We start from the raw sequence: 55,259 nt of genomic DNA, 5'->3' as shown, positions 1-55,259 counted from the left end.
ATGCAGTCATAGTGGGCCTTGGCCCCGCCCTGCATCCCCTGACGCCACCAGTTGTCGATGACGCCCGGCGACACCTGCGCGCCGTCGCGGTTGAAGCCGTAGAAAGGACCAGCCGGCACGTCGCGATAGAACTGCGCCCGGTTGGCCGCCAGGGCGGCGCGGAAGCCGTCGAAGACCTCCAGCGGCAAGCCGCCGGGATTGGCCTCGGTCTTCAGCATCGAGGGCGGCACGGCGCCGATCAGCACCGCCTTGGCCACGCGTCCGTCCGGCTCGCCGTGCCGGGCGACGTAGCGTGCGACCTCGCCCCCGCCGGTCGAGTGGCCGATATGGACGGCGTCGCGCAGGTCCAGATGCTTCGCGAGCGCCGCCACGTCGGCGGCGTAGGTGTCCATCTCATTGCCTTCGGCCGTCTGGGTCGAACGGCCGTGGCCGCGCCGGTCATGGGCGATGACGCGATAGCCCTGTGCCAGGAAGAAAAGCATCTGGGCGTCCCAGTCGTCCGCGCTCAATGGCCAGCCATGGTGGAAGACCAGCGGCTGCCCGGCCCCCCAGTCCTTGTAAAATATCTCGGTTCCGTCGTCGGTCGTGATGTAAGGCATGGTCAGCATCCTGTGGCCATGGGCCCGCAGCGGGCCCGTTGGTGGGGAGCACGCACGCGCCTGACGTCATGGACAGCAATCCCGCGTCAGGTCGAAAACTGGATATGAAAGGGCCGGGAAGGTCGCCCCGTGGGTGAACCTAGCATGGGCGGCCCCGCATCGGGCCCGCCCGCCGATCACGAATCCGCGCGGCGATGTCCCGCAAGGCGCCGCGATCTGGCCGGGTGCATGGGCCGGGACGGCTTTTCGTGCCACCCTCGGGTCTTGGCCGTTCAGGCGTGCGGCGGTCGGCGAGGAGCCTGGGATATGAAACCTGCTTCGGTCCGACTGGTCCCTCATGACCCTCTATGGTCTGAGCAGGCTCGCGCCGAGGCCCTCGCCCTGGCGGCCGCCCTCGGCTCCAACCTGCTGACCGTCCACCACATCGGCTCGACCGCCATCCCGGGAATCGTCGCCAAGCCGGTGATCGACCTGATGCCCGTCGTCGCCTCTCTGGCGGCCTTCGATCGCCAGCGGCAGGCGATGGAATCCCTCGGCTATCGATGGAGGGGCGAAGGCGGGCTTGCCGATCGCCGCTATTGCACCCGCAGCAATCCCGCGACCGGACGCCGTCTGATTCAGGCCCACGCCTATGAAGACGGCGGCGCCGCCATTGCGCGCCACCTGGCGTTTCGCGACTACCTGCGTGAACACCCCGACATCGCCGCCACCTATCAGGGGGAGAAGATGCGGTGCCGGGACCTCTGCCCCGCCGACAAGTCCGCCTATAGCGACTGCAAGGCGGACTGGATCAGACGGATCGAGGCGGAGGCGCTGATCTGGGCCGAGCGTCGCCTCGGCTGACCGGCGCCCTTCTTGCGTAGTCCTGCCTGAAGGAGGCCTCGTCATGGGTTGGAGCGTGTTTTCGTCTCATAATGAGCCGCCGCCGATCATGCGCGGCGGGTGGCTGGACGCGCTGCGCTTCATCGTGGCCGCGATGATCATCCTGCATCATTTCCAGGCCTCGGCGCCCGTGCATCTGGCCGAGGCGGTGCATCCGGTGTTCGAGCGGGGCGGCTTCCTGCTGACCAACTTCTTCCTGATCGACAGCGGCTATGTGCTGATGCGGGTCTACGGCGCCTCGGTCGCGGGCGGGCGGATGTCCCATGGCGACTTCTTCCTCAAGCGGTCGCTGCGGGTGTTTCCCGCACATCTCATCATGCTGGCCCTGCTGGTGGCCATGGTGCTGCTGGGCACGGCCATTGGCCTGCCGCCCAGCCATCCCGAGTGGTTCGCCTGGGATCAACTGCCGGCGCAGGCGGCCCTGGTCCAGTCGTTCGGCGTTTACGGCGGCCTGGGTTGGAACGCGCCCAGTTGGTCGATCTCGGCCCTGCTGGGCTGCTATCTGGCCTTCCCCTGGGTGCTGCGCGGCCTGACGCGGGTCGGGCCGTGGCTGGCGTTGGGCCTGGTGGTGGTCGGCTATCTGGCGGCCAATGAGCTGGCCTGGGCCATCCTGAAGTTTCCCATCTATCAGATGCCGCTGAACCTCGGCATCTGGCGCGCCCTGCCCCTGTTCATCCTCGGCATGGGGCTGGCCTGGTTCGCCCAAGGGGTCTGGATCCATCCGCGCGCCGCCGGCTGGGCCCTGTTGCTGGCGACGATCGGTCTGGCGACGGCGCAATATTTCGACAAGAACGCCCTGATCTCGCTGGCCTTCATCTCGATCATCATTCTGGCCGCAGGCGCGGTTCCGGTGACAAAGCCGTCGAAACTGGTCGAACAGGCGGCGGTGGTCTCCTTCGCCATGTTCATCTCGAATGAAGTCGTCCGCATCGGCTGGTTCGGTCTGGCCGAGGCCACGGCCAACCGGCTGAACCTGGGCGAGGCCTGGCGCTGGCTGCTGTGGGTCATGGGCGTCGGCGCAGCCTTCGTCTTCGCCTTCCTGTTCCACTACGGCGTCGACAACCCGATCCAGAAACGCATCCGCGCCTGGCTGAAGAAGCGCGGTCACGCCCGCGCCGAGATCAAGGAACCGGTGGTCTCGCTGGAGGGCTAACCCGTCGCGCCGACCAGATGCAGCACATTGCCGTCGGGATCCTTGAACCAGGCCAGACGCAGGGCGCCGCAGGTGTGGATGTCGCCGTCGTGCGGCAGGGCGTCATACTGTTCGAAGGCTACGCCCTTGGCCTTGAGCCCGGCCACGATGTCGTCCAGCTCGACGCCGACGTCCCAGCTGACGGCATTGGCCTGATTGGTCCCGGCGAAGTCGGATTGATAGACCGTCAGCCAGGTCGAGCCGGTGCGATAGCCCAGCATTCCCTCATTCGAAGTGTCGGCCAGGTTCAGTTCCAGCACGTCGGAATAGAAGGCCCGGGCGCGATCCAGGTCCTTCACCGCCACGATGGCCGAGGAGTTCTTGTTCTTGAGCATGAGGTCTCTCCGTGATGCGGAGAGAACCGCTGAGGGCGGGGTTCGATCCGCCCCTCATCCGAAGAGACGACAATCGCGTCAGATCGGCATCCGCATGATTTCCTGATAGGCCGAGATGACCTGGTCGCGGACGGCCATGACGGTTTCCAGCGAGGCTTCGGCCGACGAGACGGCGGTGACGACGTCGATCAGGCTGCCCTGGCCCTGGACCATCTGGCTCATCTGGGTTTCGGCGCCGCGCGTCTGCTGCGCCGTCTGCGTCATGACGTTCTGCAGCAGTTCCGAGAAGCCCGGCCCCTGCGCCGCCGAAGCGGCGCTCGGCGGCGTCGCGGTCGGCATGGCGCCGCCCTGAACCGCTGCATAGGCCTTGGCCGCCATCATGGGATTCATGGCCTAGCCCTTACTTCTTGATGATGTCGAGGGTGCGGGACTCCATGTTCCGCGCCGTCTCGATGACGTTCAGGTTGGCCTCGTAGGCGCGTTGCGCCTCGCGCATGTCCATGGCCTCGACCAGGGTGTCGACGTTAGGCCGCTGGACATAGCCCTCGGCGTTGGCCGCCGGGTGCGAGGGGTCGTATTCCACGCGGAAGGGGCTCTGGTCCGGGCGAACCTCGGCCAGGACCACGCCGGTGGCGCCGTCGACCTTGCGCGCCTGAAAGACCGGGGTCTGGCGGCGATAGGGCTCGCCGCCCGCGACGGTGGCCGTCGACTGGGCGTTGGCGATGTTCTCGGCGATGATGCGCATGCGCGACTGCTGCGCCTTCAGGGCGCCGGCGGCGACGCCCATGGCGGTGCTGCGCGGGCTGACGGGACGACCGTTGACGGGATCAGGCATGGTTCAGTCTCCCTCAGACGCCGGGCTTCTTGGCGGCCATGCGGATCATCTGCATGGACTTCTGGTAGAAGCCGATGGCCGCGTCATAGGCCATGCGGCTCTCGGCCATCTTGAGCATCTGCTCCTCGACCACGACCGAGTTGCCGTCGAGCGTGGTCTCGGAATCCGGCGCGTTCAGCGACTCGAAGCGGGCGGTCTGTCCCGCCGGCGAGATGTGGCGGGCATTGGTGGCGACCATCTTCAAACCGCCGCCGGTGCGCATGGCCTCGGCGAAGTCGGTCGGCGCCTTCAGGTCGCGCGCCATGAAGCCGGGGGTGTCGGAGTTGGCGACGTTCTGGGCGATCACGCGCTGACGATCGTCGAGCCATCCGAGACGGCCCTTGATCTGGTTCAGCAGCGGAATGTCGGTGACGGACACTCTGGTCCCCTCGAACGGTTGATCGGCAGAATTTGCCGCCTCCATGGTTAATATTCGGTGTTTCTAAACGCAGCGTTAACCACGAGCCGCGAAACGTGCGGGCGAAGCGGCGCGCATACAGGCGCCGCATTCCCGCGCCTTGGGGGCCTCGAAACCGCATGAATTTCCTCGACCTGTTCCGGGCGGTGTTCGGCCTGGCGATCACCCTGGGCCTGATCGGCCTGGCCGCCTGGGCGGCGCGGCGCTATGCGCCCCAGGTGCTGGCGAAGTTCCAGGCCGAGCGCGGGGCGCGAAGGCTGCAGGTCATCGAGACCCTGGTGCTGGACCCGGCACGGCGTCTGGTCCTGGTGCGGGTCGACGCCGAGGAGCGGCTGATCCTGCTGGGCGAAGGCCGCGAGCTGGTCGAACCGCGCGGCCCGGTGGCCCAATCGGGAGACGCGAAATGAGCCGCCCTGCCCTCTTCGCCCTCCCCTCGCGCGCCGAGCTGAAGCGCGCCGCCCTGCTGTCGCTGATCACCACGGCCCTGTGTCTGGTCTGGCCGCTGGGCGCGCTGGCTCAGGAGGTGGCGCAGAACGGTTCGGCCATCAACATCGACCTCGGGAGCGGTGCGGGCCTGACCCAGCGGGTGGTTCAGCTGGTCGGGCTGATGACCGTCCTGTCGCTGGCGCCCTCCATCGTCATCATGACCACCAGCTTTGTGCGCATCATCGTGGTGCTGAGCCTGCTGCGCACCGCCCTGGGGATGCAGCAGTCGCCGCCGAACGCCGTCCTGGTGTCGCTGGCCCTGTTCCTGAGCGCCATCGTCATGGCTCCGACCTGGCAGGACGCCTATGATTCGGGCATCCGGCCGCTGATGGATCAGCAGATGGAGCTGCCTCAGGCCTTCGATGCGGCCTCCGAACCGGTGAAAACCTTCATGCTGGCCCAGGTGGATCGCGGCGACCTCGCCCTGTTCACCCGGCTGTCGAAAATCACCCCTCCGACGGACGTGCAGGAACTGCCCCTGCGGGTGGTCACCCCGGCCTTCATGATCAGCGAGCTGAAGAAGGCCTTCACGATCGGATTTCTTCTTTTCGTTCCGTTCCTTGTGATCGATCTGGTGGTCGCCAGCGTGCTCATGTCCATGGGTATGATGATGCTGCCGCCGGTGGTGATTTCCCTGCCATTCAAACTGATCTTCTTCGTCCTGGTGGACGGCTGGAGACTGGTCGCGGGCAGCCTGGTCGAGAGCTTCCAGAAAGCGGCCGGCGGGGGATAAGTCCCCGCCCTCAGGGGCTTTGCGCGTCATGCGGGCTTGCCAAGCTGCGCCAAACACGTGTTGATCCTCAGGTCTTCGTCCGGGAATCGGACGACCACCTTTGGGAAAACCCTCATGACCACTCAAGCCGAACTGATCGCCGCCGTCGCCAAGGACGCTGGTGTCTCGCAGGCCGACGCCGGCCGCGTCCTCGACGCGATCGTCAAGAACATCCACAAGAGCCTGGTTTCGGGTTCGGACGTCCGCATCTCGAACCTGGGCGTGTTCGACACCGCCGAGCGCGCCGAGCGCGAAGGCCGCAACCCGGCCACCGGCGCGACCATCAAGATCGCCGCTTCGAAGGCTGTGCGCTTCCGCGTGTCGAAGCCGCTGAAGGACGCCGTCAACGGCTAAGCCTTCGGACCCGAACGGGTCCATGGCTCCCCGCTGCCAGCGCACTTTGCGCCAATAGCTGGGAGCCTGCTTCCCTCAAGCAGCCTTGCGCCGCGCGCAAGGCGGTAGGGAAACAAGAATGATCAGGCGGCTCCGGCCGCCTGAGGACGGGCGGGGGTCGCAGGGCGGTCTCCGCCCGTTTTCTGTCTGAACTCGGCCTTCGTCGCCGCGATCCAGCCGGCATAGGTGTCGGCGCCGGCGCTGAGGGCGGCGAAGTCCTGCGGACGGCCGGAGCCGTCGGCCCCGTCCAGCCCAGCCAGGGCGATGCGGATCGCTCCCGGCGAACGGGCCTTGTCGGCGAAACCCGCATAGTTGTTCGACAGACGGTTCAGCCCGCCCGCATCGCGCGCCAGCGAATAGCCGACCCCGGCGCGGATCAGCCGGTTCTCCTCATCCGCCGTCAGCGGAATCAGGGCGTCGCGATAGCGGTTCCCGAGCTGCTGCTCATAGATCGCGGCGGCCGCGCCCCACTGCTGCTGCTTCCAGAGGATCTCGGCGCGCACGTCGCGGGCGGCGGGCGAGGCGTCCTTGGCCAGGATCTCCAGCGCGTGGTCGTAGCGGCCCAGTTCCATCAGGGCGCGGGCCTCAAGCGCGCGGCGCTCGCTGTTCATGGCCGTGGGCAATAGAGTGGTGCGCGACGACCAGAGGGCCTGCAGGGCCTCTTCCGGCTGGCGGTTCATCAGATAGACAGCGGCCAGGTTGGTAGAGACCTGAGCCTTGGCCACGCCGTCGAGGCGGTTGTCGGCCTGATACTTCAGCAGCTCGGCCGCCTGATCCAGCAGGTCGACGTCGATCAGGCGCCGGGCCAGACGCCGCACCATCTCGTCGCCATCGGCGCCGACCGGGGTCAGTTCGCGGAAGTCGAAGAAGAGGGCCAGGGCCTGCACCGGCTGCAGGCCGTCGGCGGCGCCGTCGAGGAAGAGGGCGCGGAAGGCGTTGTCCAGATCGGCCTGTAGCTTGTCGCCGCCGGGCAGGACCACGATCTTGCGGCCCGCCGCCTTCAGCGTGGTCAGGGCCTCGCGATAGCGGCCTTGCGACAGGTAGAGCTCGCCCAGGCTGCGGATCACGGCCAGTTCGGTGCCGTCGCCGCGCCAGCGCCACTTCAGGGCTTCCAGCTGAGCAGCGGCCTGATCCGGCTTCATCGTCCCCCTGGCCATCTCCAGACGCACCACGCCGAGGCGGGCGGGGGTGGAAATGCCGTCCAGCGGGGCGCGGGCCACGGCCTTGTACAGAGCCAGGGCCTGGGCCGGCTTCTGTTCCAGCTCGAACAACTTGGCCTGAACCAGACGAGCGGTCAGCTGATCCGCCGCCGATATCCCCGGCTGGCTGAAGACATAGGCCAGCAGCTCGCGCGCCGCGTCCAGATCGCCGGTTTCGACGGCGGCGAGGGCATGGGCCGTGCCGAATCGGGCGCGCCATTCGGGGGTGAAGTTGTCGACCACGCCGGCGCCGGCGGCGAAGGCCTGACGCGCCGTGGTCCAGTCGCTGCGCTGGGCGGCGATATAGCCCTGCCAGACGCGGGTGGAGGGATCCCCCGCCAGAGCCCCGGCGGAAAAGTCGGCCTCCGCCTCGGCCAGGCGGCCGATGGAGGCGCGGGCGGCGCCGCGCAGGCCGCGCACCTCGGCCACGCCCTGCATGGCCGGGGTCTGCTTGACCAGGGCGTTCAGCACCCCGATGGCCTCGTAACCCAGCCCCTGCCCCACCAGGAAACGGGCGTAGGCCAGTCGGGCCTCGATGGGCGCGCGCGGGTCCTCGGCGGCGCGGCCGCTCTCCAGCTCGGCGGCGACCTGTAGCGCGCGATGGCGGTCGCCGAAGGTCTCGGCCCCCAGATCGGCCCAGTCGGAGATGATCAGGGCCGGGCGGACGGCGGCGCGCGGGGCCTGGGTCTGCGGCGCGGCGGCCTCGAGACCGACCGTCGGCGGCGACAGGCGCAGGCCTTTCGGTCGCGACAGGGTGACGATGTCGCCCTCGGCCTTGACCGTCAGGTCGTCGGTCGGGGTCTCGACCGCCAGACCATGGGCGGTGGGCAGCAGAGCCAGATCAACGGTGCGACGCCCGGTCCTCAGCCCCTTGCCGGGGGCCAGGGCGGTGACGGCGGCGAAACGGTCGCCGACCATGGGATCGGTCAGCCAGACGGTCCTGGTGGCCCCGGCCATGCGTGCGGTCAGGGCGGTCTGGACGCTGTCGTCGCGGCCGATGTCGATCCCGCTGGCGGCGGTGGTCGGCCCGCCCAGGGTGATGGTCCAGGCGGCCCCGTCCGCGCGGGCGGACACCCCCTGCCCTTCGGCGACCGGAATACGGATGGCGGTGAAGTCCGGCCCGGCGGCCCAGCGCGCCTTGGCCGCGTCGCCGGCTTTCGCAGCGGCGGGCATATTCATGCGGGCAGCGGCGTCGAACACCACCCAGACCGCGTCGCCGCGTCTGAAGACGGCGGCCCCGACCGGGGCGGCCCAGGTGAAGGTCAGGCGGGTCGTCGCGTCCTTGACCTCGGCGGTGACGGGCACGGCCCCGTCGGCGGGCACGACCGAGGGCCTTGTTCCCTCCGGCGCGGCGCCGGGGGCGTAGAGGTTGAGCCAGACCGCGCCGTCGGCGGCGCCGGAACGGACGCCGGCCCCTTCGGCCAGGGTCAGGACCAGTTCGGTGGCGCCCTGGACGGAGCGGGTCTCGACCTTCTCCACCCCCTTCGGCGGGTCGACGCGCAGACGGCTGACATCGGGAGCGGCGGTCGTGCCGATACGGATGATGACGGCGCGGCCGTCCTGGCGCACCCGGGCGCGCGACCCAACGGCTCCGGCGAATTCGACCTTGGTGAAGCCGGCGTTGGCGCCGACGCGGATCTCGACCGGATCGCCCGAGCGCGGTCCCGCGCCCTCGGCGTGCGGGGCCAGGGGCGCGAAGACGACGACGCCCGCCGCGGCGGCCGCCACGGTCGTCTTCAGAACGCGCTTGCTGGCGGTTGCCCCGGACATACGCGCGCACCCTCGCGCGAAGGGCTTTAATCGCGGTTAACGTCGGTTAAAGCGCCGCTGAAAAAACCTTCCTACGTGGGTAGGACAAAACACCCGCTTGCGACGCGCGCGCGAAAGGCCGACATCGGCGGTATCGACGTTACCGTCACCCCGTTCTGTCAGGCGCCAGTCATGTCCGACCCCGTTTACCCGCCCCTCAGCCCGCTGAAGACCGGCATCCGCTGCCGCTGCCCGCGCTGCGGCGTCGGCCCGCTGTTCCAGGGCTATCTGACCATCCGCAAGGAATGCACGAACTGCGGCCTGGACTACGGCTTCGCCGACCCGGCGGACGGCCCGGCCTTCTTCGTCATGTCGGCGGTCGGCGTCGTCGGCATGATCGGCTTCATGATCTTCGAGTTCAACGTCCACCCGCCGGTCTGGGTGCACTTCGTCGTCACCCTGCCGATCCTGGCCCTCATGTGCCTGGGCGTGCTGCGCCCCTTCAAGGGCTGGCTGGTGGCCGAACAGTTCTTCCACAAGGCCGCTCCGCCCGAGTTCGAGAGCGTGGGCAAGCATGGCGAGGGCTACGGCTGGCGCGGCCAGGCCGAACGCGCCGCCCGCGACGAGGCGCGCAACAAGGGGTGAGCTTCGGGCTCTGGTCTTCGAGATGGAAAGGACGCCGGGCCCGCCCCAGCGTCCTTTTTTCATGCCTTAGCGCACCACCCGCAGCGTCACGCCCACGGTGCGCGGCGCGCCGAGGAAGGCGCCCAGCGTGCCCGACTGGAAGGGCGCGCCGAAGGCCACCTGGCGGTAGTCCTGATCGAACAGGTTCTTGCCCCACAGTTCGACGCTCCAGGCCTCGTCCCTGGCGAGCGCCACCCGACCGTCGACCAGCCAGAAGCCCGGCTGGCTCTTGGCCGGATCGAGGTCCGAGCCGGTGTTGTATTCCGACGAATACTTGGCCGCGAGGGTGACACGGCCCGTCAGGCCCGCAGCCACCGGACGCTCATAGGTTCCCGCCAGCGAACCGCTCCACAGCGGCGCGAAGGCCAGACGGCGACCAGCCAGCAGCGGCAGGCCCGCAATGGGGTCATGGCCATATTCGGTCTGGGCGTAGGTCACCCCGCCCTGCAGCGACAGCCCCTCGACCGGCAGGAACATGAAGTCCGCCTCGACGCCCTTGGCCCGCACCTGCGGGATTGAGCGCACCAGGAAGGTGGTGCCGAGGAAGGTGTTGAGCTGGAAGTCCTCATAGGTCTGGCGGAAGGCGGCGGCGCCGACCAGCAGGCGACGGTCCAGCAGGACGCTCTTGACCCCGGCCTCCCAGGCGTCGGCGGTCTCCGCTCCAAAAGCACGCGAGGCGTCGGGCACGAGACTGGTCTGCCCCCGGTCCAGATTGAAGCCGCCGTTCTTGCGGCCGCGCGACCAGCCGGCGTAGAGGCGCGTGCTCTCGGTCGCCTGATATTCGGCGCGGGCCAGACCGGTCCAGGCCTCGTCCTTGACCGTGTCGGTCTGCTTCAGGCCGTTGAAGGCCGGGTTCGACCACGGCAGGCACAGGGTGGCGTTGCTCACGCCATGGGCCAGGGCGGCGGCGCAGGCGCGGCCGCCGTCGGTGTTGTCATAGGCCGCGCCCATGTCCTTGGTTTCATGGGTGCGCCGCAGGCCCCCGGTCAGGGTCAGGCGGTCGGTGACGGCATAGGAGGCCTGGGCAAACAGGGCGGCGCTCTGCGTCGTCTGCCAGTAGCGGTCGCGCTGGCCCTCGCCCTCGACGAAACTCTGGCCCACCGGCAGTCCGGTCAGGGTCGAGACATAGGTCGGATCGCCCAGCGGATTGGCGCCGTTGCGCGACAGCAGGCGGCTGACATAGGCCTCGTAGTCCGCGCCGTAGTAGAGGCTGTCGCGACGCGTCAGCTTCTCGTCCGACAGGAAGAGCCCCGCCGACCAGTCCAGACGATCGCGGCGGCCCGACAGGCGGACCTCCTGCGTCAGGGTGCGGAAGCGGTTGGACCAGCTGCCGTCGTCGGGGCGATAGGCCAGGTCGGCCGAGGTGAAGTCCCAGTCCTGACTGATGACGCCGCGCCAGTCGCGCACCGCCGTGGTGCTGTCCAGCTGGGCCCAGCCCAGATCGGCGGTCAGGTGCAGGGCCAGACCCCGGTCGCGGATGCGGGTGTTGGTGTCGCGGTTCGAGTAGGCGACGCGGCCCCACGGGTTCGGCGTGGCCGCCACTCCGCCGCCGGGGGCGAAGGTCGCCAGAAGCGGCGCCGTGCCGCCGGTGAGCAGTTGCACCCCGACACAGCAGCGCTCGTCCCGCTCGGTCCAGTCGGCGGTCAGGCGGGCGGTCAGCGCCGGCGTGGCCCGCCACAGCAGCTGGCCGCGCAGGGTGTCGTAGTGCTCGGTCTGATCGTCGGTTTCGGTGCGCGGACCGTCGCCCGTTTTCACGTCGTAGAGACCGTCGCGGCGACGCGCGGCGACGTAGAGCCGCCCGGCCAGAACCTCGTCCACGAGGGGACCGGTCAGGGAGACCGAACCGCCCCGGGTCCCGTAGTCGCCGAAGGTGGCCTCGCCCGCCAGACGCGGGGTGAAGGACGGGGCGGCGGTGACGACGTTGATGACGCCGGCCGAGGTGTTCTTGCCGAACAGGGTGGCCTGCGGGCCCTTCAGCACCTCGATGCGCTCGACCTCGCCGAGGTCGCCCAGGGCCACGCCGTTGCGCGGGCGATAGACGCCGTCGATCATGACGCCGACCGAGCTTTCCAGCCCCGGATTGTCGCCCACCGTGCCGACGCCGCGGATGCGGGCCGTGGTGAAGGTCTGGTTCGAGGTCGAGGCCACCACCAGGCCGGGCGTCAGAATCTGCAGGTCCTTGATGTCGCGCACGCCGACGTCGTTCAGCAGGGGCTGGGCCACGACCGTCAGCGACAGGGGCGTCGACGCCAGCGACGCCTCGCGCCGCTGGGCCGTGACCACGATGTCCGACACCTGGGTCGGGCTTTCCGGCGTCGTCTCAGCCAGGGCCGGGGCGGCGAAAACGAACAGGGGCAAGGCGACGGACGCCAACTGCGCGGCGCGGAAGGGGGTCGTCATTGGGGAGGTGAACCGCTTGGGGGCGCGACGGCGCGCGGCCGTATCGCGGACAGAAGCGCGCTCTAGCAGTCAGTTCGGCGGCGTGGAAGCCTCGCCGCCGGTCAGCCTGTGTTGACTTCAGGCGCGCCCGGCCATCGGCCCGGAGGCGCAGGGGGCGAAGCTGACGTCCACCCGGCTGCGATGCCCGTTCAGGTCATTGCGGACGGCGCCGCCGACCTGGCACAGGCTGTCGAGATCCTGCCCGCCGCCGGTTTCAAAGGTCGCGATCACGTCCAGCAGACGTTCTGCCTCGGCCAGCGAGCCCGGCTTCTGATCCAGCAGCCAGCGCTCCAGCCCGCTGAGATCGACCGTCAGACCGCCGGCGCGCACCGCGCCCTCGACCCGTCGGCTAGTCCACTGATGCAGCAGCGTGCGGGCTGCGCTCATGGTCCATTCTTGCGCCATCACGTCCCTCCCGGGCGAAACGTCGATCCGCCCCGGCCTCCCACACCCCGACGAAGGCCGTCAGGCTGACGAAGGTCCAGGCGACCCATTGCAAGGTGACCGCCGCCCATCCCAGTCGCTCATGAGCGAAGAAGGGGGCCAGATGACTGACCACGATGATCAGCTGAAACCCGGCGCAGGCGACCAGCCACCAGCGACGACCATGTTCCGCCAGGCCCCAGAGGGCGGCGAACAGGGCCACATCCACCAGCATCACTCCGATCCGCAGGCCGTCGATGTCCCACGGCAGCAAAAGCACCGACAGGACCTGCGCCGCGGTAAGGGCCAAAACAGCCCATCGCTCTACCGCCCCGCCCCGCCACAGAAGCAGGGTGAAGGCGATCAGGTTGGCGAGGATCAGGATGATCTGGACGGGGTGCATGATGCGACCTCAGCCCGCCCGCCGCACGTTTCCGCCTGGGGCGGCGACCCGATGCGAGCGTCCTCTCATTGACCTGTCACCCTCGACGACCTCGGCGAATTCGAAGTTCACCGCAGGCTTTCGATCGTCTCGAGAACGGGATTGACGAGGCTGGCGCCGACCGCGGCGATCACCAGCCAGGCCAGAGACCAGCCGAGGATCAGCCACAGCAGGGAGCCCCCCAGCTTCCTGGGTCGGCGCCATCCGTCCAACGCGGCATACCGCTCGTAGAGCGACCACCGCATCGTCCTGTTCCCGAACGCTGTCGAAGGCGATGCGGAGACGGGGTCAGATGGCTCAGCGGCGGCGGGCTCGGATAGGGGGATTGATCCCCCTGAGTAGAGATCACTCAGGCGACGCGCGGCTTGCAAACGGTCGGAAACGCCCAGCTTTTCGTAGGCGCGGTGCAGGTGGTTCTGGACGGTGCGCGGCGACAGGTTCAGCTGCTGCGCGATTTCCTTGTCGCCCAGCCGCTGGCCCGCCAGCCGGACAATCTCCAGTTCGCGGGGGGTCAGCTTGGGAATCTCGATTACCCGGGTCACAAGGCAGCGTTAGCGAGCAAAGCAGCATTTCGTCCAGTGATGAATATGCGCATCCCGACGTTTTACTTACGTCGTGGTTATTAAGCGTCACTTCCAATCAAACCGGCATGGCCCGATCCAGCACGACGCGGACGTCTGCACCCGCCGAAAACGCCCCGTAAAGACCGCCGCGCGGACGCAGCCGCAACCGACAGAAAGCCTCGGCGACCGGGCTATCGGCCTCCAGCAGCACCGCGGCCTGAAGCGCCGTCGCAAGGCGTTCGACGGTCCAGCGGACGTCGGTTTCAGCGGCGCCGGTGACGTCCAGATCGGCGATCCAGGCGTCATAGGCCGCGTCCGTCCCTCGCTGCGCCTCAAGGAAGGCGCGCAGGGCCTCAACCGCCTCCGGCTCGCGTCCGAAGGCGCGCAGGACGTCGAGGGCGATGACGTTGCCGGAGCCCTCCCAGATGGCGTTCAGCGGCGACTGGCGGAACAGGCGCGGCATGGGGCCGGCCTCGACATAGCCGGCGCCGCCCAGGCTCTCCATCGCCTCATAGATCATCCCCGGCGCGCGCTTGCAGACCCAGTACTTGGCGATGGGCGTGGCCAGACGGGCGAGCGGATCCTCCTGGTCAAAGGCCTGGGCCAGACGCATGGACAGGGCCGTGGCCGCCTCGCTTTCAACCGCCAGATCGGTCAGGACGGCCGCCATCATCGGCTGGTCGATCAGCCGCTTCTGGAAGGCGGTGCGGTGGGCGGCGTGCCAGATCGCCTGAGCCAAAGCCCCGCGCATCTGTTGGGCCGAGCCGATCACGCAGTCCAGCCGCGTATGCTGGACCATGCGGATGATGGCGGCGACGCCCCGTCCCTCCTCGCCGATCCTTTGAGCGAGCGCGCCGTGATACTCGACCTCGGACGAGGCGTTCGAACGGTCGCCCATCTTGTCCTTTAGCCGCATCACCCGGAAGCCTGCGTTGCGCGTCCCGTCCGGCAGCCAGCGCGGCAGCAGGAAACAGGTCAGGCCGCCCGGCGCCTGGGCCAGGGTCAGGAAGGCGTCGGACATGGGCGCCGAGCAGAACCATTTATGCCCCGTCAAACGATACCAGCCGTCCTCGCCCGTCGCCTCGGCGCGGGTGGCGTTGGCGCGCACGTCGGACCCGCCCTGCTTCTCGGTCATGGCCATGCCGAGGGTGACGCCCGCCTTGTCCGGCGCGGGCCGGACGGCGGGGTCGTAGCGGCCGCCCTTCACCTTTTCGATCCACGACGCGCCCACGCCCGGCTCGACCGCCAGGGCCGGGACCGAGGCGTAGGTCATGGTCATGGGACAGCTGGTTCCCGAATCCGCCTGCCCCGTCAGGAACAGGATGGCGGCGTGAAGGACATGGCCGTTGGCCGTCCCGTCCCAGGCGGCGGAGGCCAGCCCCGCCTCCAGCCCGAGCGTCATCAACTGGTGATAGGCCGGATGAAAGGTCACCTCGTCGATGCGACGGCCATAGCGGTCGTGGGTGTCCAGCACCGGCGGCACGCGGTTGGCCTGCACGCCCCAGTCGATGACCTCGGCTGAACCGCAGCGGGCGCCGAGGGCGGTCAATCGGGCTTCGTGATGCGCCCCGCCCGCCCAGCGCACGGCGTCGAGCAGGGCCCGGTCGCCGGTGAACAGGTTGACGTCCTCCAGCGGCGGCGGCTGGTTGGTCACCTCATGGGTGTCGAGATCGGCGACGGGACGGAAGGGCGACATGGGCGGGCTCCGTTCAGGCTGGGAGCCAGCATGACACGGCCCGCGCGCGAGCGGCTAGTCCGGCCGCTTCTGCGCCGCGCCGACGTGTTCGATCCCCAGCCGCGCCGCGATCTCCATCTGCTTATGCCGCTCGGCATAACCCTCGCGCTGTTCCTCGGTGCGCGTATCGTGGCAGCGTTCGCAGCAGACGCCCTCGACATAGAGGGGCGACAGGCGGGCCTCGGGGCTGACCGGCATACGGCAGCCGCGGCACAGGCTGTGGTCGCCTTCCTTCAGGCCGTGACCGACCGCGACCCGCTCGTCGAAGACGAAGCAGTCGCCGCGCCACAGGCTCTCAGGCTCGGGGATGGTCTCAAGGTATTTCAGGATGCCGCCTTCCAGATGGAAGACCTGTTCGACGCCCTCGGCCCTGAGGAAGGCGGTGGCCTTTTCGCAGCGGATGCCGCCGGTGCAGTACATGGCGACCTTGGGCGGGTTGGGCCGATCCAGCAGGGCGCGGCCCTCGGTGCGGAACCAGTCGGGAAACTCGCGGAAGGTGCGCGTATTGGGCTGGATCGCGCCCTCGAAGACGCCGACCTCGACCTCGTAGTCGTTGCGGGTGTCGATGACGATGGTGTCGGGATCGGCGATCAGGGCGTTCCAGTCCTGAGGCGAGACATAGGCGCCGACGCCCTCGACCGGGTCGATGTCGGTCACGCCCATGGTGACGATCTCGGCCTTGAGCCGCACCTTCATGCGGTGAAACGGCATGACCTCGGCGGTCGAGTATTTCAGCTCCAGCCGGTCGAACCCTGGCAGGGCGCGCACCCCGTCCACGACGCGGGCGACGGCGGCGTCGGGACCGGCGATGGTGCCGTTGAGGCCTTCATGCGCCACCAGAAGCGTGCCGCGCACTTCGCTACCGCACAGGTCCAGCAGATGCGCCTGCACGGCTTCGCGGTCCGCAATGGGCGCAAAGCGATAGAGGGCGGCGACGCAGACGGGCGAGGCGGTTTCAGGCGTCACGAAAGGCATCCGGGCGGGCGGCGATGAAAAGGAAGCGGCCTCTATAGGCCTCGCGGCCCCGCGCGTCACGGCGACAGCTTGTTTACAACTATGAGTTACATACCACACTCAACCTGAAGGGTACCCGCCTTGCTGGAAGCCGCGCCCGTTCGAGCCCCCCGCATTCGCGTCATGGTCGTGGACGACAGCGCCATCGTGCGCGGCCTGATCGTGCAGACGCTGGAGCGCGACCCGGCGCTGCACGTCGTGGCGCGCGCCGCCAACGGCGAGGCGGCGCTGAGCGAACTGGCGCGCACCGCCGTCGACGTGGTGGTGCTGGACATCGAGATGCCGGTGATGGACGGGCTGACCGCCCTGCCCCTGATCCTGCAGCGCCAGCCGGACGTGAAGGTGGTCATGGCCTCGACCCTGACGCGACGCAACGCCCGCATCAGCCTGCAAGCCCTGCAGGCCGGGGCCGCCGACTACGTGCCCAAGCCCGAGACGGGCGGGCTGGTCGGCGCCGAGGATTTCGCGCGCGAACTGATCGCCAAGGTGAAGGCGCTCGGAGGCTGGAGAACCGTGCCGACCGCGCCATCACCCGCGCCCGCAGCCCCTGCCGTCCGCCCCGCCTCTTTATCACCGCCCATCCGGCCTCGGATCGTGGCCATCGGCGGCTCGACCGGGGCGCCGCCCGCCTTGATGAGCCTGTTCGCCGACCTGAAGGGCGAGCTGGAACAGGCGGTGCTGCTGACCCAGCACATGCCGCCGACCTTCACCGCCATGCTGGCCGAACAACTGGAGCGAACCGGCGGACGCCCCGCCGCCGAGGCGCGCGACGGCGAGCCCATCCTGCCGGGCCGCATCTATGTGGCGCCCGGCGGCTGGCACATGACGGTGGGCCGCAGCGGCCAGGTGCCGGTCATCCGCCTCAATCAGGAAGCGCCCGAGCACTTCTGCCGGCCCTCGGTCGATCCCATGCTGCGCTCGGCGGCGGCGGCTTACGGCCCCGGCCTGCTGGCGGTGATCCTGACCGGCATGGGCGCCGACGGGGCCGAGGGCTGTCGCGCCGTGGCCGAGGCGGGCGGGCGTTTCGTGGTGCAGGACGAGGCGACCAGCGTGGTCTGGGGCATGCCCGGCGCCGCCGCGAAAACAGGACTGGCCGAGGCGGTCCTGCCCCTCAACCAGATCGCGCCCTGGGTGCGGAGAGCCTGCGCATGACCGTCGCCTATGAGGGTTTTCGCAAGCTGGTGCTAGAACGCTCCGGCCTCGTGCTGACGGCGGACAAGGACTATCTGCTGAAAAGCAGGCTGGAGCCGCTGGCCCGCAAGGACGGCTTTGACGGTCTGGATCAGATGCTGGCCCGCGTCGGCGCCGAGCCGTCCGGGGCTCTGGCCCAGCGCTGCATCGACGCCATGGCGACGCATGAGTCCTTCTTCTTTCGCGACACCACGCCGTTTGACCAACTGCGCGACGTCATTCTGCCCGACCTTCTGGCGGCGCGGGCGCAGAGCCGCACCCTGCGCATCTGGAGCGCCGCCTGCTCCAGCGGACAGGAGCCCTATTCCCTGGCCATGCTGCTGATGGAGGAGCAGGCGCGGATGCCCGGCTGGCGCATTGAGATCCTGGCCACCGACATGTCTCTGCCGATCCTGGAACGCGCCCGCACCGGCCTCTACAGCGACTTCGAGGTGAAGCGCGGCTTGACCGAGGCGCGTCTGGCGCGCTGGTTCACGCGTCAGGGGGACCAGTGGCTGCTGTCGCCGCAGGTGCGGGCGATGGTGCGGTTCGCGCCGCACAACCTGCTGGCCGGGACGGCGGGTCTGGGCCGTTTCGACCTGATCTTCTGCCGCAACGTCCTGATCTATTTCGACCGCGAGCATAAGCGCGCGGCGCTGAGCCAGATCGGTCAGGCGCTGGAGCCCCATGGGGCGCTGGTGCTGGGCAGCGCGGAGACGGTGGTGGGGCTGGAGAGCGGCTTTGCGCCGGCCGTGGGCTTGCGGGGGGTGTTCAGGCCGGGCGACTGACCTTGATCCTCCCCCTCCCCCGTCGCTGCGCGACAAGGGAGGATCAAGAGAAGCGCCCCACAATGACTCAGGGGCGAAGGCGGCAGCACGCCGTCTTCGCCCCCTCTACGCCCGTCCCGTCGCGGCCCGCAGGGGGCTCAGGCGGCGGCGAGACGATCCATTTCCGCCGTCAGGGCTTCGGCCTGTCGGGCCAGTTCGCCCGAGGCGTTGAGCAGTTCCGACGAGGCGTCGCTGGTCTGGACCGCCGCGGCGTTGACCCCGGCGATGCTGGTCGAGACCTGGCGCGTGCCCTCGGCCACCTGGGTCACGTTGGCGGCGATTTCGCGGGTGGCGGCGGACTGTTCCTCGACCGCCCCGGCGATGGCGGAGGCGATGTCGGCCACCTTGCGGATGGTGTCGGTGATGCTGCCGATGGCCCCGACCGAGGTCTGGGTCGCCGCCTGCATGGCCGAGACCTGGGACGAGATTTCGTGCGTGGCCCGCGCCGTCTGATCCGACAGGCTCTTCACCTCCGAGGCCACGACGGCGAAGCCCTTGCCCGCCTCGCCCGCCCGCGCCGCCTCGATGGTGGCGTTGAGCGCCAGCAGCTTGGTCTGGCCGGCGATGTCGTTGATCAGGGTGACGACGTTGCCGATCTTCTGAGCGGCGTCGGCCAGGGTGCGGATGGCCTCGCTGGTGCGGTCCGCCTCGCTCACCGCATGCTGCGAGATGCTGCTGGACTCGGCCACCTGCCGCGCGATCTCGGCGATGGAGGCGGTCAGTTCCTCGCCCGCCGAGGACACGGTCTGGACGTTGACCGAGGTGACCTCGGCCGCCGCCGTCACCGATCCGGCCTGGCGCGTGGTCTCCTCGGCCGTGCCGGCCATGCCCTCGGCGGTGGCCCGCATCTGCGAGGCCGCCGAAGCGACGATGCCCGATATCTCGGTCACCCGCGCCGCCACCTGCTTCTGGGCGCTGATGTCGGTGGCGAACTTGACCACCTTGATCGGCGCGCCGCGCGCGTCGAGGATGGGATTATAGCTGGCCTGCAGCCAGACCTCGCGCCCGTCCTTGCCCACCCGACGATACTGGCCGGCGTCGTATTCGCCGCGCCCCAGCTTCTCCCAGAAGGCGCGATAGGCGCCGGACTGCACCTCGGCAGGGTCGACGAACATGGAGTGATGGCGGCCGACGATTTCCTCCAGCCGATAGCCGGTGGTGCTCAGGAAGTTGCCGTTGGCGCTCTGGATCGTCCCGTCCAGGCTGAACTCGATCACCGCCTGGGCCTTGCTCAGCGCCTCCAGCATCCCGGCGTGCTTGCGCAGTTCCGTGACGTCGTTCCACTCCAGCACATTGCCGACATAGTCGCCGCCGGCGTCCAGCACCGACATGACCCTGAGCGCGAAGCGCAGGTCGCCGACGCTGATCTCGGCGATGTGCGGGCGAGCCAGCGGGTGGGCCAGCATGGCGCGCTGGTGGCTGGGATCCTTGTGGAAGACGTCGATGGAGGTGCCCACCATCCGGTCCAGCGCCACCCCGGGGAAGGCGCGGGCGAAGGCGGCCTCATTGGCCTTCAGCAGGGCGCGCGTGGCGTCGTTCAGGTCGATGATGGTCAGGTCGCGGTCGACCATCATCAGGGCGGCGGAGGTGGACCGCACCACCGCGCGGGCGAAGGCGTCGGGGTCCGGTCCGACAATCAGGTCGTCCAGCTGTTCAGCGGCGGCGGTGCGCGACATGGCAGGCTCCTTGGTGGTCCGTTCAGGCCGCGGCGGCCGGGGCGGACAGGGTGAAGGTCTGTTCGATGTTGAGGATCAGGAGGGACGCGTCGTCGTGGCGGTACAGGCCGTCGCACAGGGCCCGCCATTCGGAGGCCAGGGTGACGGGCAGAGGCTCCCTCGCCGCGCGGTCCAGCCACAGGACGTCGCCGACGTCCTCGACCTGAAGGGCGTAGAGCTCGCCTCCGCGTTCGACGATGACGCTCATGTGCGGCTGGCCGATCTCGCGCGGCGGCAAGCCCAGGCGGCGGCGCATATCCACCGCCGTGATGATCCGCCCGCGCAGGTTCAGCGACCCCGCCACCTCGAACGGGGCCAGCGGCACGCGGTCGATGCGCACCGGGGCGATCACGTCCTGAACCCTGAGCAGGGGGACGCCGATCATCTGGTCGCCGACGCGGACGGCGACCAGACCTTCCAGCGGGGGTTCGGTCGGAACGGGGGTCATGCGGCCTCCTGATCTTGTGAAAGCAACTGGGCGACATCGCTCAGCAAGGCGTCCTGCGGCGGACCTGTCAGCGATTGGACGCCAAGGCCCAGCAGCGGCGTGGCGTGCCAGGCCGAGGCGCGGCCGAAGGCGGCGGCCATGCGCCGCGCCGCCGATCCAGCGGGACTGGTGTCGGCCAGGATCAGGTCGAAGGCGGCGCCCGCGTCGTGCAGGACCAGGGCCGCCTCGGGATCCGTCGCCACCTCGACCTCGTAGCCGGCCTGGGCCAACAGGGGGCCGAGCAGCATCCGCACGAAGGGGCTCTCATCCACCACCAGCAGGCGCTTGGCGGCGCGGGCGGAAGCTACCTCGGCGCGCGGTTCAGCCAGGCCGTCGCAACGCCGCCAGTAGAAATCCACGTCGATCAATTCTGTGGCCCGGCCCGCAACCACGACGCTGCCGCTCACCCCGGTCGAGGCCCCCGCCAGTTCGACGGCGGCGGCGGCCTCAACGATGTCCACGATCTCCTCGGCCATCAGGCCCAGGCTGCGGTCGCCGCGCGAGAAGACGAGCAGCGGGCGCTTGGTCGGCGGCGCCGACGTCAGGGGCGCGCCGTCCGCGTTCAGCACCGGCATCAACCGCCCCCGGTACTGCAACAGCGACCGCCCGTCGGCCCATTCCAGCGCCGCGGGCTCCACCTCCTCGATGCGGGCCACGCCCGCCAGGGGCGCCGCCTTCAGCCCGTCGTCGGCGGCGCGGAAGACCAGCAGGGCCTCCGAGCGGTCGTCGCCGGACGAGGCCTCGGCGGCCATGTCCTCGCCGCCGTTCAGCAGGGCGCCGGCGCCCGCCTCGACCGCCATGCCCTTGAAGTCCAGGATCATGATGACCGCCCCGTCGCCGAGGATGGTCGCGCCGGAATAGAGCTTCAGGTGGCGCAGGATGGCGGCTACCGGCTTGACCACGATCTCCTCGGTGTCGAACACCCGATCAACGATGACGCCGAAGTCGAAGGCCCCGACGCGGGCCACCACGATGCAGGCCTCGCCGCGCGGCCCGTCCGGCGCCTCCAACCCCAGCAGGGCTTGCAAGGACACCAGCGGCAGCAGGCGGTCGCGCAGCCGCAGCACCTCGGCGCCGTTGATGTGTTCGATGCGGCGGCCCGCCGCGCCATTGGCGCTGACCAGTTCGATGATGCTGGCCTGAGGCATGGCGAAGCGCTCGCCGCAGCACTCGACCACCAGCCCGGCGATGATGCTGAGCGTCAGGGGGATGCGGATGGTGAAGCGTGTCCCCTGCCCCTCGACCGAGGTCAGTTCGACGGCCCCGCCGATGGCCTCGATATTGGTGCGCACCACATCCATGCCGACCCCGCGCCCCGACACCGCCGTCACAGCAGACGCCGTCGAGAAGCCGGGCAGGAAGATCAGCTGACGCGCCTCGGCGTCGCTCATGGCCGTCGCCTGAGCCGGCGTGATCAGCCCCGCCTCGACCGCCTTGTCGCGGATGCGGGCGGCGGGCAGGCCGCGCCCGTCGTCGGCCATCTCGATCAGGATGGCCCCGCCCTCGTGCCGGGCCGACAGGCTGATGCGGCCGATCTCGGGCTTGCCCGCCGCGCGCCGTTGATCCGGCGTTTCCAGCCCGTGGTCGGCGGCGTTGCGGATCATGTGGGTCAGGGGGTCGCGGATCAGCTCCATGACCTGGCGATCCAGCTCGGTCTCCTCGCCGGTCATGACCAGATCGATGCGCTTGCCCAGGTCGGAGGCCAGGTCACGCACCAGACGCGGCAGCTTGGCCCAAGCCCCGCCGATCGGCTGCATTCGGGTGGTCATCACCCCTTCCTGCAGTTCGCTGGTCACCTGATTGAGCCGGTGCAGCGGCCCGGCGAAGGGCGTCTCGGGCTGGTCGCGCAGGGTCTGGATCAACTGATTGCGGATCAGCACCAGCTCGCTGACCATGGTCATCAGGCCTTCCAGGGTGTCGACGCCGACGCGGATGGTCTGCGGTCCCTTGGCGGGTTCCGCGCGGTCGGCGCGCGATGGCTCGGCCTCGCGCTCGACGGGCGGGGCTGCGAGCAAGGCATCAACCGCCTCGCCCCCGGCTTCCAGATCGATCAGGTTCTGACGCACGGCCTGAACGAAGGCCGCTTCGTGCGAAGTCAGCGCCTCGCCGAAGGTCTCGGCCAGGGCCCGCTGAAAGGCCCCGGGCGCGGCTGCGGCGCGGGCGACGCCGCACAGGGCCTCGCGCCATTCGGCCTGCACCCGGTCCAGGTCGATCCCGGCGAACAGAGGGCCCGTGTCGGGGGCCGTGACCAGCAGGGCCAGCGCGCCTTCACAGGCGGCGTCCAGCGTGGCCTCGCCGCCGACCCGTTCCAGCAGGGGGCGCGACGCGGCGGGCGCAACCTCAGCTGGCGCGCTGTCGCCCGCATAGATCCGGTCCAGCCGCGCGATCAGGGCGCTATCGTCGCCCTCGGGCTCGACACCGGTTTCGGCCAGTCCCTCGATCACGGCCCGGACCACGTCCACGGCGTCGAGAATGACGGTGACGGAAGACGCGTCCACCGCCAGCGTCCCGTCGCGATAGAGGCCCAGCACATTTTCGGCGGCGTGGGTCACGCTCTGCAACCGCACCAGGCCGAGGAAGCCCGAGCCGCCCTTGAGGCTGTGGATCAGGCGAAAGATGTCCCCCAGCAGATCGGGGTCGTCCGGCGTCTGCTCGAAGCGGACCAGTTTGGCGTCCACCGCCTCGATGCCCTCGCGGGCCTCGGACACGAATTCGATGATGACGTCGTCCACGATCAATCACCCCCTTGAGGGCGGCGGAACCGCCCCTGTCGAATACAACCTTCAAGGGAAACCGGTTAATCCAAGCTTAAGCGAATACACCTTAAAGCTGTATCGTCACCCCTGAGGGGTCGGCGCGTCCTTCAATCACAGCGGCCTGTTCGGCCGCGCCTGTGCAACGAGGAATGGAATGGCCGCGGACAAGAGCATGAACGTCCTGGTGGTGGACGACTACAAGTCGATGGTGCGGATCGTGCGGGGCATGCTGAACCAGCTGGGCTTCGTCAACGTCGACGACGCGCCCGACGGGGCGGCCGCCATGGCCCTGCTGAAAGAGAAGTCATACGGCCTGGTCCTGTCGGACTGGAACATGCAGCCGGTCACGGGGCTGGAGCTGCTGAAACAGGTCCGCGCCGAGGAAAGGACCAAGGCCACCCCCTTCGTCATGGTCACCGCCGAGGCCAAGGTCGAGAACGTCATCGCCGCGCGTCAGGCCGGGGTGAACAACTACGTCATCAAGCCCTTCACCCTGGCGGTGCTGAAGCAGAAACTGACCTCGGTTATCGGCGAGATTTGATCATGACGCCGCAACAGATACTGGCCGAGATCGATCATCTGAGGCGCGAACTGGCGATCGCCGCCGACGACCTGTTGTCCGCCGCCGAACAGGGCCTGGCCTTGACGCAGGCCGAGCCGATGGACGCGGAGGCGGTGACCGCCAGCTTTCATCGCATCCTCGCGGCTTGCAGCTTCCAGGACCTGGCGGACCAGAGGATCGACCGGCTGCTGACGGCCCTGACCGGACGCAGGGCCCCGCCTCGCCCCGACGCCGCCCTGCTGAACGGCCCGACGCGGGCGGGCGAAACGGGCCTGGACCAGTCGGCGGCGGACGCCCTGCTGGCGAGATAAGGCCGCTTCACGGCTTGCCAAGCCGTCGCCAAAGGGGTGCACTAGGGCTTCGTTCCGCAGTCACCGTTCGGGCGCCGCCATACTGATCTTCCGCCACAGCCGGTCCGCCCCATGACCGCCCCCGAGACCGCGCCGCCTACGCGCACCGGGGCGCTGGCGCCGCTGAACCATCCGGTCTTCCGCGCCGTCTGGATCACCAGCCTGGCGACCAATTTCGGCGGTCTGATCCAGTCGGTCGGCGCCGCCTGGATGATGTCCTCCATCGCCTCGGCCCAGATGGTGGCCTTGGTCCAGGCCTCGGTCACCCTGCCCATCATGCTGTTGTCGCTGGCGGCGGGGGCGCTGGCCGACACGGTGGACCGGCGCAAGATCATGCTGGCGGCCCAGAGCTTCATGTTGCTGGTCTCGGCGGGGCTGTCGGTCATGACCTATCTGGGCCTGATCACGCCCTGGGTGCTGCTCAGCTTCACCTTCCTGATCGGCTGCGGCGTTGCCTTCAACGGCCCGGCCTGGCAGGCCTCGGTCGGCGATATGGTCCCGCGTGAGGATCTGGCCGGGGCCGTGACCCTGAACTCCATGGGCTTCAACCTGGCGCGCAGCGTCGGGCCGGCTATCGGCGGCATGATCGTGGCGGCGGCGGGCGCGGCGGCGGCCTTTGCGGTCAACGCCGTCAGCTATGTCGGCCTGCTGGTCGTCCTGTTCCGCTGGAAGCCGGACCGGCCCAAGCAGGTCCTGCCGCGCGAAGGCCTGCTGGCCGCCATGGCCGGGGGCGTGCGCTACGCCTTCCTGTCGCCGCGCGTGACGGCGGTGCTGCTGCGCGCCGTGGTCTTCGGCGTCGGGGCCAGCGCGGTTCAGGCCCTGATGCCGCTGGTGGCGCGCGAGGGCGGCGGCGGGCCTCTGGTCTTCGGCCTGTTTCTCGGGGCCTTCGGCGTCGGCGCCGTGGGCGGGGCCCTGTTCGTCGGCAAGCTGCGCGCCCGATACGAGACCGAGACCATCGTCCGCGTGGCCGGACTGGCCTTCGCCGCCGCCGCCGCCGTCATCGGGTTCAGCCCCTGGGTGGCCCTGACCCTGCCGGCCCTGATGATCGCGGGTGCGGGCTGGGTGCTGGTGCTGTCGACCTTCAACGTCACGGTGCAGATGTCGGTGCCGCGCTGGGTCGTGGCCCGGGCGCTGGCGCTCTACCAGATGGCGGCCTTCGGCGGCATGGCGGGCGGCAGCTGGCTGTGGGGGGCGCTGGCCCAGAGCCAGGGCCTGGACATGGCGCTCGGCCTGTCGTCGGGGGTGCTGCTGCTGGCGGTGGTGATCGGCCTGCGGGTGCCCCTGCCCTCAACCGCCAATCTGAACATGGACCTGCTGCGGCGCTGGACCGAGCCCCAGACGCAGATCCCCATCGAACCGCGCAGCGGACCGGTGGTGGTCTCCATCGCCTATCGCATCCGGGAAGATGACATCGACGATTTCCTGGCCGTGATGGACGAGCGGCGCCGGGTGCGTCGCCGCGACGGCGCCCGCCAGTGGCGGCTGCTGCGCGACCTGGCCGAGCCGGACATCTGGGTCGAAAAATACCAGACCCCAACCTGGCTGGACTACGTCCGCCACAACCAGCGCATCACCCAGGCCGACGCCGACATCTCGCAGCGCATCTACGCCCTGCATCAGGGGCCGGACAAACCCGTCGTGCACCGCCTGATCGAGCGCACCACCGCGCCCCTGGCGGCAAACCTGCATGAGGACCGCCACTACGGCGAACCGCTGACGGACCCGACGCGTTCGTCCTGAACATGACCCCGCCGCCCGCCCCTCCGCCCGCGTCTGAACCCTCTCGGGAATGGTGGCGGGGCGCGGTCGTCTATCAGGTCTATCCGCGCAGTTTCGCCGATACGACAGGCGACGGGGTCGGCGACCTGAAGGGGATCACGGCCCATCTGGATCACGTGGCCTCGCTGGGCGTGGACGCGGTGTGGATCTCGCCCTTCTATCCCTCGCCGATGAAGGACTTCGGCTACGACGTCGCCGACTATTGCAACGTCGATCCGGTGTTCGGGACACTGGCCGATTTCGACGCCCTGCTGGCCAAGGCCCACGGACTGGGGCTGAGGATCATTCTCGATCAGGTCTGGTCACACACCTCGGACCAGCATCCGTGGTTTCAGGCCAGCCGTCAGGACCGCACCAACTCTTTCGCCGACTGGTATGTCTGGGCCGACGCCAAGGTTGATGGCTCGCCGCCGAACAACTGGCAGTCGGTATTCGGCGGGCCGGGCTGGACCTGGGACGCGCGGCGCGGCCAGTATTATCAGCACAACTTCCTGCCCGAGCAGCCGCAGTTGAACGGCCGCCACCCGGCGGTTCAGGACGCCCTGCTGGCGGTCGGCAAGTTCTGGCTGGACCGGGGCGTGGACGGTTTTCGTCTGGACGCCGTCAACTTCATGATCGGCGACCCGGCCCTGCGGGACAATCCGCCTCTGCCGCCCGGCGGCAAACGGACCCGGCCCTTCGATTTTCAGGACAAGATTCACAACCAGTCATCGCCCGACATCCTGCCCTTCCTTGAGCGGGTGCGGGCGCTGACTGACGGCTATGGCGACCGCTTCACCGTGGCCGAGGTCGGCGGCGACCACGTCGCGCGCGAGATGAAGGCCTTCACCGCCGACGGCCGCCTGAACAGCGCCTATGGCTTCCTCTACCTCTACGCAGAGCAGCTGACGGCGGATCTGATCAAGGCGGGCGCGGCCATGTGGCCGGGGTCTGAAGGCGAAGGCTGGCCGTCGTGGACCTTTTCCAACCATGACGCGCCGCGCGCCGTGTCGCGCTGGGCCGAGGGCCGCGATCCCCGCGCCCTGGCCGAGATGCTGATGCTGCTGCTGGTCTGTCTGCGCGGCAACGTCTTCATCTATTACGGCGAGGAACTGGGCCTGCCCCAGGCCGAGGTGCCGTTCGAGCGGCTGGTCGATCCCGAGGCCATCGCCAACTGGCCGCAGACTTTGGGCCGTGACGGCGCCCGCACGCCGATGCCGTGGCGGTCGGACGCGGCCAATGCCGGCTTCTCGACCGTGGAGCCCTGGCTGCCGATCGACGCCCGCCACCCGGCGCTGGCGGTGGACGCGCAGGAGGCCGATCCGGCGTCGATGCTACACGCGACACGCCGCATCCTGGCCCTGCGCCGCGTCCATCCGGCGCTGAGGACGGGGACGATGACGATGCTGGCGACCGACCCCCTGCTGGTCTTCAGCCGCGAGGACGAGGGCGAGACCCTGCTGGCGGTGTTCAACCTGGGGCATGAGGCGCAGGCCTGGGTCGCGCCCGAGGGCTATACCGTTATCGACGCCGTCTATTCGGGCGCGGCGGGGTCTCTGCCGCCGTTGGGCGGGGTTCTGCTGCACAAACAGGCCTTCTGAGAAATATTTCCCCTCTGCACGAACCGGATACGGTCCGAACTGTTTCACGAAAGCGACATGCTGCAACGCACACGTTCCGGCAGCGCTCGACAAACGAAAAAACTGGTCTAGGGAAGCGGCGCGGGAAACTTCGCGTAAGGTCAAGACCATGAAGATCGCAGTCCTGGGCGCCGGCGTCATCGGCGTGACGACGGCTCACTATCTGGCCAAGGCCGGCCACGAGGTCACGGTGATCGACCGCCAGAGCGGCCCGGCGCTGGAGACCAGCTTCGCCAACGCGGGCGAGATCTCGCCCGGCTACTCCTCGCCCTGGGCCGCCCCCGGCATCCCGGCCAAGGCGGTGAAGTGGCTGTTCATGCGCCACGCCCCGCTGATCCTGCAGCCCCACATGAACGTGGCGACCGTGCGCTGGCTGCTGGCCCTGCTGCGCAACTGCACCTCGACCCGCTATGCCCTGAACAAGGCGCGGATGGTGCGTCTGGCCGAATACAGCCAGGAGGTTCAGACCGCCCTGAACGCTGAGCTGGGCCTGCAGTACGACCACCGCACCCAGGGCACCCTGCAACTGTTCCGCACCCAGAAGCAGCTGGACGGGATCTACAAGGACACCGAGGTCCTGCGCGAAGGTGGCGTGCCCTTCGAGGTGCTGGATCAGGACGGCTGCATCAAGGCCGAGCCGGGCCTGAAGGCCACGCGCGACCTGTTCGTCGGCGGTCTGCGCCTGCCCAAGGACGAGACCGGCGACTGCTTCAAGTTCACCAATGCGCTGGGCGACGTGGCTGTCGGGCAGGGCGTGACCTTCCTCTACGACACCGCCATCAAGGCCCTGATCACCGACAAGGGCCGGGTCAGCGGCGTCCAGACCGACAAGGGCGTGATCACCGCCGACGCCTATGTCCTGGCCCTGGGGTCCTACTCGCCGCAGATGGTCAAGCCGCTGGGCATGACCCTGCCGGTCTATCCGGTGAAGGGCTATTCGATCACCGCCCCCATCGTGAACGAGCCCGCCGCCCCCGTCTCGACCATCATGGACGAGAGCTACAAGGTGGCCATCACCCGTCTGGGCGACCGCATCCGCGTCGGCGGCATGGCCGAGATCTCGGGCTACAACAACGTCCTGCCGGAACAGCGCCGCAACACGCTGGAGCACTCGGTGGGCTCGCTCTTCCCCGGCGCGGGCGACCTGAAGGCGGCGACCTACTGGTCCGGCCTGCGCCCCATGACGCCGGACGGCACCCCGGTCATCGGCAAGACGAAGTTCGACAACCTGTTCCTGAACACCGGCCACGGCACGCTAGGCTGGACCATGGCCTGCGGCTCGGCCCGCGTCATCGCCGACATCGTCAGCGGCCAGACCCCCGACATCGAGACGGCGGATCTGGGGATTGCTCGCTACGGGTGAGTTCTTCCTTCTCCCCTTGCGGGAGAAGGGATTACGTATCCTGCCTCGCCTTTGCGGCCACCGACCGCAGACCGGCCAGCAGGGCCGCGCTGGTCGCGTCGGCCTGACAGCCCGCCGTGAGGATCAGGCGCATGGCCTGGACATGGACGGCGACCGTGGGCCAACTCCAGACGCCGCCGGTCTGCATCCGGTCGGCCACGTCGCACAGGCTGTAGCCGGCCTCGTACAGAGGGCCGGTGTCGAAGAAGCCCGCCGTGTCCAGCAGCGAAGACGCCAGCCTGTAGACCTGCGGTTCCGAACCCGGCGCGGCGGCGACGACGACCAGTTCCAGCTCGGTGATGGTCCCGGCGACGGCGGTCATGACGTCGTCGCGGTGGCGCTCCAGCCGCTCGTTGGCGCGGCGCTCGACGTCGGCGAGGGTGCGGCCTCCCGGCTGGGCCATCTGGCGCGCCAGGCTGGTCTTGATCTTCAGGGTGCGGGCTTCGGTCACTGGGCGGTACTCACAGGGCGACCCTTTGGGGCTTCATCAGCATGTCGATGTCGGACTGGTCCATATTGGCCTCGACGGCGGCGCCGACGTGGGCGGACAAGTCGTCCTTGCGCCGTCCCGCCACGCCCAGCGGCGGGCCGAAGTTGCGCACGCGACGGTCGGGTCCGACGTAGTTCTCGCTCTCGACGAACTCGCGCTCGTCGCCCGCCAGCCAGAGAATACGACGCAGCAGGACGGCGGGGGTCAGGGGCTTGGTGACGACAAAGCTGACGCCGCAGTCGCGACCTTCCTGCACCTTGGACTGAGAGGCGTGGCCGGTCAGCAGCATGATGGGAATGAAGCGCAGGGGCGCCGGTGTCTCACGCCGCAGCCAGCGGGCGAAGGCGTAGCTGTCCATCGCCGGGTCGGCGCAGTCGATGACGATCAGGTCGACGGCGCGGTTCTGGATGATGCGCACGGCCTCGACCGCCGAGGCGCACTTGATCTGCTCCTTGACGCCGAAGCCGTGAAACACCGAACTGAGCATGTCCAGCGCCTGCGGATTGTCGTCGATCAACAGGACCGTCGACTGCTCCAGATTGACCCGGTCGGTCGCGCTCATGGGATCAGTCGAACAGCAGCAGGTCGCCGGACACGGCGGCGACCGGGGCGGCGACTGGGGCGGCGTCGGACGACAACGGCTTAACCCGGAACGACATTTCGCGCAGGCGGTCGGCCATCTCGGCCAGAGGCAGGGCCGCCAGGGCCGTGTCCATCGGCTGATCGGCCGCGAGCGCCCCGGCCAGACCCGACAGGGCGTCGACGCGCTGGCTCAGCACGTCGAAGGCCTGCATCCGGGTCAGGAAGGTCAGGCGCTGCTCGGGCGGGGCCAGACGCAGCAGTTCGGACACCAGGCCGCCGGCCTCGTCCACGCCCGCCCGGATGTCGGCCAGTTCGGCGGCGACGGCCGCCAACAGGCCCTTGGCGTCGTATTCGGTCATCAGAACAGCTCCAGCGCGCCGGAATCGACGGGCGGCGGCGGCGGCGTCGGACGCGGAGCGACCGCGTCCGTGACCGCGCGTTGCAGCGCCCGACCGGTCACCGGCCAGTAGTGTAGTCGACGCCCCCCGGCGCCCCTGAGGCTGGCGCCGACGACGGGGATGCCCTCGTCGGCCAGAAAACGTTCGGCGAAATCGGCGTTGGACGTGCCCACGTCCTTCAGCGAGTCGAACATCCGGCCGCCGCCGAACAGCTTGGCTTCCAGCCGGTCGCAACGACCACCGGCCTTCAGCACGTCGTTGATCAGCAGCTCCATCGCATAGGCGCCGTAGCGGCGGCTCGCGTCGGTCCCCGCCCCCGCGCCTTCGGGCAGAAGGAAGTGGTTCATGCCGCCAACCCCGGCCACGGGATCGCGCAGGCACATGGCGACGCAGCTGCCGAGCACGGTCGAGAGCACGACATCGGGATCAGACGTCACATAGTGCTCGCCCTGCCCCACATGCACGCGCCGTTCGTTCGGCGGCTGGACGCCCGCGCCGATCATGTCAGAGGGCCGAACACGCCTTCCAGCTTCTCTTTCAGCTGGGCGGTGGTGAAGGGTTTGACCAGATAGTTGTTCACGCCGAACTGCACCGCGCGCTGCACCAGTTCACGGTCGGCGCGGCCGGTCAGCATGATGAAGGCGGTCTTGGAAGTCGGCGGGTGAGCGCGGATGGCGCGCAGCAGACCCAGGCCGTCCAGGTTCGGCATGTTGAAGTCCGAGATGACCAGATGCACCGGCTTGGTGATGATCGACCGCAGGGCCAACTCGCCGTCGGCGGCTTCACTGATCTCGCGCACGCCGATCTGCTGCAGGCTGTTGCGGATCAGGGAGCGCATGGTCAGTTGGTCGTCGACGACAAGGACGTTGAGGGCGGAAGCGGCGGGCATACGGGTAGTCCTTACGCGACAGGCTTGGAGGCGGCCGCACCGGCGGCGCACAGATCGAGAATGGCGGGGGCGAGACGGGGCAGAGACAGCTGGCGCTCCACGGCGCCCAGCTCGAAGGCGGCGCGCGGCATGCCGTAGACGACGCTGGAGGCTTCATCCTGGCCCAGGGTGCGGGCGCCGGCCTGACGCATGGCCAGCAGGCCCTTGGCGCCGTCCTTGCCCATGCCGGTCAGGATGACCCCGGTCATGGGACGCCCCAGACGGGCGACCGAGTGGAACAGGACGTCGACCGACGGGCGGTGGCCGTTGACCGGGTCGGCCGCGATCAGACGGCAACGTCCGCCCGAGACCTCCAGATGCCGCTCGCCGCCGGGGGCGATATAGACGTGACCGGGCATCAGGGGCGCGCCGTCGACAGCCTCGGTGACCGTGGCGCCGGACGCCTTGTCCAGACGGGCGGCGAAGCTCTTGGTGAAGGTGGCGGGCATGTGCTGCGTCACCACCGTCGCCGGGCAGTTGGCCGGGAAGGCCGTCAGGATGTTCAGCAGGGCTTCCACCCCGCCGGTCGAGGCGCCGATGGCCAGGACATGGTTGGCGTCGGCGCGATAGGCGCCGTCCACCGCGCGCGTCTCGCGCGTTTCCAGCGGACGGACGCGAGACCGGGCGGCGATCTTCACCTTGTCGGCCAGATCGCCGAAGGCTTCCTGGGCCGGAACGCCCGGCGCGGGCTTGGCTACGGCGTCCACGGCGCCGACCTCGAGCGCCGCCAGGGTCACGTCGGTGCCCGCCTGGGTCAGGGTCGAGACCATGACCACCGGCATGGGCCGCAGCCGCATGATCTTCTCGAGGAATTCCAGCCCGTTCATATTGGGCATCTCGACGTCGAGGGTGATGACGTCGGGGTTCAGTTCCTTGATGGCGGCGCGGGCCTCCAGCGGATCGGCGGCGGTGCCGACGACCGAGATCTCGGGATCGCGGCGCAGGACGGCGCTGATCAGGCTGCGCATGGTGGCGCTGTCGTCGACGATCAGGACGCGGACAGGATTCTGGCTCATGCCCGGCCTCCCAGACGATAGGCGGTCAGGCCGCAGGTCTGCAGCTGGGCCGTCGCCGGGCCGCTGACGCGCTCGGAGTGGCCGATATAGAGGGTGGCGCCCGGGGTCATCATCGGGGTGAAGCGGCTCCAGACCAACTCCTGGGTCGCGTCGTCGAAATAGATGACCACGTTGCGGCAGAAGATGACGTCGAACTTGCCGCGCATCGGCCAGTCGCCGATCAGGTTCAGCTCGCGGAACGACACCAGACGACGCAGGGTGTCATCAGCGCTGAAGCAGCCGGGACGGCCCGCGACGGGCTCGAAATGCTTGCGGCCCGAGGCCGGGACCGGCGACAGCAGCTCTTCGGAGTAAATCCCCGCAGCGCCCTCGGCGACCATGTTGGGGTCGATGTCGGTGGCCAGGATGCGCACGTCCAGATCCGCTGCTTCCGGCAGGACGTCCAGCACCGTCAGGGCCATGGAGTAAGGCTCCTGTCCGTTGGAACAGGCCGCCGACCACAGGCGCACGCGCCCGCCCGCCCGCGCCCGCGCCGCCAGTTCCGGCATGACGTGGTCGCGCAGGTGATCGAAGTGGTGCGGCTCGCGGTAGAAGCGGGTGACGTTGGTGGTCAGGGCCGCGGTCATGGCCTGACGCTCGTCGACACCCTCCACGCCCTCGATGAGGGCGCAGTAGTCGCGGAAGCTGCGCAGCCCCAGCACCCGCAGGCGCTTGGCCAGGCGGGAATAGACCAGGGCGGCCTTGCCCTCGCTCAGGGCGATGCCGGCGTGGGCGTGCAGGGTCTGGGCGATGTGGCGGAAATCCTCGGCGGTGAAGACGAACTCGCCTTCCACCAGGGACGTCCGCCCGGAGGCGGTGGTCATGCGGCTTCGGCTTCGCTTTCAGCCGGCAGGACGTGTTCCAGATCGATCAGGCTGATCATGCGGCCGCCCTCGACGGCGAAGATGCCCTTCACGAAGGTCTTCACATGGTCGCTGGCGACGTCGGGGGTCGGCTGGATGGTCGAGTCCGTCAGTTGCACGATGTCCGACACGGCGTCGACCAGCAGGCCGACCAGACGGCTGCCGATATGGGCCACCATGATGACGTGGCGGGCGGTCGGCTCGGTCGTGGCCAGACCGAAGCGGGCGCCCAGGTCGATGATCGGCAGGACGATGCCGCGCAGGTTTATCACGCCCTTCATGTAGGACGGCGAGCGCGGCAGCGGGGTCGCGGGGGTCCAGCCGCGGATCTCGCGGACGTTCATGATGTCGACACAGAATTCCTGCTCGCCGATGCGGAAGGCGATCAGTTCGCGGTCGGCGCCGGCGACGTTGGAGGTGACTTCGGTCATGGTGCTCAGCTCGCCATCTTCAGTTCGGGGCGGTTGGATTTACGGCGCCCGGCGATGACCAGGGCGTCGATGTCGAGGATCAGGGCGACGCTGCCGTCGCCCAGAATGGTCGCGGCGGAGACGCCTTCGACGTGGCGGTAGTGGGTTTCCAGACTCTTGATGACGACCTGGCGCTGACCGTTGATGGCGTCGACCAGCAGGGCGGCGCGCGAGCCGGCCTCGGTCTCGACGATCATGACCACCCCGCCCATCAGGGGCGTGGCGTCCTCGCGAAAGCCCATGACGCGACCCACGTCGACCAGGGGCACGAACTCCTCACGGAAGCGGATCACCGCGTCATGGCCGCCGACGTAGTGGACGTCCTCAACGCGGGGGGTCAGGCTCTCGACGATGGCCGACAGGGGGGCCACCAGGGTCTGTTCGGCGGCGGCCACCACCATGCCGTCCAGCACGGCCAGGGTCAGCGGCAGGCTGAGGGTGAAGGTCGAGCCCTTGCCCGGGTTGGAGCTGATCGAGATACGGCCGCCCAGGGCCTGGATGGAACGACGCACCACGTCCATGCCGACGCCGCGGCCCGAGACGTCCGTGATGGTCTCGGCGGTCGAGAAACCGGGCAGGAAGATCAGGTTGTCGACCTCGTCGTCGGTCAGGACGGCGTCCTCGGCGATCAGGCCGCGATCCACGGCGATGCCGCGCACGCGGGGGCGGTTGATGCCTTTGCCGTCGTCGGCGATCTCGATGACGATGCGGCCCGAGCGGTGCAGGGCGGCCAGACGGACCGTGCCCTCAGCGGGCTTGCCGGCGGCTTCGCGCTCCTCGGGGCTTTCCAGCCCGTGGTCGATGGCGTTGCGCAGCATGTGGGTGATCGGCTCGGCCAGGCGTTCGACCACGGTCTTGTCGACCTCGGTGTCCTCGCCCGAAGTGACCAGGCGCACGCGCTTGCCGGTCATCTCGGCGACTTCGCGGACCAGACGGGGCATGCGCTGGAACACCGACTTCACCGGCTGGGCGCGGATGGCCATGACGCTGTCCTGAATGTCGCGCGTCAGCAGCTCCAGGTCTTCCAGACCCAGGGCGATGTCCGACGAACGGGCCAGGCCGCTCTCCATCACGCGCTGGGCCAGCATGGCCTGCTGGATGACCAGTTCGCCGACCACGTTGATCAGGCGGTCCACCCGGTCCAGATCGACGCGGATGGTCACCGGGGCCACGGCGGCCGGCGTCGAGGGCGCGGCGGGGGCCGGAGCAGCGGGCGCGACCGGCTTGGGCGCGGGAGCGGCGGGCGCCTGAGCGGCGACGACCACCGGCTCAGGGGCCGCGACGACCGGAGCGGGCGCAGGCGCCTCGACGGGGGCGGCGGCCTTGGCCAGCAGGGCGGCGATGTCGAACTCGGGCGCGGCGGGCGCGGCGTCCAGAATCGGCAGCGGCGGCAGATCGGCCTCGACCGAAGGTGTTGCTCCGCCCAGGGCGGTGATGCTCAGGTCGCAGTCCATCTCGACGAAGTCGAAGACGTCGCGGACATCCGCCTCGGCGGCGTCGCCGGTCAGGACGATGGTCCAGATCAGGTGGGCGTCCTCGGCGTCCAGGGCGTCCAGCGACGGCAGGCCGCTGGCGTCCAGCTCGACCGAGGTCTGGCCCAGCCTCGCCAGTTCGCGCAGCAGCAGGCTGACGTCGTTGGCGCTGGCGTAGAGGCGAGGATGCGGACGGAAGACGATGCGCCAGCCGGCGGCGCTCGGCGTAACCAGGTCCGGCAGATCGAGCGACGGCAGCTCAAGGGAAGGCAGGTCCAGCGACGGCAGTTCGGCGGGCGCGCCGAAGTCGGCCAGATCCAGCGTCAGGGGCGTGAAGCCGAAATCGTCCTCGTCGGCCACAGCGGCGACGGGCGCGGCGGCGACGGCCTGACCGTGGGTCAGGACTTCCAGCTCGGCCACCAGACCGGCCGAACGCGCGGCGTCGACGGGCGCGCCGGTTCCTTGCGCGGCGGCGATATGATCGGCCAGCACATCGGAAGCGCGCAGCAGGGTCTTGATGGTGACGTCGTCGCATTCCTTACGGCCCGAGCGCAGCTCGTCCATCAGGGTCTCGAAGACGTGGGCGAAGCGGACCAGATCTTCCAGGCCGAAGGCCCCTGCCCCGCCCTTGACCGAGTGGACGGCGCGGAAGACGGCGTTGATCGTCTCGATGTCGCCCTCGCCGGTCTCCAGCGCCAGCAGATTGGCTTCCAGATCGCCCAGCAGTTCGCTGCACTCCTGGAAGAAGGTGACCTTGATGGCCTCGAACGGATCGTCGCTCATAAGTCTGGTGTCCTCAGGCCGCGACGCGACGGACGGCGTCGACCAGCTTGGCCGGGTCGAAGGGTTTGACGATCCAGCCGGTGGCCCCGGCCTCGCGGGCGCGCTGCTTCTTGGCGGCGTCGCTTTCGGTGGTCAGGACCAGAACCGGGGTGGCCTTGTGGTTGGGATCGGCGCGCATGCCCTCGATGAAGCCGAAGCCGTCCATGCGGGGCATGTTGATGTCGGTGATGACGATGTCGGGGTTTTCGGCCCGCAGCACCTCCAGACCGTGGATCCCGTCCTCGGCCTGAACCACGCGATAGCCGGCGTCTTTCAGCGCCAGCATCAGCATGTCCCGCATGGTGCGGGAATCATCGACAGTCAGGATGGTCTTGGTCACGCGAGTTGTCCTTGCGGAGCGAGGTCCGCGGCGGAGGCCCCAAAGGCGCTCCATTGCGAGGCCAGGGCCTCGGAAACATTGATAAAGGTCAAAGCCTGACCGTCGGCGCGCCAGGTCGCCAGCGCCGACAGCAAGACCTGAAGGCAGAGGCCGCCCAGACGCTCGACAGCCGAACCGTCCAGGGTCGCCTCCTGGCCGCGCACGGCCAGGAGTTGCGCCTTCAAGGGGTCGGCGGCGCGCAGATCAAGCACCGCCGGAAGGGTGATCAGGGTCGACATCAGAACTCTTCCCAACCGTCTTCGATCGGCTGCGCCTTGAGCGCGGCGCCGCCGCGACCGACGGTCTTGAGCGCAGCGATGGTCTGGGCCACCGGCTCGGGCGTGCGGGCCGGAGCGGCGGCAGGCGCGACCGGCGCCGGCTTCTTCACAGCGACCGGGGCCGCGGCATGGCCGGTGCGGAAGCGCGACACCGAGGCGGCCAGGACGTCGGCCTCCTGCGACAGCGAGTGGCTGGCGGCGGTCGACTGCTCGACCATCGCCGCGTTCTGCTGGGTCACCTGATCCATCTGGTTCACGGCGGTGTTGACCTGTTGCAGGCCGGTGGCCTGTTCCTGGGCCGAGGCCGAGATTTCCGAGACCAGGCCGTCGATTTCGGCCACGCGGCTGACGATGCGCTGCAGGGCCTCGCCCGTCTGGCCGACCAGGTTGACGCCCGCGCCGACCTGCTGGCCCGAGGCCGAGATCAGGGTCTTGATCTCCTTGGCGGCTTCGGCCGAGCGCTGGGCCAGGGCCCGGACTTCCGAGGCGACCACGGCGAAGCCGCGACCGGCGTCGCCCGCACGGGCGGCCTCGACCCCGGCGTTCAGGGCCAGAAGGTTGGTCTGGAAGGCGATCTCGTCGATGACGCCGATGATGTTGCCGATCTGGGCCGAGGACTGCTCGATGGCGTTCATGGCCTCCACGGCGTCGCGGACGATGACGCCGCTCTTCTCAGCGTCGCCGCGCGCGGACTGGACCACGCCCGAAGCTTGCCGTGCGCCGTCGGCGGTGCGGTTCACCGTGGCGGTGATCTCGTCCAGGGCGGCGGCGGTTTCCTCCAGCGAGGCGGCCTGCTGCTCGGTGCGGCGCGACAGGTCGTCGGAGGCCTGGCTGATCTCGCTGGAGCCCGAACGGATGGCGGCGACGTTGGTCACCACGACAGCCACGGCCTGTTCCAGCTGCGAAATGGCGGCGTTGAAGTCGGTCTTCAGCTGCGCCGCCTTGGGCGAAACCTCGGCCGTCATGCGATGGGTCAGATCGCCGCCCGCCATGGCCTGCAGGCCCTCGGCCAGAGCGGTGATGGCGACGCGGTCTTCTTCAGCCGCCCTCGCCTTCTCGGCCTCGACGCGGGCGCGCTCGTCCTCGGCCGCCTGGCGCTGGGCCACGGCCTCGGCTTCCAGACGGGCGTTGGCGATGGCGGCGTCCTTGAAGGCCGTCACGGCCGAGGCCATCTGGCCGACCTCGTCCTTGCGGCCCATGGCCGGAACGAGGATCGAGGTGTCGCCGCCGGCCAGACGACGCATGGCCGAGGTCATCGACAGCAGCGGCTTGCCCAGCAGGTTGGTCAGCAGGAAGGCCATGGCGGCGGCGATGATCAGGGCGACAATGACGCCGCCGATCAGGACCATGCGGGCCGACTTGGCCACCTGGACCTGGACGTCGCCGAAGACGCGGCCCTGTTCGGTCTTCTCGGTGATCAGCGAGCCCAGGGCGTCCTCGGCCGGGCTGATATACTTGTCGGCCGAGCCTTCGCGACCGACCATGGCCACGGCCTCGGCGTAGGTCGCGGGGTTGGCGGCCAGTGCGCGTCCGGCCTCGACGACGTTCTTGGCCCATTCGTCAGCGGCGACGCGGGCGGCGCGGACTTCCGCGTCGCTGTTGCGATCCAGCTGGGCGATCCGGTCCAGGCTCTTGTTGAAGTTCTCGCGGTGCGCGGTCAGGCGCTCCAGGTAGTAGGCGTCATGCGACAGCAGGAAGCCGCGATAGCTGCTTTCCTGACGCGCCAGATAGAACTGTGCGGTCTCGGCCTCGCGCTGCACCGCCGAGGCGCGGGCGCGGTCCATGCGCGCCTTCTCCATGGCGTTGACCTGCACGAAGACCGTCACGCCCATGATGGCGATGGCGGCGATGACGACGGCGAAGGCCGCCATCAGTTTTCTTTCGATCTTGAGATCGCTCAGCATGCTCATTGATCTTCTCCCCCCGGATTTCTGTTCAATCGGCTCAGAGCGCGAACGTCAGCGCGCCCACCAGGCGGCCGTCGTAGTTCTCGCCCAGGGCATGGCTGTCGGTGTCGTACCAGCGGACATCCAGCGACAGCTTGTCCGTCAGCTTGTGCTTCACGCCGAGGTTCCAGGCGGCGTATTCAGCGCCGCCGTCGGCGGTGCGGTCAGCGATGGCGACCGAGGCCTTGGTGTTCGGGCCGACCGAAACCGTGCCCTGCAGTTCGACCCACCAGGCTTCCTTGGTCGCGGCGAAACCGTCGGGCGTATAGTTGACGCGCAGGCGGGTGTTGACCGGCCCCAGCTTGCGCGAGGCGTCAGCCTGATATTCCCAATAGTTGGCGTCGACGCCGGCGCGCGTTCCCGGCAGGTCGCGGTTCACCACCGACAGGTCGAACTTGTAGCCGGCGGCCTCGGGGCGCCAGCCGATGGCGCTGACGATCTCGGCGTCCGAGCCCTGCGACAGCTTGGCGGTGGAGACGAAGACGTTGGCGTAGAAGGCGCCGGTGGAGACTTCGACCGTGCCGTTGACGCTGGGATCTCCGGCGCTCTTGCCCAGACCCTTGCCGACATATTCGCTGGCCACGCCGATCTGGGCGCTGAAGTCAGGGGCCGCAATGGCGTGCGCCTGGGCGGCGCCGGCGCTCATCACCGCGGCGAAGCCGGCGAGGAGCGGAATGAAGGTCGCGCCGTTCTGGCGCTTCAGGGTACTCAATTCGAGCATTTCTACCTCAGTGACTATGAGGTCTATCTGACCGAACAAGCGTAGATTTTTGTAAATCCGGGACTACGTAGAACTCCGCACCCCGCCAGAATTTACCCGGATAGCCATCGCCATGGTTAAGGCTTCGTTGCCGCCAGAAACCGCAGAGACTTTATCCTTAACAGCCAAAAACCATCTTTACAGTAACCGCCATTTTTTTGCCTATATACAAAACAGCTATATCAATTAAGACTGAAGCGTGGCCGCAGAACGTCATGGTTAATCCGGGATTTGCGGAATACTCGACCAATGTATAGAAGGCGCCCCTCGGCCAGATTCTGTAGATTTCACTTCCACAGCTTCACCGTCCGGCGACCAGAAGCGTGAGGAGTCCTCCCATCCCATCGGCGATGCAAAGCATCCTGTCTTTTGCGAGCGCGATATCGCGCCGACGCTGGAGCGGCGTGCTGCTGGCCATCGTCGCCGTGGGCGGGGCCGTGGGTTTCCGAACCCTGCTGGAGGGTCTGGGCCAGTTCTACTATCTGCCCATGGTGCCCGCCGTCGTGGTCACGGCTCTGCTGGCGCGCCGGCTGGCCACCGCCCTGGCGGTCGCCCTGTCCATCGCCGTCAACCTGATGCTGGTGCCGCGCGAGAGCGTGTCGGACGCCCTGACCAACGCCGTCCTGTTCGCCGGGGTCACCTGGCTGTTGGCCGAGATTTGCTGGGGGCTGAGGGCGCTGGACAGCCGCACCCGCGACCTGACCCGGCAACTGGCGGCCAAGGACGCCATGCTCAACACCGCCCTGGCCTCGGTGCCGGTCGTGACCTTGGCCTCCAACGGCGACATCCGCCGCCTGAACCCCGCCGCCGCCAACCTGTTCGCCCTGACTGAAAAGGCCGCGCGCGGTCGTCCCTTCGCCGAACTGGCTCCTGGTTTCGACATCAAGACCATCGTCGGCTCCGAGGCGCCTGGCGGTCCGCTGGACGCCAAGGACGGCCACTGGACAGGCCTGCGTCCCGATGGCGTGACCTTCCCGCTCAGCATCCAGTACGGCATCGTGCCGGGATCGTCCGACGACGAACAGATCGCCCTGTGCCTGACCGATCTCAGCCGCTGGCACGCCGCCGACGCCCAGGCCCGTGAACTGCACGCCCAACTGAACAAGGTCTGGCGACTCAACTCCCTGGGCGAGATGGCCGCCACCCTGGCCCATGAACTGAACCAGCCGCTCAGCGCCGCGGCCACCTATCTGCACGCCAGCCAGGTGGACATGGAGAAGGCCGGCCCCTTGGGCGACAGCGCCCTGCGCACTGTCGAATTGGCCAAGGGCCAGCTTCTGCGCGCCGGCAAGATCATCCGACGGATGCGCGAGCTTCTGTCGCCGGAGGCCCGTCGCCTGGACAGCGAGCGCGCCTCGTCCATGGTCGAGGACCTGGGCCCCATCCTGACGATGATCGGGTCCAGCAAGGGCGTCGCCATCCGCATGGAGGTGGAGGCCGAAAACGATCGTGTCCGGGCCGAGCGCATCCAGTTCCAGCAGGCCATGGTCAACCTGGTCCGCAATGCGGTCGAGGCCGTCGGCGAACAGACCGCGCCCGAGGTGGTCATCGTCGGCCGCCCGGCCTCGGAAACGCACTACCGCATCAGCGTCGAGGACAATGGGCCCGGCATCGCTGACGACCAGATCGACCGCATCTTCCAGCCAATGACCACCACCAAGTCCGGCGGCATGGGCCTGGGCCTGTCGGTCACCCGCACCATCGTCGAAAGCCACGGCGGACGACTGCAAGTCTCGAGAAGCGCGCTGGGGGGCGCGGCCTTCTCGTTCACCCTCAATCGAGAACCGGGCGTCGAGAACGCATGAGCCTCCACTCCGTCTTCATCATCGACGACGACCCCGCCGTCCGCGACTCCCTGCTGATGCTGTTGCGCGGCGAAGGCATCCGCGCCCGCGGCTTCGCCAGCGGCGTCGACTTCTTCAACAACCTGCCCGAGGACGCCACCGCCTGCGTCATCACCGACGTGCGCATGCCCGACATGGAGGGCGGCGAGGTGGTCCGCCGCCTGACCCAGATGCGCGGCCACGCCTGGCCTGTCATCGTCATCACCGGCCACGCCGACGTGCCGATGGCTGTGCAGATGATGAAGTCCGGCGTCATCGACTTCATCGAAAAGCCTTTCGACCCGACGCGCCTGATCGAAACCGTACGCGGCTGCCTGAACCAGTTGAACGACGTCGACCACGAGCAGGCGACCCGCGCCGCCGCCGAACAGCGCCTGACCCGGCTAACCCCGCGCGAGCGTCAGGTGTTCGACGCCCTCATCCACGGCTGCTCCAACAAGGCCATCGCCCTGGACCTGGACATCAGCCCACGCACCGTCGAGGTGTTCCGCGCCAAGGTCATGGCCAAGATGGAGGCCGACAGTCTGTCGGCCCTGGTGCGCATGGGCCTGATCCTGGGTTAGGCGTTTCGTCGTCTTGCAGCCGTGACCGTTGCGACGCGTTATGATGGCTCTCTCGCCCGCCCAAGGAGCCGCCCATGTCCGATCCCGCCCGCCTGCTGCGCCGTCAGGCCTATGTCGACGGCCGCTGGATCGACGCCGACAGCGGCGCGTCCTTTGAGGTGACGGACCCGGCGACGGGCGAGGTGCTGGCCGCCGTGCCCGACATGGGCGCCGCCGAAACCCGTCGCGCCATCGCCGCCGCCGAGGCAGCGATGAAGCCCTGGGCCGCGAGGACAGCGGGCGAACGGGCGCGCATTCTGCGCCGCTGGTTCGATCTGATGATGAGCGAGCAGGACGCCCTGGGCCGTCTGCTGACCCGAGAACAGGGCAAGAGCCTGACCGAAGCCAGGGGCGAGATCGCCTACGCCGCCAGCTTCATCGAATGGTTCGCCGAGGAAGGTAAGCGCACCTACGGCGAGGTCATCCCCAGCCATGACGCCGGCAAACGACTGGTGACCCTGCGCCAGCCGGTCGGGGTGGTGGGGGCCATCACCCCGTGGAACTTCCCCGCCGCCATGATCACCCGCAAGGTCGGCCCGGCCCTGGCCGCCGGCTGCGCCGTGGTGCTGAAGCCCGCCAGCCAGACGCCGCTCTCGGCCCTGGCGCTCGCGGTTCTGGCGGAAGAGGCGGGCCTGCCGCCCGGCCTGTTCAACGTCATCACCGGTTCGGCCTCGGCCATCGGCGGCGAGCTGACGGCCAATGAGGCGGTGCGCAAGATCAGCTTCACCGGTTCGACCGAAATCGGCCGCCTGCTGATGAAACAGTCGTCCGACACGATCAAGAAGATGAGCCTGGAACTGGGCGGCAACGCCCCCTTCCTGGTCTTCGACGACGCCGACGTGGGCGCGGCGGTGGCCGGGGCCGTGGCCTCCAAGTACCGCAACGCGGGGCAGACCTGCGTCTGCACCAACCGCTTCTACGTCCAGGCCGGGGTTCACGACGAGTTCGTCGCCAAGCTGACCAAGGCCACTGAGGCCCTGAAGGTTGGGAACGGTCTGGACGGGGGCGTCCAGATCGGCCCCCTGATCGACGAAAAGGCCGTAAGGAAGGTCGAGGAGCACGTGGCCGACGCCCTGGCCAAGGGGGCGAGCCTGCTGACCGGCGGCCAGCGTCATGACCTGGGCATGACCTTCTTCCAGCCCACCGTCCTGTCGGGCGTGACCCAGGACATGAAGATGTGCCGCGAGGAGACCTTCGGCCCCGTCTCGGGCGTCGTCCGTTTCGAGACGGAAGAAGAAGGGATCGCCCTGGCCAACGACACCATTTTCGGCCTGGCCGGTTATTTCTACGCCCGCGACCTTAGCCGCGTCTGGCGCGTGGCCGAGGCTCTGGAGACCGGCATGATCGGCATCAACACCGGCCTGATCTCCACCGAGGTCGCGCCCTTCGGCGGGATCAAGCAGTCAGGACTGGGCCGTGAGGGCTCCAGCCACGGCATCGAGGACTATCTGGAAATCAAATACCTCTGCATGGGGCTGTAAGCCCGATCAGTCCTCGGACGGCTCGGCGTCTTCCTCGGTCGTCAGGCCGGCGGCCTTGGCGGCCTTCTTGGCGGCCTTGGCCGCGGCCTTGGCTTCGGCCTTCTTGGCTTCGGCGCGTTCGCGCTCCTGCCGTTCGAAACTGTAGTTGGGCTTACGGGTCATTGATGTCCTCTCGCGCCAGGTCGCCGAACGGCGACGTCAGATCTTCATGTGGCCTCTGTCGCGCCCCGCGACAACACGGAAACGCCCAGACGTTCCAGATTTCGCACCTCGCACGGACGATAGCCGCCGTTCGACCAAAGTCGCTCTCTCCAAAGTCTGCGACCTGCTGTCACTCTCCCTTCCGACGATCCGGCAACAGGATCGCGAGGAAACGGTCGCGACACGCGGCCATACAGGAAGGGACTGCCCATGACCGACCGCACCATGAGTGCGGCGGAGGGCGCGGAGCACACGGTCGACAAGAACGACCGGCTGGTGATCCTTGCGTCGTCCGTCGGCACCGTCATCGAATGGTACGACTTCTATCTCTACGGCTCGCTGGCCGCGATCATCTCCGCCCAGTTCTTCTCGGGCGTGAACGAGACCACCGGCTTCATCTTCGCCCTGATGGCCTTCGCCGCCGGTTTCGCGGTGCGTCCGTTCGGGGCCATCGTCTTCGGCCGCATGGGCGACCTGTGGGGACGCAAGAACACCTTCCTGGTGACCATGCTGCTGATGGGCCTGTCGACCTTCGTGGTCGGCCTGCTGCCGCCCTACGCCGCCATCGGCATCGCCGCGCCGATCATCCTGGTGCTGATGCGCCTGATCCAGGGTCTGGCGCTGGGCGGTGAATACGGCGGGGCCGCCACCTACGTCGCCGAGCACGCCCCGCACGGCAAGCGCGGCTTCTACACCTCCTTCATCCAGATCACCGCCACCGTGGGCCTGTTGCTCAGCCTGATGGTCATTCTGGGCGTCCGCTTCGCCATCGGCGAGGAAGCCTTCATCAGCTGGGGCTGGCGCATCCCCTTCATCGTCTCGATCCTGCTGCTGGGCGTCTCCCTGTGGATCCGCCTGAAGCTGTCGGAAAGCCCGGCCTTCCAGCGCATGAAGGCCGAGGGCAAGGGCTCGACCACGCCGCTGAAGGACAGCTTCATGAAGTGGCCGAACCTGAAGCTGGTGCTGATCGCCCTGTTCGGCCTCGCCGCCGGTCAGGCCGTGGTCTGGTACACGGGTCAGTTCTACGCCCTCTTCTTCCTCGAGAAGACGCTGAAGGTCGATCCGGCCCTGTCGAACATCCTGATCGCCGCCGCCCTGGCGCTGGCGACGCCCTTCTTCGTCTTCTTCGGCTGGCTGTCGGACAAGATCGGCCGCAAGCCCATCATCCTGGTCGGCTGCCTGCTGGCCGCCCTGACCTACTTCCCCCTGTTCAACGCCCTGACGGGCGCGGCCAACCCGCGCCTGGCCGCCGCCGCCGCCTCGGCGCCGGTGACCGTCTACGCCGATCCGGCCGACTGCCACTTCCAGTTCGACCCGGTGGGCAAGACCGTCTTCAACAGCTCGTGCGACATCGCCAAGACCCATCTGGCCAAGGCCGGCGTCACCTATGTCAACGAAGCCGCCCCTGCCGGAACCGTGACCGAGGTTCGCATCGGTGAACGTGTGGTCGAGAGCTTTAACGGCAAGGTCCTGGCCAAGGCCGACTTCGACGCCCAGAAGAAGGCGTGGGACACCGGCCTGACCGCCGCCCTGACCGAGGCCGGCTATCCGGCCAAGGCCGACAGCGCCCTGGTCAACAAGCCCATGGTGATCGGCATCCTGTTCCTGCTGGTCCTCTATGTGACCATGGTCTACGGCCCGATCGCCGCCGCCCTGGTCGAGATGTTCCCGACCAAGGTGCGCTACACCTCCATGTCCCTGCCCTATCACATCGGCAACGGCTGGTTCGGCGGCTTCCTGCCGACCACCGCCTTCGCCATGGTCGCGGCCACGGGCAATATCTACTACGGCCTCTGGTACCCCATCGCGATCGCGGTGCTGACCCTGATCATCGGCGTGCTCTTCGTGAAGGAAGGCAAGGACGTGAACATCCACGACTGACGCCGCACAGTTCGCCAACCTGCAGGGGCGGTCCGGTTTCCGGCCGCCCCTCTTTTTGTTCTTGTCCCCCAGCCCCGCTCCGTCCCAGATGCCGGTCATGTTCAGCCTCGCGACCCTGGCCCTGGTGGCCGCCTATATGGCCGTCCTGTTTGCGGTGGCCTGGTGGTACGAGCGGCCGTCGATCAAGACGCGCGGCGGGGCGCTGGGGCCGTCGCTCTACGCCCTGTCTCTGGCCATCTACTGCACCTCCTGGACCTATTACGGGGCGGTGGGGACGGCGGCGCGGTCGGCCTGGGAATACCTGCCCATCTACATCGGCCCGGCGCTGGGCGTCACGGTCCTGTTCCCGCTGTGGAAGCGGATCGCGGCGGCGGCCCGGCGCGAGAACGTCGGCTCGATGGCCGACTTCATCTCCTCGCGCTACGGCAAGAGCCCGGCCCTGGGCGCGGCGGTGGCGGCCGTCGCCATCCTCGGGTCCCTGCCCTACATCGCCCTGCAGCTGAAATCCCTGTCCATGGCCGGGGAAATGATCACCGCCGGCACGCCGGTGGCGGGCTCCGAGAGCCTGACGGTTCTGGTCATGGCCGGGGTGCTGGCCGGGTTCGCCATCCTGTTCGGGGCCCGTCGTCCCGACTTGACCGAGCACAACCGCGGCCTGATCCAGGCCATCGGCATCGAGTCCATCGTCAAGCTGACCGCCTTGCTGGCTGTCGCCGTCTTCGCCCTGATGCTTCTGGCGCGCGCCCCGGCGGCGGCCGACGTGACCGCCAACCTCGGCGATCTGGCGCGCTGGCCTGATCTGGACGGGCGGTTCTGGGCCATCACCCTGGTGGCGACACTCGCCATCTTCTGCCTGCCGCGTCAGTTCCACGTCGCCTTCGTCGAAGGCGGCGATCCGGCCCAGGTGCGGCGCGCGCGCTGGATCTTCCCGGTCTATCTGCTCCTGACCAGTCTGGCGGTCCTGCCTCTGGTGGCGGCGGGCGGCCTGTTCGCGCCCAGCGTCAATCCAGACCTGCTGGTCCTGGCCCTGCCGCTGAACAGCGGCCAGTCGGCGCTGACGGCCATCGTCTTCGTCGGCGGCTTCTCGGCGGCGACCGCCATGGTCATCGTCGAGGCCGTGGCCCTGTCGGCCATGGTCTCCAACAATCTGGTCTTGCCTCTATTGGCCGCCGAGCGGCGGCGCCGGGGCGAGCGCGCCGGCGACATGGCGCGCTCGATCCTGAACATCCGCCGCGTGGCTATCGTCGCCCTGCTGCTGATGGCCTGGATCTATTATCAGGCAATGGACCAGTCCAGCGGCCTGGCGGCCATGGGGCTGGTGTCGTTCGCGGCCCTGGCCCAGTTGGCCCCGGCCCTGTTCGGCGCCGTGCTGTGGCGCGGCGGGCGCTCGCGCGGGGCCCTGGCGGGGCTGGCGGTCGGGATGACGGTCTGGCTGGTCATGCTGGCGGCGCCGCAGCTGGCGCCCGGCTTCGGCCTGAACATCCCGGCCATGCTGGGGCTGGCCGACCCGTTCGCGGCGGGGGTCTTCCTCAGCCTGGGGCTGAACCTCGGCGTCTTTATTCTGGTGTCCAAGCTGAGCCGTCCACGCCTGATCGACCAGGTCCAGGCCCGCGCCTTCGTCGACCGCTTGGGGCCGGACTGGATGGAGGGGCGCGGCGGCTCGGCAGGAGCCTCGGTCGGCGACCTCAAGGCCCTGGTCGCCCGCTTCATCGGCGACGAACGGGCCGAGCGCGCCTTCGCCGCCTGGGCGCGCGAGACCGAGATCAAGCTGCGCGACGCCGACCCGGCTGACGCGGGGCTGGCCCGCGCCGCCGAGCGGATGCTGGCGGGGGCGGTCGGCGCCGCCTCGGCGCGGCGCGTCATCGCCGCCGCCCTGGCCGCCGGGGGCCGCGCCCCCGAAGACGTGGTGCGGATGCTGGACGAGGCCTCGCAGGCGGTCCAGTTCAACCGCGACCTGCTGCAGACCACGCTCGACAACATCGATCAGGGCGTCAGCGTGGTCGACGAGGACCTGCGCCTGACCGCCTGGAACCGGCGCTATGTCGAGATGTTCGACCTGCCCGCCGGCTTCGTCCACGTCGGACTGCCGGTCGCCGCCGTCTATCGCCTCAACGCCGAGCGCGGCGAGACCGACCCCGGCGACATCGAGGCCTGGATCGAGCGACGGCTGGAGGCCCTGTCGCGCCGCATCCCCCACGACCACGAGCGCGAGCAGCCCGACGGCCGCATCCTGCGTTCCTCCGGCGCCCCGATCCCTGGCGGGGGCTACGCCACCAGCTATACTGACATCACCGCCCTGCGCCGCGCCGCCCGCGATCTGGAGGAGGCCAACGAGCGGCTGGAGGCCCGCGTCGCCGACCGCACCGAGCGACTGGAGGAGGCTCGCCGTCTGGCCGAGGACGCCACGGCGTCGAAGACCCGCTTCCTCGCCGCCGCCAGCCACGACCTTTTGCAGCCGCTTCACGCCGCCCGCCTGTTCATCGCCGCCCTGAAAGAAGAACCGGCCCTGGCGGCGGGGTCGCCGGGACGCGGGCTGGCGACCAACGCCGACCGCTCGATCGACAGCGCCCACCGCCTGCTGACCGCCCTGCTCAACCTGTCCAAGCTGGAGGCGGGCGGGGTCCAGCCCGCCGTGGCCCCCCTGTCGTTGGACGCCCTGTTCGCCGAACTGCGCCGCGAGTTCGCCCCCATGGCCCGCGCCAAGGGTCTCAGGCTGACGGTCGTGCCGTCGGGTCTGTGGGTCGCCTCGGACCACGACCTGCTGCGCTCCATGCTGCAGAACCTGGTCGGCAACGCCATTCGCTACACCGACCGGGGCCGGGTTCTGGTCGGGACGCGGCGCGACGGCGACACGGTGCAGATGCTGGTCTGCGACACCGGACGCGGCATCCCCGACGCGGACCGCGAGAGCGTCTTCGGCGAGTTCGTGCGCCTGCCCGGCGCCCCGGTGGATGAACCCGGCGCCGGTCTGGGTCTGGCCATCGTGCAGAAGCTGTCGGACCTGCTGCGCCACCCCCTGTCGATGGCTTCACGGGTGGGGCGCGGCACCACCTTCCGGGTCAGCGCGCCGCGCGCCGCCGCCCGCGAGGTTCCCGCCGCCCCCGCCGAGGGCGACGTCCGCCTGCCGCTGGCGGGGCTGCGGGTGCTGTGCGTGGACAATGAGCCCGCCATCCTCGACGCCCTGACCGCGCTGCTGAGCCGCTGGGGGGCGCAGACGACCACGGCGCGGTCGGTGGCCGAGGGGATCGCCGCCAAGGGACCGTTCGACGCGGCTCTGGTCGACCTGCATCTGGGCGACGGGGCGGACGGGCTGACGGTGGTCGATGCGTTGAGGGCGCGAGGCCTGCGCCGCATCGGACTGGTCACCGCTGACACCCGCGAGGGGCTGAAGGAAACCGCCACGGCGGCGGGCGCCACCCTGCTGCCCAAGCCGGTCAAACCGGCGGCGCTGAAGGCGTTTCTGTCGCGCTAGATCAACCCAGATCGATCGACTGGGCCAGGATCACCGCCTGGGTCCGGTTGTGGACGCCCAGCTTGCGGAAGACGCTGGTCAGGTGGGCCTTGATCGTCGCTTCGGTGACGCCGAGGTCGAAGGCGATCTGCTTGTTCAGCCGCCCGGCCTTCAGGCCTTCGAGGATGCGCAGCTGCGACGGCGTCAGGCTGGCGATACGGGCTTCGAGGTCACCCTCCTCGGCCCCGGCCTCGCCCACGTCGGGGGCCCAGCTGTCGCCGGACAGGATGGCCTTGATAGCCTCCACCATGACCGGCAGGGCGGCGGATTTCGGAATGAAGCCGGCGGCGCCCAGGGTCAGGGCGCGGCGCACGGTCGGCGGCTCCTCGCTGGCCGAGACCACGGCGACCGGCACCGCCGGATGGTCGGCGCGGATGCGGGTCAGGCCCGCCATGCCCTCGCTGTCCGACAGTTTCAGGTCCAGCAGCAGCAGGTCGGTCGCGGCCTCGGCCAGGGCGGTCTGAACCTCGGCCAGACTGGCGCATTCCGCAATCACGGCGCCGGGCGCGGCCTTTTCAACGGCCGATCTCAACGCCGCCCGAAACAGAGGGTGGTCGTCGGCGACGACGATGCGATCCATGAAAATCCTTCCCGCGCGCGGTTCTTTTTCGGGTCGAGGCCGCGCTGTGACGACACCATGCCGCGCCTCGACTTTGGTCGAAACTAGACCAATGGCTAATGGCCGCAAACCGCCCTCACGCGGAATGCTGCCGTCTCGAGGTTCGCATCAGATGAACCCGGGAGGAAGATGACATGGGAAGATCCCGCCTGCTCGGCGGCGCCGCTGCGGCTGCGCTTCTGTTCGCCCCCGGCGCCGTTCTGGCGCAGGACGCCAATGCGGCCCTCGAGGCGCGCATCGCCCAGCTCGAGGCCGAGCTGAACAGCCTGAAGTCCGAGGTCGCCGCCGCGCGGACGCAGCAAACCGCGCAAGCCCAGGACATCATCCGCCTGGAGACCCGCCCGGCCGCGCCGGCCCCGACGCCCGTCTCGACCGCCCCGCGCGAGGAAGGCTTCCGCATCGGCGATCACACGGTCAAGTTCGGCGGCTTCATCAAGGTCGACGCCTCGGCCTCCAGCTATTCCGGCGGCGATCCGGCCAACGGCGACCTGCTGCGCGACTATCACCTGCCCGGCTCCATCCCGGTCGGCGGCGCCGAGGAAGATGCGGCGATGGACTTCAACGCCCGTCAGACCCGTTTCTGGCTGACCACCGACGGTCTGGTCGGCGGCCACAAGGTCGGCACCCGGCTGGAGATGGACTTCCAGAGCCTGCCCGGAACCGGCGATCAGCGCATCACCAGCGCCTCCACCCCCGCCCTGCGCCGCGCCTTCGTCACCATCGACAACTGGCTGATCGGTCAGGAGTGGACCAACTTCCAGAACACCGCCGTCCTGCCGGAATCGGCGGACTTCGTCGGCGCCGCCGAGGGCACGGTCTTCGCCCGGCAGGTTCAGGTTCGTTACACGCGCGGCCCCTTCTCGATCGCAGTCGAGAACCCCGAGACCACCGTCACCCCCTTCGGCGGCGGGACGCGCGTCATCGCCGACGACAACAGCCTGCCCGACCTGACGGCGCGTTACGCCATCAGCCGCCCCTGGGGCGACCTGCAGTTCGCGGGCCTGCTGCGCCAGCTCAAGTATGAGAACCCGGCCAGCGCCATCGACGACACGGCTGTCGGCTGGGGCCTGTCGGCCTCGACCAAGATCAAGGTCGGCGCCCAGGACGACATCCGCCTGATGGTAACCGGCGGCGAGGGCATCGGTCGCTACGTCGGGCTCAACTTCTCCAACGACGCGGTGCTGGACGCCTCGGGTCAGTTGGACGCCATCGGCGTGCTGGCCGGTTTCGCCGCCTATCGCCACGTCTGGACGCCCGGCTGGCGCTCCAGCCTGATCTGGTCGGCGCAGAAGGTGGACAATGACGTGCTTCTGACCGGGACCGGCGCCAACCGGTCGGCCCAGAGCATCCACGCCAACCTGATCTGGTCGCCGGTCACGGCGTTTGATCTGGGCGCCGAACTGATGTTCGCTGACCGCAAGCTGGAGTCGGGGCTCGACGGCGACATGACCCGTCTGATCCTGTTCGCCAAATACGGCTTCTAAGAAAAAGAAACTGGGAGGAAAGCGCGCGTGTCTGATCCGGAAATCTATCCCGTCCCCGCCGACCTGGCCGCCCGCGCCCACATGGACCGCGACGCCTATGACGCGGCCCGGATCGCGGCGCGCGAGGCACCCGAGGCCTTTTGGCGCGAGCAGGCCAAGCGCCTCGACTGGATGACCTTCCCGTCCAAGATCAAGGACGTGTCGTTCGACAAGGCCGACTTCCGCATCCGCTGGTTCGAGGACGGGGTGCTGAACGTCTCGGCCAACTGCATCGACCGCCACCTGCCCCACCGCTCCGACGACACGGCCATCATCTGGGAAGGCGACGAGCCGACCGACAGCGAGCATGTCACCTACGGCCAGCTTCATGAGCGCGTCTGCCGCATGGCCAATGTGCTCAAGGCCAACGGCGTCCGCAAAGGCGACCGCGTCACCATCTATCTGCCCATGATCCCCGAGGCCGCCTACGCCATGCTGGCCTGCGCGCGGATCGGGGCGGTCCACTCGGTCATCTTCGGCGGTTTCTCGCCCGACAGCATCGCCGGGCGCATCGAGGACTGCGGCTCCACCTTCGTCATCACCGCCGACGAGGGCTGCCGCGGCGGCAAGAAGGTCCCGCTGAAGGCCAATGTCGACAAGGCCCTGGAAAAGGTGTCGGGCGTCGACGGCGTCCTGCTGATCCGCCACACCGGGGCGGATGTGGGCTTCGTCGAGGGTCGCGATCTCGACTATGAGACCGAGGCCGCCAAGGTCACGGCCCACTGCCATCCCGAGCCGATGCAGGCCGAGGACCCGCTGTTCATCCTCTACACCTCGGGCTCGACCGGAAAGCCCAAAGGGGTGCTGCACACCACGGGCGGCTATCTGTTCTGGGCCAGCTACACCCACGAACTGGTGTTTGATTATCGTCCCGGCGAAGTCTTCTGGTGCACCGCCGACGTGGGCTGGGTGACCGGCCACTCCTATGGCGTCTATGGCCCCCTGGCCAATGGCGCCACGACCCTGCTGTTCGAGGGCGTGCCCAACTATCCGACCGTCAGCCGTTTCTGGCAGGTCATCGACAAGCATCAGGTCGAGATCTTCTACACCGCCCCCACCGCCCTGCGCTCGCTGATGCGCGAAGGCGACGCGCCGGTGAAGGCGACCAGCCGCCAGTCCCTGCGTCTGCTGGGCAGCGTCGGCGAACCGATCAATCCCGAGGCCTGGCGCTGGTATCACGAGGTGGTCGGCGAAGGCCGCCTGCCCATCGTCGACACCTGGTGGCAGACCGAAACCGGCGGGGTGCTGATCTCGCCCCTGCCCGGCGCCACCGACCTCAAGCCCGGCTCGGCCACCAAGCCCCTGCCCGGCGTCGAGTTGCAGATCGTCGACGCCGAAGGGGTGGTTCTGGAGGGCGCGACCGAGGGCAACCTGTGCATCACCGACAGTTGGCCGGGCCAGATGCGCACGGTCTATGGCGACCACCAGCGCTTCTTCGAGACCTATTTCTCGACCTATCCGGGCAAGTATTTCACCGGCGACGGCTGCCGCCGCGACGAAGACGGCTACTACTGGATCACTGGCCGGGTCGACGACGTCATCAACGTCTCCGGCCACCGCATGGGCACGGCCGAGGTGGAAAGCGCCCTGGTCCTGCACGAGGCCGTGGCCGAGGCCGCGGTCGTCGGCTTCCCCCACGACATCAAGGGTCAGGGCATCTACGCCTATGTCACCCTGAACACAGGGATCGTGGCGACCGACGAACTGCGCACGGCCCTGGTCGCCCAGGTCCGGCTCGAGATCGGCCCCATCGCCGCCCCCGACGTCATCCAGTGGGCGCCGGGCCTGCCCAAGACCCGATCCGGCAAGATCATGCGGCGCATCCTTCGCAAGATCGCCGAAAACGAGATCGGCGCCCTGGGCGACACCTCGACCCTGGCCGACCCTTCGGTCGTCGACGACCTGGTGAAGAACCGGGCCGCCTGACGACCCTCCCCTGCTCTCCCCGGAGCAAGCGGCCGGCGTTCCTGAAAGGGGGCGTCGGCCGTTTCGTCATTTGAGCCTGAGCCACGGCGGCGCTAGACAGCCCCGACAGCGAACAGGAGCAGACCATGAGCGGAACCGTCCTCATCACCGGCGCCACGGCAGGCATCGGACAGGCTGCGGCGCGCCGCTTCGCCTCGGCGGGCTGGAAGATCATCGCCACCGGCCGCCGCGCCGAGCGTCTGGACGAACTGGTCGCCGAACTGGGCGCGGACGTGGTCCATCCCCTCGTCTTCGACATCCGCGACGAGGCCGCCATCGACGCCGCGCTGGACGCCCTGCCCGAAGGCTTTGGCGACATCGACGTCCTGATCAACAACGCCGGGCTCGCCCTGGGGACCGCCGCCGCCCAGGACGCCGATCTGGACCAGTGGCGTCAGATGATCGACACCAACATCACCGGCCTGGTGACCATCACGCGCCGTCTGCTGCCGCGCCTGATCGCGCGCAAGGGCGCCATTCTGAACATCAGTTCGGTGGCCGCCACCTATCCCTACAAGGGCGGCAACGCCTATGGCGGCACCAAGGCCTTCGTGCGCCAGTTCTCGCTGGGCCTGCGGTCGGACCTGCACGGCACGGGCGTGCGCGTCACCTCCATCGAGCCCGGCATGACCGAGACCGAGTTCACCCTGGTCCGCACCAGCGGCGATCAGGCGGCGTCGGACGCCCTCTATGACGGCGCCCGGCCGATGACGGGCGAGGACATCGCCGAGACCCTGTTCTGGGTCGCGACCCTGCCGCCCCACCTGAACGTCAACGCCCTGGAGCTGATGCCGGTCAGCCAGTCGTTTGCGGGCTTCCAGGTGGCGCGGGACTGAGGACTCCAGCTTCGCCGCTTCCGGGATGACGGCGAGGGGCCTAGAATGACGGCATGGCTTCGCCCGCAACCGAAACCGAGCTGAAGTTCCGCCTCGGACCAGGCGCGGTCGTGCGCCTGTCGGGACACCCGGCGCTGCAAGGCCCCCAGACCAGCCAATCCCTGCGCTCGGTCTATTTCGACACCCCCGACGGCGTCCTGCGCGCGGCCGGATGCGGCCTGCGGGTGCGGACGACGCCCGACGGCTTCGTCCAGACCCTGAAGCGCCAGACCGCCCCCGGCCAGACCGCCCGCGACGAATGGGAGGTTCCTGTCCCCACAGAGGCGCTGGACCTCGCCGCGCTCAAGACCACGCCCGCGCACAGGTTGCTGAGGGGCCGCCGCGGCGACCTGTCGCCTCGCTTCGCCACAACCGTCGTGCGCCGCATCCGCATGGTCGACTGGGCGGGTGCCCGGATCGAGGTCGCCTTCGACGCAGGCGACCTTTCGGCGGGCGAGAAACGTGAGCCCATCTACGAACTGGAGCTCGAGTTGAAGGCAGGCGAACCCGCCGCCCTGTTCAGCCTCGCCCGGAGGCTGGCGCGTGACCTGGCCATCGTCCCGGTGTTCGAGAGCAAGGCCGAGCGCGGCTGGCGGCTGGCCGACGGCGAGAGCCGCGCTCCCCGCCGCGCCGTCGCCACGCCCCTGTCGCCCGACGCGACGACGGCGACGGCCTTTCGGCGCATCGCCATGGCCTGTCTGTCCCAGGTTTCGGCCAACGCCGAACTGTTGCGGGTCGTGCGCCGCCCCGAGGCCGTGCATCAGATGCGGGTGGGCCTGCGCCGCCTGCGCGCCGCCGTCGGCGCCTTCAAGCCCCTGCTGGCCGAGCCTGAGCGTGAACGCGTCGAGACCGAACTGAAATGGCTGGCGCGCGAGGCCGACGCCGCCCGTGATCTGGACGTCTTCATCCGCGACGTCTTTCATCCGACGGCGCTGGCGGCCCCGTCGCCGGGCCTTGCGCCGCTGGGGCGTCATCTGCTGACCGCGCGGGGACAGGCCTATGACCGTGTGTTGGCGGCCATCGCCTCGCCGCGCTACGCCCTGCTGATGCTGGAGACGACCGCCTGGATCGAGGCGGCCGCCCTGCCCGACGGACCCCTAGCCCCCTTCGCCGTCGAGGCCCTGAGCCGGCTGCACCGTCAGGTCGAACATCGCGCTCGTGACCTGGCCGAACTGGACGCCGAGGCCCGCCACCACCTGCGCATCCGCGCCAAGCGTCTGCGCTACGCCGCCGAGTTCTTCGCCGACCTGTTTCCCGCCGCTCGCCGCCGCGCCCGCTATCTGAAATCTCTGGAACGGCTGCAGGACAGGCTCGGCGAACTGAACGATCTGGCCGTGGCGCGCGACCGGATCCCCGGCGAGGCCGCTCTGGACGACGCCGACATCGCCTTCGCCGTCGGGCGTGTCATCGGCCGACGTGAGCGCGACGAGGCCGCGTTGTTGACCGCC

At 68.9% G+C, this 55,259-nt stretch carries 52 protein-coding genes (2 of these 52 only partly in view); 22 read left to right on the top strand and 30 right to left on the bottom strand.

What is annotated here, in order from left to right; genetic code table 11:
- On the bottom strand, positions 1-599 hold the 5' portion of the coding sequence (locus ACIQTU_RS03975) for an alpha/beta fold hydrolase (protein ID WP_400542638.1). 232 nt of this gene lie to the left of the window's left edge; 599 of the gene's 831 nt are visible here — the first part of the coding sequence; it begins with the start codon at positions 597-599; the stop codon falls past the left edge of the window.
- A 306-nt stretch (positions 600-905) separates the two neighbouring features.
- On the opposite strand from ACIQTU_RS03975, the gene ACIQTU_RS03970 reads away from it, so the two are divergent.
- Together ACIQTU_RS03970 and ACIQTU_RS03965 are read left to right on the top strand one after the other, a co-directional pair.
- Positions 906-1,442: a GrpB family protein gene (locus ACIQTU_RS03970; RefSeq protein WP_400542635.1), complete on the top strand. Its 537-nt coding sequence runs from the start codon at positions 906-908 to the stop codon at positions 1,440-1,442.
- Positions 1,443-1,485: 43 nt separating this feature from the next.
- Positions 1,486-2,634 (top strand): acyltransferase family protein, encoded by a 1,149-nt coding sequence (locus ACIQTU_RS03965; protein WP_400542633.1) that lies wholly within the window; start codon positions 1,486-1,488, stop codon positions 2,632-2,634.
- Here the strand turns inward: ACIQTU_RS03965 and ACIQTU_RS03960 are convergent.
- The 4 genes from ACIQTU_RS03960 to flgB form a co-directional block, all read right to left on the bottom strand.
- On the bottom strand, positions 2,631-3,008 hold the full coding sequence (locus tag ACIQTU_RS03960; protein WP_400542631.1) for a VOC family protein: 378 nt from the start codon (positions 3,006-3,008) through the stop codon (positions 2,631-2,633). The genes ACIQTU_RS03965 and ACIQTU_RS03960 overlap by 4 nt on opposite strands.
- A gap of 78 nt (positions 3,009-3,086) precedes the next feature.
- Positions 3,087-3,398, bottom strand: a complete 312-nt coding sequence (fliE, locus tag ACIQTU_RS03955) for a flagellar hook-basal body complex protein FliE (protein WP_105564065.1) — start codon at positions 3,396-3,398, stop codon at positions 3,087-3,089.
- Between the two features lie 10 nt (positions 3,399-3,408).
- Complete coding sequence (flgC, locus tag ACIQTU_RS03950; RefSeq protein WP_400542628.1) at positions 3,409-3,843, bottom strand: flagellar basal body rod protein FlgC; 435 nt, start codon at positions 3,841-3,843, stop codon at positions 3,409-3,411.
- Between the two features lie 13 nt (positions 3,844-3,856).
- Positions 3,857-4,261 carry a flagellar basal body rod protein FlgB gene (gene flgB / locus ACIQTU_RS03945; protein ID WP_207825738.1) on the bottom strand — a complete coding sequence of 135 codons (405 nt, stop codon included), beginning with the start codon at positions 4,259-4,261 and terminating at the stop codon, positions 3,857-3,859.
- A gap of 158 nt (positions 4,262-4,419) precedes the next feature.
- Here flgB and ACIQTU_RS03940 point away from each other — a divergent pair, with 158 nt between their 5' ends.
- From ACIQTU_RS03940 to ACIQTU_RS03930, 3 genes are all read left to right on the top strand, one after another.
- Entirely contained in the window at positions 4,420-4,707 is a 288-nt protein-coding gene (locus tag ACIQTU_RS03940) for a flagellar biosynthetic protein FliO (protein ID WP_400542624.1), read from the top strand.
- The gene (fliP, locus tag ACIQTU_RS03935) at positions 4,704-5,519 is read left to right on the top strand and encodes a flagellar type III secretion system pore protein FliP (RefSeq protein WP_400542621.1); all 816 of its coding nucleotides are present in this window, start codon (positions 4,704-4,706) and stop codon (positions 5,517-5,519) included. The genes ACIQTU_RS03940 and fliP overlap by 4 nt, the downstream gene beginning before the upstream one ends.
- A gap of 114 nt (positions 5,520-5,633) precedes the next feature.
- Positions 5,634-5,912 (top strand): HU family DNA-binding protein, encoded by a 279-nt coding sequence (locus tag ACIQTU_RS03930; RefSeq protein ID WP_105564062.1) that lies wholly within the window; start codon positions 5,634-5,636, stop codon positions 5,910-5,912.
- Between the two features lie 122 nt (positions 5,913-6,034).
- Here ACIQTU_RS03930 and ACIQTU_RS03925 read toward each other — a convergent pair whose 3' ends face one another.
- Complete coding sequence (locus ACIQTU_RS03925) at positions 6,035-8,920, bottom strand: tetratricopeptide repeat protein (protein WP_400542618.1); 2,886 nt, start codon at positions 8,918-8,920, stop codon at positions 6,035-6,037.
- 171 nt (positions 8,921-9,091) lie between these two features.
- On the opposite strand from ACIQTU_RS03925, the gene ACIQTU_RS03920 reads away from it, so the two are divergent.
- A complete protein-coding gene (locus ACIQTU_RS03920) occupies positions 9,092-9,544 on the top strand; it encodes a DUF983 domain-containing protein (protein WP_400542615.1) in 453 nt (150 codons plus the stop codon).
- A gap of 66 nt (positions 9,545-9,610) precedes the next feature.
- Here the strand turns inward: ACIQTU_RS03920 and ACIQTU_RS03915 are convergent, their stop codons facing one another.
- From ACIQTU_RS03915 to ACIQTU_RS03890, 6 genes are all read right to left on the bottom strand, one after another.
- On the bottom strand, positions 9,611-11,983 hold the full coding sequence (locus tag ACIQTU_RS03915) for a TonB-dependent receptor (protein ID WP_400542612.1): 2,373 nt from the start codon (positions 11,981-11,983) through the stop codon (positions 9,611-9,613).
- 117 nt (positions 11,984-12,100) lie between these two features.
- Complete coding sequence (locus ACIQTU_RS03910; RefSeq protein WP_400542609.1) at positions 12,101-12,409, bottom strand: hypothetical protein; 309 nt, start codon at positions 12,407-12,409, stop codon at positions 12,101-12,103.
- Positions 12,372-12,848 carry a hypothetical protein gene (locus ACIQTU_RS03905; RefSeq protein ID WP_400542606.1) on the bottom strand — a complete coding sequence of 159 codons (477 nt, stop codon included), beginning with the start codon at positions 12,846-12,848 and terminating at the stop codon, positions 12,372-12,374. The genes ACIQTU_RS03910 and ACIQTU_RS03905 overlap by 38 nt, the downstream gene beginning before the upstream one ends.
- Before the next feature lie 107 nt (positions 12,849-12,955).
- The gene (locus ACIQTU_RS03900) at positions 12,956-13,429 is read right to left on the bottom strand and encodes a response regulator transcription factor (protein WP_400542603.1); all 474 of its coding nucleotides are present in this window, start codon (positions 13,427-13,429) and stop codon (positions 12,956-12,958) included.
- Between the two features lie 97 nt (positions 13,430-13,526).
- Positions 13,527-15,146, bottom strand: coding sequence for an acyl-CoA dehydrogenase family protein (locus ACIQTU_RS03895; protein WP_400542600.1), 1,620 nt, complete (start codon positions 15,144-15,146; stop codon positions 13,527-13,529).
- 54 nt (positions 15,147-15,200) lie between these two features.
- Positions 15,201-16,151, bottom strand: coding sequence for a rhodanese-related sulfurtransferase (locus ACIQTU_RS03890; protein ID WP_400542597.1), 951 nt, complete (start codon positions 16,149-16,151; stop codon positions 15,201-15,203).
- Positions 16,152-16,280: 129 nt separating this feature from the next.
- Here ACIQTU_RS03890 and ACIQTU_RS03885 point away from each other — a divergent pair, with 129 nt between their 5' ends.
- Positions 16,281-17,351: a chemotaxis response regulator protein-glutamate methylesterase gene (locus ACIQTU_RS03885; RefSeq protein WP_400542594.1), complete on the top strand. Its 1,071-nt coding sequence runs from the start codon at positions 16,281-16,283 to the stop codon at positions 17,349-17,351.
- Positions 17,348-18,157 (top strand): CheR family methyltransferase, encoded by an 810-nt coding sequence (locus ACIQTU_RS03880; RefSeq protein WP_400542591.1) that lies wholly within the window; start codon positions 17,348-17,350, stop codon positions 18,155-18,157. Before ACIQTU_RS03885 ends, ACIQTU_RS03880 begins: the two co-directional genes overlap by 4 nt.
- A gap of 137 nt (positions 18,158-18,294) precedes the next feature.
- On the opposite strand, the gene ACIQTU_RS03875 is transcribed toward ACIQTU_RS03880, so the two are convergent.
- Genes ACIQTU_RS03875 through ACIQTU_RS03865 form a run of 3 tightly spaced genes read right to left on the bottom strand, consistent with a single transcriptional unit; the run spans position 18,295 to position 23,130 of the window.
- Positions 18,295-19,872: a methyl-accepting chemotaxis protein gene (locus ACIQTU_RS03875; protein WP_400542588.1), complete on the bottom strand. Its 1,578-nt coding sequence runs from the start codon at positions 19,870-19,872 to the stop codon at positions 18,295-18,297.
- A gap of 22 nt (positions 19,873-19,894) precedes the next feature.
- A complete protein-coding gene (locus ACIQTU_RS03870; RefSeq protein WP_400542585.1) occupies positions 19,895-20,359 on the bottom strand; it encodes a chemotaxis protein CheW in 465 nt (154 codons plus the stop codon).
- Positions 20,356-23,130, bottom strand: coding sequence for a hybrid sensor histidine kinase/response regulator (locus ACIQTU_RS03865; RefSeq protein ID WP_400542582.1), 2,775 nt, complete (start codon positions 23,128-23,130; stop codon positions 20,356-20,358). Before ACIQTU_RS03865 ends, ACIQTU_RS03870 begins: the two co-directional genes overlap by 4 nt.
- 178 nt (positions 23,131-23,308) lie before the next feature.
- Between ACIQTU_RS03865 and ACIQTU_RS03860 the strand changes: the two genes are divergently transcribed.
- The 5 genes from ACIQTU_RS03860 to ACIQTU_RS03840 all read left to right on the top strand — a co-directional run bounded on the left by ACIQTU_RS03860 (position 23,309) and on the right by ACIQTU_RS03840 (position 28,827).
- Positions 23,309-23,695, top strand: coding sequence for a response regulator (locus ACIQTU_RS03860; RefSeq protein ID WP_400542579.1), 387 nt, complete (start codon positions 23,309-23,311; stop codon positions 23,693-23,695).
- A 2-nt stretch (positions 23,696-23,697) separates the two neighbouring features.
- Positions 23,698-24,027: a hypothetical protein gene (locus tag ACIQTU_RS03855; protein WP_400542576.1), complete on the top strand. Its 330-nt coding sequence runs from the start codon at positions 23,698-23,700 to the stop codon at positions 24,025-24,027.
- Positions 24,028-24,138: 111 nt separating this feature from the next.
- Positions 24,139-25,806: an MFS transporter gene (locus ACIQTU_RS03850; RefSeq protein ID WP_400542573.1), complete on the top strand. Its 1,668-nt coding sequence runs from the start codon at positions 24,139-24,141 to the stop codon at positions 25,804-25,806.
- 2 nt (positions 25,807-25,808) lie between these two features.
- Entirely contained in the window at positions 25,809-27,425 is a 1,617-nt protein-coding gene (locus ACIQTU_RS03845) for an alpha-amylase family glycosyl hydrolase (protein ID WP_400542570.1), read from the top strand.
- Positions 27,307-28,827 (top strand): D-amino acid dehydrogenase, encoded by a 1,521-nt coding sequence (locus ACIQTU_RS03840; protein WP_400542567.1) that lies wholly within the window; start codon positions 27,307-27,309, stop codon positions 28,825-28,827. Before ACIQTU_RS03845 ends, ACIQTU_RS03840 begins: the two co-directional genes overlap by 119 nt.
- 31 nt (positions 28,828-28,858) lie before the next feature.
- On the opposite strand, the gene ACIQTU_RS03835 is transcribed toward ACIQTU_RS03840, so the two are convergent.
- Genes ACIQTU_RS03835 through ACIQTU_RS03775 form a run of 13 tightly spaced genes read right to left on the bottom strand, consistent with a single transcriptional unit; the run spans position 28,859 to position 39,270 of the window.
- Complete coding sequence (locus tag ACIQTU_RS03835) at positions 28,859-29,317, bottom strand: chemotaxis protein CheE (RefSeq protein ID WP_400542564.1); 459 nt, start codon at positions 29,315-29,317, stop codon at positions 28,859-28,861.
- Between the two features lie 10 nt (positions 29,318-29,327).
- A complete protein-coding gene (locus tag ACIQTU_RS03830) occupies positions 29,328-29,918 on the bottom strand; it encodes a response regulator (protein WP_400542562.1) in 591 nt (196 codons plus the stop codon).
- Positions 29,919-29,922: 4 nt separating this feature from the next.
- Positions 29,923-30,297 (bottom strand): hypothetical protein, encoded by a 375-nt coding sequence (locus ACIQTU_RS03825; RefSeq protein ID WP_400542561.1) that lies wholly within the window; start codon positions 30,295-30,297, stop codon positions 29,923-29,925.
- The gene (locus ACIQTU_RS03820; protein ID WP_400542560.1) at positions 30,297-30,839 is read right to left on the bottom strand and encodes a chemotaxis protein CheD; all 543 of its coding nucleotides are present in this window, start codon (positions 30,837-30,839) and stop codon (positions 30,297-30,299) included. Before ACIQTU_RS03820 ends, ACIQTU_RS03825 begins: the two co-directional genes overlap by 1 nt.
- On the bottom strand, positions 30,836-31,225 hold the full coding sequence (locus ACIQTU_RS03815; RefSeq protein ID WP_105563813.1) for a response regulator: 390 nt from the start codon (positions 31,223-31,225) through the stop codon (positions 30,836-30,838). The genes ACIQTU_RS03820 and ACIQTU_RS03815 overlap by 4 nt, the downstream gene beginning before the upstream one ends.
- A gap of 11 nt (positions 31,226-31,236) precedes the next feature.
- Positions 31,237-32,280: a chemotaxis response regulator protein-glutamate methylesterase gene (locus tag ACIQTU_RS03810; RefSeq protein WP_400542558.1), complete on the bottom strand. Its 1,044-nt coding sequence runs from the start codon at positions 32,278-32,280 to the stop codon at positions 31,237-31,239.
- On the bottom strand, positions 32,277-33,143 hold the full coding sequence (locus tag ACIQTU_RS03805; protein WP_400542556.1) for a CheR family methyltransferase: 867 nt from the start codon (positions 33,141-33,143) through the stop codon (positions 32,277-32,279). Before ACIQTU_RS03805 ends, ACIQTU_RS03810 begins: the two co-directional genes overlap by 4 nt.
- Positions 33,140-33,613, bottom strand: coding sequence for a chemotaxis protein CheW (locus ACIQTU_RS03800; protein ID WP_400542554.1), 474 nt, complete (start codon positions 33,611-33,613; stop codon positions 33,140-33,142). The genes ACIQTU_RS03805 and ACIQTU_RS03800 overlap by 4 nt, the downstream gene beginning before the upstream one ends.
- A gap of 5 nt (positions 33,614-33,618) precedes the next feature.
- Entirely contained in the window at positions 33,619-35,907 is a 2,289-nt protein-coding gene (locus ACIQTU_RS03795; RefSeq protein WP_400542552.1) for a chemotaxis protein CheA, read from the bottom strand.
- A gap of 13 nt (positions 35,908-35,920) precedes the next feature.
- Complete coding sequence (locus tag ACIQTU_RS03790; protein WP_300196327.1) at positions 35,921-36,286, bottom strand: response regulator; 366 nt, start codon at positions 36,284-36,286, stop codon at positions 35,921-35,923.
- On the bottom strand, positions 36,283-36,564 hold the full coding sequence (locus ACIQTU_RS03785) for an STAS domain-containing protein (RefSeq protein WP_400542548.1): 282 nt from the start codon (positions 36,562-36,564) through the stop codon (positions 36,283-36,285). Before ACIQTU_RS03785 ends, ACIQTU_RS03790 begins: the two co-directional genes overlap by 4 nt.
- Complete coding sequence (locus ACIQTU_RS03780) at positions 36,564-38,513, bottom strand: methyl-accepting chemotaxis protein (protein WP_400542545.1); 1,950 nt, start codon at positions 38,511-38,513, stop codon at positions 36,564-36,566. Before ACIQTU_RS03780 ends, ACIQTU_RS03785 begins: the two co-directional genes overlap by 1 nt.
- Before the next feature lie 34 nt (positions 38,514-38,547).
- A complete protein-coding gene (locus ACIQTU_RS03775; RefSeq protein WP_400542542.1) occupies positions 38,548-39,270 on the bottom strand; it encodes a TorF family putative porin in 723 nt (240 codons plus the stop codon).
- A 443-nt stretch (positions 39,271-39,713) separates the two neighbouring features.
- On the opposite strand from ACIQTU_RS03775, the gene ACIQTU_RS03770 reads away from it, so the two are divergent.
- The 3 genes from ACIQTU_RS03770 to ACIQTU_RS03760 all read left to right on the top strand — a co-directional run bounded on the left by ACIQTU_RS03770 (position 39,714) and on the right by ACIQTU_RS03760 (position 43,236).
- Positions 39,714-41,114 (top strand): sensor histidine kinase, encoded by a 1,401-nt coding sequence (locus ACIQTU_RS03770; protein WP_400542539.1) that lies wholly within the window; start codon positions 39,714-39,716, stop codon positions 41,112-41,114.
- Entirely contained in the window at positions 41,111-41,716 is a 606-nt protein-coding gene (gene fixJ / locus ACIQTU_RS03765) for a response regulator FixJ (RefSeq protein WP_400542536.1), read from the top strand. The genes ACIQTU_RS03770 and fixJ overlap by 4 nt, the downstream gene beginning before the upstream one ends.
- A 74-nt stretch (positions 41,717-41,790) precedes the next feature.
- Complete coding sequence (locus ACIQTU_RS03760) at positions 41,791-43,236, top strand: NAD-dependent succinate-semialdehyde dehydrogenase (protein ID WP_400542533.1); 1,446 nt, start codon at positions 41,791-41,793, stop codon at positions 43,234-43,236.
- 6 nt (positions 43,237-43,242) lie between these two features.
- Here ACIQTU_RS03760 and ACIQTU_RS03755 read toward each other — a convergent pair whose 3' ends face one another.
- Entirely contained in the window at positions 43,243-43,398 is a 156-nt protein-coding gene (locus ACIQTU_RS03755; RefSeq protein WP_400542530.1) for a hypothetical protein, read from the bottom strand.
- A gap of 264 nt (positions 43,399-43,662) precedes the next feature.
- Between ACIQTU_RS03755 and ACIQTU_RS03750 the strand changes: the two genes are divergently transcribed.
- Positions 43,663-45,318 (top strand): MFS transporter, encoded by a 1,656-nt coding sequence (locus tag ACIQTU_RS03750; RefSeq protein WP_400543756.1) that lies wholly within the window; start codon positions 43,663-43,665, stop codon positions 45,316-45,318.
- Positions 45,319-45,415: 97 nt separating this feature from the next.
- Entirely contained in the window at positions 45,416-48,790 is a 3,375-nt protein-coding gene (locus ACIQTU_RS03745; protein WP_400542527.1) for a PAS-domain containing protein, read from the top strand.
- A gap of 1 nt (position 48,791) precedes the next feature.
- On the opposite strand, the gene ACIQTU_RS03740 is transcribed toward ACIQTU_RS03745, so the two are convergent.
- The gene (locus ACIQTU_RS03740; protein ID WP_400542524.1) at positions 48,792-49,409 is read right to left on the bottom strand and encodes a response regulator; all 618 of its coding nucleotides are present in this window, start codon (positions 49,407-49,409) and stop codon (positions 48,792-48,794) included.
- A gap of 173 nt (positions 49,410-49,582) precedes the next feature.
- Here ACIQTU_RS03740 and ACIQTU_RS03735 point away from each other — a divergent pair, with 173 nt between their 5' ends.
- From ACIQTU_RS03735 to ACIQTU_RS03720, 4 genes are all read left to right on the top strand, one after another.
- Positions 49,583-50,932 carry a DcaP family trimeric outer membrane transporter gene (locus tag ACIQTU_RS03735; RefSeq protein ID WP_400542521.1) on the top strand — a complete coding sequence of 450 codons (1,350 nt, stop codon included), beginning with the start codon at positions 49,583-49,585 and terminating at the stop codon, positions 50,930-50,932.
- 27 nt (positions 50,933-50,959) lie between these two features.
- The gene (gene acs, locus ACIQTU_RS03730; RefSeq protein WP_400542518.1) at positions 50,960-52,897 is read left to right on the top strand and encodes an acetate--CoA ligase; all 1,938 of its coding nucleotides are present in this window, start codon (positions 50,960-50,962) and stop codon (positions 52,895-52,897) included.
- Between the two features lie 125 nt (positions 52,898-53,022).
- Positions 53,023-53,772, top strand: coding sequence for an SDR family NAD(P)-dependent oxidoreductase (locus ACIQTU_RS03725; protein ID WP_400542515.1), 750 nt, complete (start codon positions 53,023-53,025; stop codon positions 53,770-53,772).
- 53 nt (positions 53,773-53,825) lie between these two features.
- Positions 53,826-55,259: the 5' portion of a CHAD domain-containing protein gene (locus ACIQTU_RS03720; protein WP_400542512.1), read on the top strand. The gene runs 78 nt beyond the window's last position; only the first 1,434 of its 1,512 coding nucleotides appear in the window; it begins with the start codon at positions 53,826-53,828; its stop codon lies off the right edge, out of view.

Origin of the sequence: Brevundimonas sp. NPDC090276, assembly GCF_044772165.1 — a bacterium.
Classification (GTDB): domain Bacteria; phylum Pseudomonadota; class Alphaproteobacteria; order Caulobacterales; family Caulobacteraceae; genus Brevundimonas.
This window is presented reverse-complemented; position numbering and strand designations above follow the sequence as displayed.

What these genes read in the sequence shown, in the direction of transcription:
- ACIQTU_RS03970 (WP_400542635.1), top strand. Translation starts at nt 906, where the DNA reads ATGAAACCTGCTTCGGTCCGACTGGTCCCTCATGACCCTCTATGGTCT.
- ACIQTU_RS03965 (WP_400542633.1), top strand. Translation starts at nt 1,486, where the DNA reads ATGGGTTGGAGCGTGTTTTCGTCTCATAATGAGCCGCCGCCGATCATG.
- ACIQTU_RS03960 (WP_400542631.1), bottom strand. Translation starts at nt 3,008, where the DNA reads ATGCTCAAGAACAAGAACTCCTCGGCCATCGTGGCGGTGAAGGACCTG.
- fliE (WP_105564065.1), bottom strand. Translation starts at nt 3,398, where the DNA reads ATGAATCCCATGATGGCGGCCAAGGCCTATGCAGCGGTTCAGGGCGGC.
- flgC (WP_400542628.1), bottom strand. Translation starts at nt 3,843, where the DNA reads ATGCCTGATCCCGTCAACGGTCGTCCCGTCAGCCCGCGCAGCACCGCC.
- ACIQTU_RS03940 (WP_400542624.1), top strand. Translation starts at nt 4,420, where the DNA reads ATGAATTTCCTCGACCTGTTCCGGGCGGTGTTCGGCCTGGCGATCACC.
- fliP (WP_400542621.1), top strand. Translation starts at nt 4,704, where the DNA reads ATGAGCCGCCCTGCCCTCTTCGCCCTCCCCTCGCGCGCCGAGCTGAAG.
- ACIQTU_RS03930 (WP_105564062.1), top strand. Translation starts at nt 5,634, where the DNA reads ATGACCACTCAAGCCGAACTGATCGCCGCCGTCGCCAAGGACGCTGGT.
- ACIQTU_RS03925 (WP_400542618.1), bottom strand. Translation starts at nt 8,920, where the DNA reads ATGTCCGGGGCAACCGCCAGCAAGCGCGTTCTGAAGACGACCGTGGCG.
- ACIQTU_RS03920 (WP_400542615.1), top strand. Translation starts at nt 9,092, where the DNA reads ATGTCCGACCCCGTTTACCCGCCCCTCAGCCCGCTGAAGACCGGCATC.
- ACIQTU_RS03915 (WP_400542612.1), bottom strand. Translation starts at nt 11,983, where the DNA reads ATGACGACCCCCTTCCGCGCCGCGCAGTTGGCGTCCGTCGCCTTGCCC.
- ACIQTU_RS03910 (WP_400542609.1), bottom strand. Translation starts at nt 12,409, where the DNA reads ATGAGCGCAGCCCGCACGCTGCTGCATCAGTGGACTAGCCGACGGGTC.
- ACIQTU_RS03905 (WP_400542606.1), bottom strand. Translation starts at nt 12,848, where the DNA reads ATGCACCCCGTCCAGATCATCCTGATCCTCGCCAACCTGATCGCCTTC.
- ACIQTU_RS03895 (WP_400542600.1), bottom strand. Translation starts at nt 15,146, where the DNA reads ATGTCGCCCTTCCGTCCCGTCGCCGATCTCGACACCCATGAGGTGACC.
- ACIQTU_RS03880 (WP_400542591.1), top strand. Translation starts at nt 17,348, where the DNA reads ATGACCGTCGCCTATGAGGGTTTTCGCAAGCTGGTGCTAGAACGCTCC.
- ACIQTU_RS03875 (WP_400542588.1), bottom strand. Translation starts at nt 19,872, where the DNA reads ATGTCGCGCACCGCCGCCGCTGAACAGCTGGACGACCTGATTGTCGGA.
- ACIQTU_RS03870 (WP_400542585.1), bottom strand. Translation starts at nt 20,359, where the DNA reads ATGACCCCCGTTCCGACCGAACCCCCGCTGGAAGGTCTGGTCGCCGTC.
- ACIQTU_RS03860 (WP_400542579.1), top strand. Translation starts at nt 23,309, where the DNA reads ATGGCCGCGGACAAGAGCATGAACGTCCTGGTGGTGGACGACTACAAG.
- ACIQTU_RS03855 (WP_400542576.1), top strand. Translation starts at nt 23,698, where the DNA reads ATGACGCCGCAACAGATACTGGCCGAGATCGATCATCTGAGGCGCGAA.
- ACIQTU_RS03850 (WP_400542573.1), top strand. Translation starts at nt 24,139, where the DNA reads ATGACCGCCCCCGAGACCGCGCCGCCTACGCGCACCGGGGCGCTGGCG.
- ACIQTU_RS03845 (WP_400542570.1), top strand. Translation starts at nt 25,809, where the DNA reads ATGACCCCGCCGCCCGCCCCTCCGCCCGCGTCTGAACCCTCTCGGGAA.
- ACIQTU_RS03840 (WP_400542567.1), top strand. Translation starts at nt 27,307, where the DNA reads ATGAGGCGCAGGCCTGGGTCGCGCCCGAGGGCTATACCGTTATCGACG.
- ACIQTU_RS03830 (WP_400542562.1), bottom strand. Translation starts at nt 29,918, where the DNA reads ATGAGCGCGACCGACCGGGTCAATCTGGAGCAGTCGACGGTCCTGTTG.
- ACIQTU_RS03825 (WP_400542561.1), bottom strand. Translation starts at nt 30,297, where the DNA reads ATGACCGAATACGACGCCAAGGGCCTGTTGGCGGCCGTCGCCGCCGAA.
- ACIQTU_RS03820 (WP_400542560.1), bottom strand. Translation starts at nt 30,839, where the DNA reads ATGATCGGCGCGGGCGTCCAGCCGCCGAACGAACGGCGCGTGCATGTG.
- ACIQTU_RS03815 (WP_105563813.1), bottom strand. Translation starts at nt 31,225, where the DNA reads ATGCCCGCCGCTTCCGCCCTCAACGTCCTTGTCGTCGACGACCAACTG.
- ACIQTU_RS03810 (WP_400542558.1), bottom strand. Translation starts at nt 32,280, where the DNA reads ATGAGCCAGAATCCTGTCCGCGTCCTGATCGTCGACGACAGCGCCACC.
- ACIQTU_RS03805 (WP_400542556.1), bottom strand. Translation starts at nt 33,143, where the DNA reads ATGACCACCGCCTCCGGGCGGACGTCCCTGGTGGAAGGCGAGTTCGTC.
- ACIQTU_RS03800 (WP_400542554.1), bottom strand. Translation starts at nt 33,613, where the DNA reads ATGACCGAAGTCACCTCCAACGTCGCCGGCGCCGACCGCGAACTGATC.
- ACIQTU_RS03795 (WP_400542552.1), bottom strand. Translation starts at nt 35,907, where the DNA reads ATGAGCGACGATCCGTTCGAGGCCATCAAGGTCACCTTCTTCCAGGAG.
- ACIQTU_RS03785 (WP_400542548.1), bottom strand. Translation starts at nt 36,564, where the DNA reads ATGTCGACCCTGATCACCCTTCCGGCGGTGCTTGATCTGCGCGCCGCC.
- ACIQTU_RS03780 (WP_400542545.1), bottom strand. Translation starts at nt 38,513, where the DNA reads ATGAGCATGCTGAGCGATCTCAAGATCGAAAGAAAACTGATGGCGGCC.
- ACIQTU_RS03775 (WP_400542542.1), bottom strand. Translation starts at nt 39,270, where the DNA reads ATGCTCGAATTGAGTACCCTGAAGCGCCAGAACGGCGCGACCTTCATT.
- fixJ (WP_400542536.1), top strand. Translation starts at nt 41,111, where the DNA reads ATGAGCCTCCACTCCGTCTTCATCATCGACGACGACCCCGCCGTCCGC.
- ACIQTU_RS03760 (WP_400542533.1), top strand. Translation starts at nt 41,791, where the DNA reads ATGTCCGATCCCGCCCGCCTGCTGCGCCGTCAGGCCTATGTCGACGGC.
- ACIQTU_RS03755 (WP_400542530.1), bottom strand. Translation starts at nt 43,398, where the DNA reads ATGACCCGTAAGCCCAACTACAGTTTCGAACGGCAGGAGCGCGAACGC.
- ACIQTU_RS03750 (WP_400543756.1), top strand. Translation starts at nt 43,663, where the DNA reads ATGAGTGCGGCGGAGGGCGCGGAGCACACGGTCGACAAGAACGACCGG.
- ACIQTU_RS03745 (WP_400542527.1), top strand. Translation starts at nt 45,416, where the DNA reads ATGTTCAGCCTCGCGACCCTGGCCCTGGTGGCCGCCTATATGGCCGTC.
- ACIQTU_RS03740 (WP_400542524.1), bottom strand. Translation starts at nt 49,409, where the DNA reads ATGGATCGCATCGTCGTCGCCGACGACCACCCTCTGTTTCGGGCGGCG.
- ACIQTU_RS03735 (WP_400542521.1), top strand. Translation starts at nt 49,583, where the DNA reads ATGGGAAGATCCCGCCTGCTCGGCGGCGCCGCTGCGGCTGCGCTTCTG.
- ACIQTU_RS03725 (WP_400542515.1), top strand. Translation starts at nt 53,023, where the DNA reads ATGAGCGGAACCGTCCTCATCACCGGCGCCACGGCAGGCATCGGACAG.